Annotated in this window: 45 protein-coding genes (1 of these 45 only partly in view); 15 read left to right on the forward strand and 30 right to left on the reverse strand. The window is 47.8% G+C overall.

The features are described from left to right. On the forward strand, window positions 1-520 hold the 3' portion of the coding sequence (locus NG792_RS12525; RefSeq protein ID WP_261235626.1) for a hypothetical protein. Its footprint begins 1583 nt before the window's first position; 520 of the gene's 2103 nt are visible here — the last part of the coding sequence; the start codon falls outside the window, past its left edge; the stop codon is at window positions 518-520. 156 nt (window positions 521-676) lie between these two features. Here NG792_RS12525 and NG792_RS12530 read toward each other — a convergent pair whose 3' ends face one another. From NG792_RS12530 to NG792_RS12555, 6 genes are all read right to left on the reverse strand, one after another. After that, window positions 677-796: a photosystem II reaction center protein J gene (locus NG792_RS12530; RefSeq protein WP_261201271.1), complete on the reverse strand. Its 120-nt coding sequence runs from the start codon at window positions 794-796 to the stop codon at window positions 677-679. 69 nt (window positions 797-865) lie between these two features. Next, on the reverse strand, window positions 866-988 hold the full coding sequence (psbL, locus tag NG792_RS12535; protein WP_207086231.1) for a photosystem II reaction center protein PsbL: 123 nt from the start codon (window positions 986-988) through the stop codon (window positions 866-868). Between the two features lie 15 nt (window positions 989-1003). After that, window positions 1004-1138 carry a cytochrome b559 subunit beta gene (psbF, locus tag NG792_RS12540; protein WP_015150282.1) on the reverse strand — a complete coding sequence of 45 codons (135 nt, stop codon included), beginning with the start codon at window positions 1136-1138 and terminating at the stop codon, window positions 1004-1006. Window positions 1139-1162: 24 nt separating this feature from the next. Further along, window positions 1163-1414 carry a cytochrome b559 subunit alpha gene (psbE, locus tag NG792_RS12545; protein ID WP_261201272.1) on the reverse strand — a complete coding sequence of 84 codons (252 nt, stop codon included), beginning with the start codon at window positions 1412-1414 and terminating at the stop codon, window positions 1163-1165. Between the two features lie 141 nt (window positions 1415-1555). Beyond that, window positions 1556-2560 (reverse strand): photosynthesis system II assembly factor Ycf48, encoded by a 1005-nt coding sequence (locus NG792_RS12550; protein ID WP_261235653.1) that lies wholly within the window; start codon window positions 2558-2560, stop codon window positions 1556-1558. Window positions 2561-2684: 124 nt separating this feature from the next. Next, complete coding sequence (locus NG792_RS12555) at window positions 2685-3020, reverse strand: rubredoxin (protein WP_261201274.1); 336 nt, start codon at window positions 3018-3020, stop codon at window positions 2685-2687. A gap of 311 nt (window positions 3021-3331) precedes the next feature. Here NG792_RS12555 and ndhC point away from each other — a divergent pair, with 311 nt between their 5' ends. From ndhC to NG792_RS12570, 3 genes are read left to right on the forward strand one after another with little or no spacing between them, the layout of a single operon-like run. Next, entirely contained in the window at window positions 3332-3694 is a 363-nt protein-coding gene (ndhC, locus tag NG792_RS12560; protein ID WP_261201275.1) for a photosynthetic/respiratory NAD(P)H-quinone oxidoreductase subunit C, read from the forward strand. Further along, complete coding sequence (locus NG792_RS12565; protein WP_261235627.1) at window positions 3691-4422, forward strand: NADH dehydrogenase subunit K; 732 nt, start codon at window positions 3691-3693, stop codon at window positions 4420-4422. Before ndhC ends, NG792_RS12565 begins: the two co-directional genes overlap by 4 nt. Then, complete coding sequence (locus NG792_RS12570) at window positions 4415-4939, forward strand: NAD(P)H-quinone oxidoreductase subunit J (RefSeq protein WP_261235628.1); 525 nt, start codon at window positions 4415-4417, stop codon at window positions 4937-4939. Before NG792_RS12565 ends, NG792_RS12570 begins: the two co-directional genes overlap by 8 nt. A gap of 69 nt (window positions 4940-5008) precedes the next feature. On the opposite strand, the gene NG792_RS12575 is transcribed toward NG792_RS12570, so the two are convergent. The 11 genes from NG792_RS12575 to NG792_RS12625 form a co-directional block, all read right to left on the reverse strand. Then, window positions 5009-5623 (reverse strand): SitI3 family protein, encoded by a 615-nt coding sequence (locus NG792_RS12575; RefSeq protein WP_261235629.1) that lies wholly within the window; start codon window positions 5621-5623, stop codon window positions 5009-5011. 25 nt (window positions 5624-5648) lie between these two features. Then, window positions 5649-6089 carry a CdiA C-terminal domain-containing protein gene (locus NG792_RS12580; RefSeq protein WP_261235630.1) on the reverse strand — a complete coding sequence of 147 codons (441 nt, stop codon included), beginning with the start codon at window positions 6087-6089 and terminating at the stop codon, window positions 5649-5651. A gap of 108 nt (window positions 6090-6197) precedes the next feature. Next, window positions 6198-7115, reverse strand: coding sequence for an alpha/beta fold hydrolase (locus NG792_RS12585; RefSeq protein WP_261235631.1), 918 nt, complete (start codon window positions 7113-7115; stop codon window positions 6198-6200). A 71-nt stretch (window positions 7116-7186) separates the two neighbouring features. After that, complete coding sequence (locus tag NG792_RS12590) at window positions 7187-7504, reverse strand: YkvA family protein (protein WP_261235632.1); 318 nt, start codon at window positions 7502-7504, stop codon at window positions 7187-7189. A 144-nt stretch (window positions 7505-7648) separates the two neighbouring features. Beyond that, entirely contained in the window at window positions 7649-8998 is a 1350-nt protein-coding gene (locus tag NG792_RS12595) for a TldD/PmbA family protein (protein WP_261235633.1), read from the reverse strand. Between the two features lie 307 nt (window positions 8999-9305). Continuing rightward, window positions 9306-9737 carry a type II toxin-antitoxin system VapC family toxin gene (locus tag NG792_RS12600; RefSeq protein WP_261235634.1) on the reverse strand — a complete coding sequence of 144 codons (432 nt, stop codon included), beginning with the start codon at window positions 9735-9737 and terminating at the stop codon, window positions 9306-9308. Next, complete coding sequence (locus tag NG792_RS12605) at window positions 9734-9964, reverse strand: YlcI/YnfO family protein (protein WP_261235635.1); 231 nt, start codon at window positions 9962-9964, stop codon at window positions 9734-9736. The genes NG792_RS12600 and NG792_RS12605 overlap by 4 nt, the downstream gene beginning before the upstream one ends. A 254-nt stretch (window positions 9965-10218) precedes the next feature. Beyond that, complete coding sequence (locus NG792_RS12610) at window positions 10219-13089, reverse strand: EAL domain-containing protein (RefSeq protein ID WP_261201285.1); 2871 nt, start codon at window positions 13087-13089, stop codon at window positions 10219-10221. Between the two features lie 646 nt (window positions 13090-13735). Further along, a complete protein-coding gene (locus tag NG792_RS12615; protein ID WP_261201286.1) occupies window positions 13736-15223 on the reverse strand; it encodes a TldD/PmbA family protein in 1488 nt (495 codons plus the stop codon). A 219-nt stretch (window positions 15224-15442) separates the two neighbouring features. Next, the gene (locus NG792_RS12620) at window positions 15443-16516 is read right to left on the reverse strand and encodes a M28 family peptidase (protein ID WP_261201287.1); all 1074 of its coding nucleotides are present in this window, start codon (window positions 16514-16516) and stop codon (window positions 15443-15445) included. Between the two features lie 210 nt (window positions 16517-16726). Further along, complete coding sequence (locus tag NG792_RS12625; protein ID WP_261201288.1) at window positions 16727-17695, reverse strand: GNAT family N-acetyltransferase; 969 nt, start codon at window positions 17693-17695, stop codon at window positions 16727-16729. A 1041-nt stretch (window positions 17696-18736) separates the two neighbouring features. Here NG792_RS12625 and NG792_RS12630 point away from each other — a divergent pair. Beyond that, on the forward strand, window positions 18737-19783 hold the full coding sequence (locus tag NG792_RS12630) for a sirohydrochlorin chelatase (RefSeq protein ID WP_261235636.1): 1047 nt from the start codon (window positions 18737-18739) through the stop codon (window positions 19781-19783). A 151-nt stretch (window positions 19784-19934) separates the two neighbouring features. Here the strand turns inward: NG792_RS12630 and NG792_RS12635 are convergent, their stop codons facing one another. From NG792_RS12635 to NG792_RS12645, 3 genes are all read right to left on the reverse strand, one after another. Further along, window positions 19935-20858, reverse strand: a complete 924-nt coding sequence (locus NG792_RS12635) for an Hpt domain-containing protein (RefSeq protein ID WP_261235637.1) — start codon at window positions 20856-20858, stop codon at window positions 19935-19937. 212 nt (window positions 20859-21070) lie between these two features. Beyond that, on the reverse strand, window positions 21071-22339 hold the full coding sequence (locus tag NG792_RS12640; RefSeq protein WP_261235638.1) for a nuclease-related domain-containing protein: 1269 nt from the start codon (window positions 22337-22339) through the stop codon (window positions 21071-21073). 377 nt (window positions 22340-22716) lie between these two features. Then, a complete protein-coding gene (locus NG792_RS12645; protein ID WP_261201292.1) occupies window positions 22717-23034 on the reverse strand; it encodes a DUF1830 domain-containing protein in 318 nt (105 codons plus the stop codon). 448 nt (window positions 23035-23482) lie between these two features. Here NG792_RS12645 and NG792_RS12650 point away from each other — a divergent pair, with 448 nt between their 5' ends. After that, window positions 23483-23836 (forward strand): MgtC/SapB family protein, encoded by a 354-nt coding sequence (locus NG792_RS12650; RefSeq protein ID WP_261201300.1) that lies wholly within the window; start codon window positions 23483-23485, stop codon window positions 23834-23836. Window positions 23837-23887: 51 nt separating this feature from the next. Here NG792_RS12650 and NG792_RS12655 read toward each other — a convergent pair whose 3' ends face one another. Continuing rightward, complete coding sequence (locus NG792_RS12655; protein WP_261235639.1) at window positions 23888-26461, reverse strand: PAS domain-containing protein; 2574 nt, start codon at window positions 26459-26461, stop codon at window positions 23888-23890. A gap of 242 nt (window positions 26462-26703) precedes the next feature. Between NG792_RS12655 and NG792_RS12660 the strand changes: the two genes are divergently transcribed. Both NG792_RS12660 and NG792_RS12665 read left to right on the forward strand, forming a co-directional pair. Beyond that, window positions 26704-28797 (forward strand): FAD-dependent oxidoreductase, encoded by a 2094-nt coding sequence (locus tag NG792_RS12660; protein WP_261235640.1) that lies wholly within the window; start codon window positions 26704-26706, stop codon window positions 28795-28797. Window positions 28798-29223: 426 nt separating this feature from the next. Then, entirely contained in the window at window positions 29224-29682 is a 459-nt protein-coding gene (locus NG792_RS12665; protein ID WP_261201295.1) for a hypothetical protein, read from the forward strand. Window positions 29683-29775: 93 nt separating this feature from the next. Here the strand turns inward: NG792_RS12665 and NG792_RS12670 are convergent, their stop codons facing one another. Beyond that, window positions 29776-30006, reverse strand: coding sequence for a hypothetical protein (locus NG792_RS12670; protein WP_261235641.1), 231 nt, complete (start codon window positions 30004-30006; stop codon window positions 29776-29778). Here NG792_RS12670 and NG792_RS12675 point away from each other — a divergent pair. Next, the gene (locus NG792_RS12675) at window positions 29995-32286 is read left to right on the forward strand and encodes a carotenoid oxygenase family protein (RefSeq protein ID WP_261235642.1); all 2292 of its coding nucleotides are present in this window, start codon (window positions 29995-29997) and stop codon (window positions 32284-32286) included. The two genes, NG792_RS12670 and NG792_RS12675, sit on opposite strands and share 12 nt — an antisense overlap. A gap of 164 nt (window positions 32287-32450) precedes the next feature. Continuing rightward, window positions 32451-37757 carry an AAA family ATPase gene (locus NG792_RS12680; RefSeq protein WP_261235643.1) on the forward strand — a complete coding sequence of 1769 codons (5307 nt, stop codon included), beginning with the start codon at window positions 32451-32453 and terminating at the stop codon, window positions 37755-37757. 216 nt (window positions 37758-37973) lie between these two features. On the opposite strand, the gene NG792_RS12685 is transcribed toward NG792_RS12680, so the two are convergent. The 3 genes from NG792_RS12685 to NG792_RS12695 form a co-directional block, all read right to left on the reverse strand. After that, window positions 37974-38732, reverse strand: coding sequence for a peptidylprolyl isomerase (locus NG792_RS12685; protein WP_261198024.1), 759 nt, complete (start codon window positions 38730-38732; stop codon window positions 37974-37976). 169 nt (window positions 38733-38901) lie between these two features. Then, window positions 38902-40647, reverse strand: a complete 1746-nt coding sequence (locus NG792_RS12690; RefSeq protein WP_261235644.1) for an ABC transporter ATP-binding protein — start codon at window positions 40645-40647, stop codon at window positions 38902-38904. Between the two features lie 189 nt (window positions 40648-40836). Beyond that, window positions 40837-41886 carry a YdcF family protein gene (locus NG792_RS12695; RefSeq protein ID WP_261198027.1) on the reverse strand — a complete coding sequence of 350 codons (1050 nt, stop codon included), beginning with the start codon at window positions 41884-41886 and terminating at the stop codon, window positions 40837-40839. A 523-nt stretch (window positions 41887-42409) separates the two neighbouring features. On the opposite strand from NG792_RS12695, the gene NG792_RS12700 reads away from it, so the two are divergent. Then, entirely contained in the window at window positions 42410-43315 is a 906-nt protein-coding gene (locus tag NG792_RS12700) for a pentapeptide repeat-containing protein (protein WP_261198028.1), read from the forward strand. A 66-nt stretch (window positions 43316-43381) separates the two neighbouring features. On the opposite strand, the gene pap is transcribed toward NG792_RS12700, so the two are convergent. Beyond that, on the reverse strand, window positions 43382-44872 hold the full coding sequence (gene pap / locus NG792_RS12705) for a polyphosphate:AMP phosphotransferase (RefSeq protein WP_261235645.1): 1491 nt from the start codon (window positions 44870-44872) through the stop codon (window positions 43382-43384). A 582-nt stretch (window positions 44873-45454) separates the two neighbouring features. Here pap and NG792_RS12710 point away from each other — a divergent pair. Further along, the gene (locus NG792_RS12710) at window positions 45455-45970 is read left to right on the forward strand and encodes a DUF1648 domain-containing protein (RefSeq protein WP_261235646.1); all 516 of its coding nucleotides are present in this window, start codon (window positions 45455-45457) and stop codon (window positions 45968-45970) included. Window positions 45971-46060: 90 nt separating this feature from the next. On the opposite strand, the gene murJ is transcribed toward NG792_RS12710, so the two are convergent. Continuing rightward, window positions 46061-47716, reverse strand: a complete 1656-nt coding sequence (gene murJ / locus NG792_RS12715; RefSeq protein ID WP_261235647.1) for a murein biosynthesis integral membrane protein MurJ — start codon at window positions 47714-47716, stop codon at window positions 46061-46063. A gap of 296 nt (window positions 47717-48012) precedes the next feature. Between murJ and NG792_RS12720 the strand changes: the two genes are divergently transcribed. Beyond that, on the forward strand, window positions 48013-48279 hold the full coding sequence (locus NG792_RS12720; protein WP_261235648.1) for a hypothetical protein: 267 nt from the start codon (window positions 48013-48015) through the stop codon (window positions 48277-48279). Window positions 48280-48365: 86 nt separating this feature from the next. On the opposite strand, the gene NG792_RS12725 is transcribed toward NG792_RS12720, so the two are convergent. From NG792_RS12725 to gshA, 3 genes are all read right to left on the reverse strand, one after another. After that, window positions 48366-50963, reverse strand: coding sequence for a peptidoglycan DD-metalloendopeptidase family protein (locus NG792_RS12725; RefSeq protein ID WP_261235649.1), 2598 nt, complete (start codon window positions 50961-50963; stop codon window positions 48366-48368). A 994-nt stretch (window positions 50964-51957) separates the two neighbouring features. Beyond that, complete coding sequence (locus NG792_RS12730; RefSeq protein WP_261196965.1) at window positions 51958-52419, reverse strand: tRNA (cytidine(34)-2'-O)-methyltransferase; 462 nt, start codon at window positions 52417-52419, stop codon at window positions 51958-51960. A gap of 169 nt (window positions 52420-52588) precedes the next feature. Continuing rightward, window positions 52589-53740, reverse strand: coding sequence for a glutamate--cysteine ligase (gshA, locus tag NG792_RS12735; RefSeq protein WP_261196964.1), 1152 nt, complete (start codon window positions 53738-53740; stop codon window positions 52589-52591). Window positions 53741-54456: 716 nt separating this feature from the next. Here gshA and NG792_RS12740 point away from each other — a divergent pair. After that, on the forward strand, window positions 54457-55749 hold the full coding sequence (locus NG792_RS12740) for a glucose-1-phosphate adenylyltransferase (protein ID WP_261196963.1): 1293 nt from the start codon (window positions 54457-54459) through the stop codon (window positions 55747-55749). Between the two features lie 540 nt (window positions 55750-56289). Continuing rightward, window positions 56290-57321, forward strand: a complete 1032-nt coding sequence (locus tag NG792_RS12745; protein ID WP_261235650.1) for a DnaJ C-terminal domain-containing protein — start codon at window positions 56290-56292, stop codon at window positions 57319-57321. The last annotated feature ends 203 nt before the right edge of the window (window positions 57322-57524 follow it).

A 57524-nucleotide genomic window follows, 5' to 3' on the forward strand; every position in this document is an offset into this window, starting at 1 on the left:
GATCGCCGATGAGAATTATTCAGAAGGCTCCCTGAGAATGCCTCCGGAACCCGAGGAAATCGACTGGGAAGCCCGGGAAATTGTCGTGGATGATGAGTTACTCGCGGAAGCCTCGGTTACCGCTGCAAATGCTAAAGCTGAAGGGGCAGCCCTGTTGCTGTTACCGGAAGATCAGCCGGTTCCGAACCCGCGCCTGAGTTTACCCAAAGGAGAATTAAGCGCAGGGCGATCGGTTAAAGTCACGGTGCAACTGCCCCAGATGCTACCCCGAATTTATGTCAAATTATGGGTACTTGATCGCCAAAGTCGGACGGTTCTGGATGGACCCCACTGGTTAACCCAATTTTGGCCCACGGGATTCGGGGATGTGGAAGGTAGCCGGGAGTTAATGGTGCCTTATGGCAGTTTGCAGGTGCAATTTGAGGCGATCGCCGTGGAAATGCAAACCCAGCGAGAGAGTCATAAAGTGTCCCTTGAACGGCAAATTTTACCCCCAAGTCCACCGAGTTTACCTCTGTAGAGCAACCGGGCATGGGGGAGGGGTTTTTCTGCCATAAAAATACCGCCTGCTGTAAAGTGGGCGGCATTTTTATTTGGGATGGTTAGATTTTAGAGGTTAACCTAGGGTGTTTCTCCAAAATCTAGCATCGACTCTTAGTACAGATCGGACCGAAATCTACATCGAGGAACCTAAACCAACGTAGGATCCATAGAAGAACAGACCAACAACCGTGAGGACACCCATCCCGGCGATCGTACCGATAATCCACAAAGGAATTCTTGTTTCTCCAGACATTACACTTGCCTCCCCGTTAAAAAATTACTAATTGGGTTAAATCAACTCAAACTAGACAAACTTTACCAGTTAGTTGAAGAAATAACTGGAAAACAGAATACCGAGAACGAAGACCAGAAGTAAGCCCAAGTACAGGGAAGTACGATTGAGTTCAACAGGTTGTTTGTTGGGATTAGAACTACGTGCTGGCATTGACTTCTCCTAAACTTATCGTTGAATGAACTGCATCGCCGCGATCGCACCCAAGAAGAATACCGTGGGAACAGCTAGGGTATGAACAGCTATCCAGCGAACGGTAAAAATTGGATAAGAAATGGGCTCGTTTGAACGATTTGTCGTCACGATGGACTACCTCCTGAAATTGATTTACTTAACTATGAAGTCGTTAATCTGGTCTTTCGCATTAAAGCGATCTTGAACGATCGGCAGTTCCAAGCGTTCTTGGCTGAAATATTCGTTCGGACGAGGGGTGCCAAACGCATCGTAGGCTAACCCAGTGCTGATAAACAGCCAACCGGCGATAAATAAGGCCGGAATGGTGATGCTGTGAATCACCCAATAGCGAATGCTGGTAACAATATCAGAAAACGGACGTTCTCCAGTCGATCCTGTAGCCATTCAGAATTCCTCCTCTAACAACGCGCAAAATCTTAATCTATGATACAAAACTTCAGAAACCATCACAAGCCAATTCAGGGAATAAAATCCTAAAACGGCTGCGATCGCCCGATCGCCCTTTGGGTTTTTAAGGGCCTAACCTTAGGCCGCTTCCGAGGCCCCTTGATATTTCAGCAAAATCCCTTGCTGACCGATCGCAAAACCCATCTCTTGATTTAGGAATAGGACTTTGTAAAAGTTAGAAGGGACATTTTCTACATCCCGGTCCTTCTCCCAAGTCATCCCGCCATCGATACTCCGCAGTAAATTGCCACTACCGCCCCCAATCCACAGTTCATCCGGGGTCCGATAAGCTAAATCCAGCAGTCCCCAGCTTGTAGAAAACTCAGGATAGATCGCTTCGTCCCAGGTTTCCGGATCCTCTGGGGTGCTAAATTGCAACTGTCCCCCACGCGCCAACATCCACAGACGACCATCAGCGGAAAATCCCATATTTTGGATGCGTCGGGAACTGTTGCGATTATGAGGGACCCAGGCACTTTGACCCGGTTCCCACATTGAGAAAAAGTTTCCTTTCGCAGAGACAGCGATATATTTCCCATCGGGCGAGCGATCGAGATTTCTAATCACCCCAACCGCCTCTTCTACCATTGCCTTCCAGGTTTTCCCACCATCTTGGGTACGATAAATCGCCCCGACATTAGTGGTCATCTCCGCCGAATTGGACCCCAAAGCAACAATGGTTAAAGGACTACCCGGGAGCTTTTCACTCAGTGGAATTTGTTCCCAAGATTTTCCCGTATCTGTAGTATGCAGCAAAATTGAAGGTTCACCGACAATCCATCCTTCTGACCCAGAAAAACTAACCGAATTCAGGCGAGAACGTTCGTCATCCAAGCCTAATTGCTTGAGTTCCCAGGTTTCGCCACCATCAGCAGTTTCCAGCAGAGTCGCTTCACTGCCAACTAACCATCCATGCTGGAGGTCATCGGTAAAGCTAATATCATTGAGGTTAGCTTCTGTGGGTAAAGGGACGACATTCCAAGGGTTATAACTTAGAGAGGGGACCTTGCTGCAACTGACACAGAGTAGCACAACCGCAAGCAAGGCAACAATTCGTTTCAAACTTTTTAAGATGGAGTCCATCACCTTCAAAATTTATCTATTTCTCAATCATCAACGGGCGTAACACCCAAACCATTCGGGCAGTCACCCCGGCAGTTAGGGGCTATTTCGAGCTTAGGGTGAGGGATTCTAGCAACTCCGTTGCTTAGCGTAAACCATACAAACTTAGAAAAAAGATGAATCCGAGTGCCAAGGCACTAAAAATCAAGACATTTTTCTGCGCCCCTGTCAGGGTATTGGCCCCTAACCCAAAGCCGTAATTTTCCTTAAACCCCGAGGCGGTCCCTTTGGGTCCAATGTTGCTAAATTGTGTGGGCTTGGCCCCACAAACCGGGCAGCGCCAAGTTAGGGGAACCTCCGTAAACGCTGTTCCTGGAGCAATTTTACGGCCATCTCCCTTGGAGGGTTCATAAACGTAGCCGCATGAGCGGCATTCATACTGATCTAGTTCTTGAGGTTGAACGGCTTCTTCAGTGTTCATCGAACTCAAAGGATGGGAAGGTCCAAACATTAAAACGATGTTAAAGATTATGACATAGTAGTGAACCGCTTTCCATTCCGAACGGTTACAGGTTCAATCTTCGCGATCGCCCCCACTCAGACTCCCCAACCTGTTCTGTCTTGTTCAAGGTCACAACTAAAGTTGTGACCTTGAACACGGGATGTCATCTCTTAAAGATCTAGCCCTGGGTGGAGTCATCTAAGGCGAACAGTTCTCTTAGCGGCTGCCTCCACAATTATGTAAAAATGTAAACCAGTCGTACAAGTCCTATCTGGCTAGAGTTACTTATTGTGTTTGTCCTCTCCGGCTACGAATATCTCCTGGGTTTCCTGCTCGTTTGCAGTTTAGTCCCGATCCTGGCCCTCAGTACATCGAGATTAGTTAGACCCAAAGCAACCTCTCCCGAACGGCGAACCACTTATGAATCCGGCGTCGAACCCATTGGCGGTGCTTGGATCCAATTTAATATCCGTTACTATATGTTCGCCCTGGTCTTTGTAGTCTTTGATGTTGAGACCGTCTTTCTGTATCCCTGGGCTGTCGCCTTCCACCGACTTGGAGTGTTGGCCTTTATTGAAGCCCTGATTTTTATCGCAATCCTGGTAATTGCCCTCGTGTATGCATGGCGTAAAGGAGCCTTAGAATGGTCATGAAATCTAATTCAACTCCGGCGAATCTGAGTGAGGGACGGCTCATCAACCCGATCGCCAGACCGGAAGTCACTCAGGAACTCTCAGAAAATGTCATCCTCACCACTGTTGATGACCTCCACAACTGGGCGCGACTCTCTAGCCTTTGGCCCCTAATGTACGGGACTGCCTGCTGTTTCATTGAATTTGCGGCTTTAATCGGGTCCCGGTTTGACTTTGATCGCTTCGGTTTGGTGCCCCGTTCCAGCCCTCGCCAAGCGGACTTAATCATTACCGCAGGCACGATTACCATGAAATACGCACCGATTTTGGTGCGTCTGTATGAGCAAATGCCAGAACCGAAATATGTAATCGCAATGGGCGCTTGCACGATTACCGGCGGAATGTTTTCCGCCGATTCCCCCACCGCAGTGCGTGGGGTGGATAAACTGATTCCCGTGGATGTCTATATGCCTGGATGTCCTCCGCGTCCCGAAGCGGTGATCGATGCGATCATCAAACTTCGCAAAAAAATCTCCAATGATGCGATCCAGGAACGGGGTCAGATTAAGCAATCCCACCGCTTCTACACTCGCAAGCACAATATGAAGGCGGTTGACCCGATTCTGACGGGGACTTATTTGCAGTCTGCCACACGCCAAAATCCACCGAAAGAATTAACTGAGGCGATCGGAATGCCTGTGCCCCCCGCCCTCAAAGCGAGTCAGAAGAAGGAGGAAAAACGTGCCTGAAGAAAACAAAGAAACCCAAGGTTCTGAACAGAAAATTGTCCCGACGGGCAAAATTTCTAAATGGTTGACTGAAAATGGCTTCCAACATGAAGCCTTAGAAGCGGATCATTTGGGGGTAGAAATCCTCAAGGTTGATGCTCAATTTTTGATTCCGTTATCCACGGCACTCTATGCCTACGGATTTAATTATCTCCAATGTCAGTGCGGTTACGATCCAGGTGCGGGACAAGATTTAGTGAGTATGTATCACTTAATTAAGGTCACGGACTTTGCCGATCGCCCGGATGAAGTTCGCATCAAAGTGTTCGTCCCCCGAGAAAATCCCACGGTGCCATCGGTCTACTGGATCTGGAAATCGGCGGATTTCCAGGAACGGGAGTCTTATGATATGTATGGCATCGTTTATGAAGGACATCCGAATTTGAAACGGATTTTGATGCCAGAAGATTGGATCGGTTGGCCGTTACGGAAGGATTATATTTCCCCAGAATTTTACGAGTTACAAGACGCTTATTAAGTTTTGGGAAAATATTTCCAGGATAAAAATACCCTCCTTTTGAACAAGGAGGGTTTTATTTTTTACGGGTTACTCTGAGGCGATCGGCTTATTGATGTCATCCTGCTGTTTGATTTCCCTTAAGTAAAAGGCGATCGCTTCATTTGCTAATCTAGCCGGGGACTGCTCTCGTGCCGTCGCTACCGCTTGCAGTTGCGAATAAAGCGGGTGATCAACTGCAACCGTGGTAGGGCGATCGTAAAGCAGCAGCGAACGCAAAGGTTGGATATAAAAGGGTTGATTGAATTTCTCTAGTTCATCCTTAGAAGTCAGAGGAATTTCTTGATTGAAAATTAAGAAGCCTGATATTCGCTGCAATACCGTATATTCTGAATTAAACAACAAAACTGCATCTCCGGATAAATGATTCAAGACCAACATTGATGCCTCTAGCAAAATCTGCTTTCCCCGTTGGGAATTTTCTTGAGAATCCAGCCAAAACCATAAATCCAATGTAGGCTTAAATCCAAAGGTTTCCATCATCATCGATTGACGATGCTCAGTTTCGGGAGTAGCCCCCAATACAATCCCAGGACCAAACAACCGAGTCTCTTCCCACTCTAGTTCCAGTTCTCGTGACAACAGGTTTAAAATGTCCAAGGCTTGCCAATCGGTGACAATTCTTAATTCATATTCTAATGACATAAACTCCTCTTTTCGTCAATATAATTTAAGGAAAAAATGGAAAAACCTGATTATTTTTAATGATAAAGATTTCCTCTAAGCCCGGAATGGCTGTACGGGTCAGTTGCTTGCGGATTTCCTCGATAGAAACGGCGCTATCCTCAAGATTAAGAACGAGTCGGGTGGTTTGTCCCCTTCCCACTTTACCCGCTATGGTATCAACAATATTGTAGGCATTGGCCGTTTCAGGTGCATAACAGTCAAATATCTGTCCTTCAATTAAGTAATCGGGACGTTTTCGACTTCCCAGGGGTGGTGATGGCTTCTGCTGGATATTATAACCGGCACGAGCAATAATTTCTGCCGATTCATTTTCCCGTAGTAGCGATCGCTGGGTTGCCTCATCATCATTAGGATTAATAAGGGCCCGATCGCCATGAGGAACATCTCCGGGTTGTCCGGATGGCATGGTTCTATTTGTTGTCATTTTGATGAGTTGTTGTAATGCCAGTCAGGAAAGTGGTGGGGTATTCCCACCGGACTACTCTACTCCCCTGAACGGAATGAAATAGGGCAATCGCCCTATTTCTTAAGGTTATTCTTCCCGAATAAAGGGCGCGATCGCCTGGACAAATTCGGCGGTTTCTTCATAGGGTAAAACATTGCGTCCATTAATTTTTACCCCTTTCCCATTCGGCAAAGCATTCAAATAAGCCGCCAATCGCTCATCAGGCGTTTCCTTTAATCCTTCCCGGCTGATATTCGAGGTATTTTGCCCAATCACCACTAAAGTAGGTTGCTGAATACTGGCGATCGCCTGTTCATAATTTTCTCGCCAAAATCCCGCAAGAAAGGCAAACACCGCGTAGCGACTCTCCAGATTAGCCGCCCCTTTTTCTAACATATTCAGCCAATTTTCATCGACTGATTTGGAATTTTCAAACAGTTGTTTAATCGAAAACGACTTTAAAAACTTGCGACTGCGCGCATACCGATAAAATGCGGTTCCCAATGGCGTATCAAATAACAAATTCCACCGGAGTTTATTCTGTACTGGCGACCCGTCTCGGGTCATGATTTTCCACCCCGGAGGCCCTGATAATGCCAGCTTTTTAATCCACGAAGTTTCCCCTGGGGATAATTCTTTATCCAGTTGCACTAATTTAATCGCCACCGGAAACAAAGCCCCTTGGGTGACAAGAATCACTGGCTTTTTAACAACAGTTTTGATAAAATACAGCACTTGTTCCGCCCAATCTTCGGGGGTATAAGTCACGCGAGGCATGGCGCTATCCCCACAGCCGAGTAAATCCGGATTGTAAATGGGATTGGTGTTGCCCGATTCATACCACTCTTGGCAAAACCGATACCAAAAGTTCCCCGATAAACCCACCCCAATTGGATGGATTAATACCAGGGGAATGTTAGAGTCATCGGCATTATAAACTTGATAACCGCATTGATAATTTTTCCAGGTATAAAAATGAGTTTGGGGAGAAAATTTACTAGACATCGTAATGTTTAAAGGTTGAGTTGGAGATGACAAAGAAAAAGGAGAAAAAGCAAAACTTCGGGCCGCCTAGCCTAATCCACCGAAACCGCATCCACGTCAACGGTTTGAGTTTCAGAATTGGATGATGATGAGTCCGAATTAACTTCCCCCCTGGCGTTACTTGGATTTAAGCTTTGCATCCATTCGGTGAGCAGTTCTGAAATGCCCCCGACGAACAAAAACAGCAAAGCCACATCATCAATTTGTCCTAAAATAGGGATGAAATCTGGGGAAATATCAAAAGGACTAATCAGATAAAGTAAACTGGCAAAAATGACGGTCCAACGATATTTAGGATTGCGGAGGACGGTCCGATACAAGGTAGAAATAATGGATAGGGGAAATTTCATGGATACCTACTTTATAACAATTTAAAAAATCAACTGAATCCGATTATAAACCCCAAATGGTCAAATTTGTAGGGACTGAAGACTTTATGAAAAAGGTTTTCCCCGGTCCCTTGCCTGTTAACTCTTGACGTTTTCTGAGTGAGGTTATATACTATCCGTCGTACTGGTGAAGTTAAAGGCTTTGACGCGCACACCGGGAACAACACTGCCGCCAAAGCGTTGCACTGTTGTGAGAGCATCCACATCCCGCAATAGTTCCGGTAAACTTTGATTAAAGCGCAGGTTTTCGATGGGGTAGGCAATTTCCCCATTTTCAATCCAGAATGTACCATCCCGAGTCATGCCGGTTACTTCTAAGGTGCGCGGGTTGATATAGCGCACATACCAAGCACGACTGACTAGAATACCTTGTGGAGTCTGGGCAATTAGATCGGTGAGACTTGCCTCGTCGGAACCTGTCATGACAATGGGATACATCATCCCGGTGGGTTGTTTGCCCTGCTGTTGCGCCCAATAGCGACTGTAGGAAAGGGTTTGGGGAATGCCATTGGTGATGATATCCAAGGGTGTATTACTCAACCCATCCTCGAAAAATGTGCCAAATTGCAATAAGGGATGGGCGGGATTACGCTGGACTTGTACCAAGGGGCTAAATAGGGGTTCTCCGACGCGATTCCCGGCGGATTTGCCTGTTGCATCGGTGTGAGACATGAACGATCGCCCTTCATCTGCTGCCCTAGCATCCATATTCCAAATTACCCAAGGGAGTAAGTCGGCAAAAGCTGCTGCATCAAAGATGACGGGATATACACCGGGTTGAATTTTGCGGGGAGATTGGCAGGCAATGGAACGGGCGATCGCCTGTTCAGTCATCTCGGCGATCGGGAGGCGATCGATGGCAAAGGCAGTCCGAGAAGTCCAACTGGACCCCTTGCCAATTTTAGCCGTCACGCTGAAATCTGCCTCAGTTTTGCGATCGCTGGCTAATACCCCGAGCGAATTGCCGATCGCCCGACTTATCGCCGCCACACTTAGGGTCCCGGAACTTTCCACCCCCGATTGTGCCGCTTTCTCACAAACCTGTTTTACCATTTCTCCTCGCCGCAGGGGAGAAACCGTAGCAGTGGCATCATCAAAAGCTGGAATCCGGCGATCGTAGGATTGCGGTTCGAGGAGGGGAACCCATTCCGGGTCCTCCGGCGCAATTCGGGCAAGTTCTTCAGATTGGCGCAGGGTTGTGGCGATCGCCTCCGGATCCTGTTCTGAAGTCGATGCCGAAGCACTCCGCTTGCCAAAATAGCTGGTAATCGTGAGATTAAACCGACTGCGACTAATATTTTGGGTAATTTGGTTTTCAGAAAACCGACTCAGGGAAGATTCCCCATCACTTAGACTCACAAAAACACCGTCTGCTTGGGATTGCTTCAGGGTCGATTCCACCAAGGATAAGGCTTGGTCCTCACTCATTAAAATCGGGGCAGTTGCTGGGGTCATAGAAAATTTAAAGTTTAGATTGTAGATTGTATTTTATCACTTGAGAGGCAATGTTTGGCTAGATTTCTATTTTTTTTGAGTGTGGGATCATTAAAAATGACTTTAATAGATAGGGCGAAATCAGGAAAACCAAGGTCTAAATATTCGGGGATTGTCCCACAAATTGTTATGGTCCCAGAAATTGTTTTTGCTCGGGTTTAAAGTTGCACCAGACTAAACTTTCCTGACTCATCCAGGCAATTATCGTCTGCACTATGGCAATTAATAATCTTAAAATCGCCATAATTTCCCCAAGTGACCTACTATTTTACTCCCCCAGTTCCTTAACGTAATCTGGTTTTGGAGTCCCCAAAGAGTTCAGCAGGGTTTTGTCTGCTGTCCAAAATTCAGCCGATGCTTTTTCAGAACAGGCAAGGAAGGCAGCATCATAAAGGGTTGGTAAATGATAGTGGTGAGCGATCGCCCAGGCTCTAGCATGGAGTTCTTCTCCATTGATATACTCAATCGGCAAATCACAAAAGGCACAGAACAGATCTGTCGCTTGTTCTGTCGTCAAAAGTCCGACTCGGATTTTCTTCCGGAGTACCGAACCGACTTCCGCCCAGGTAAAAGAAGGGGCAACCAATCTGGCTCGCCCCTCAATGACTTCTTCCATTAAAGCGATCGCATCGGGATGAGATTCCCCCGCCAGCAGATATTTAATCAAAACATTCGTATCTAAACAAAGGGTTCTACTCATCTTTCCCCTTCTCTAAGCTGATGAATCAATTCGGTATCATCCGGTTGGGGCGGTAATTCTTTGTTGAGGGCTAGAATTTTTTGATGGGCAGCTAATCCTTTCCGGCGTTGAACTTCTCTATCCAATGCCAGGATGACCACATCATTTAAAGTTTCATCGGGACTGCTCAGGCGTTGAGCGCTTTCTAGGAGTTCTTGGGGAATGTGAAGACTTACAGATCCTTCCATTGCTAATCACCAATTGAGATAATTCAACCATACCACAATCTGAGGTAGGTTATTCCTTGATTGCCTCCCTTTATCAATCATCGATAGTCTATTAGGAACCCATTTAAAACACGCGATCGCCCAAGAACCCTTCACTACAAAGGTATCATCGAAGGACGTTTTAGAGGCATTTATTGGGCCTCTCAAGAATAGCGATCGCATCCTTAAACACCTCAGACCCTTGACCGAAAATCATCAGTTCGGACCGTTAAATTTTACCAATTGGTGGCTAACTTTCCCTCCTGAATGAGTAATTGAGAAGCCATTTCACTATCGACGGGGGGTGAGAACAGATACCCTTGAGCCATCGCACATCCGAGTTGCTGGAGTTTCTCTAACTGGGCTGCTGTTTCCACTCCCTCAGCAATCACTTCCATGCCCAAATCGTGAGCTAAACTCACAATGGTCATAACGATTTCGGAATTTTCTCCCTCGACTCCAATCCGGTTCACAAAGGAACGGTCAATTTTCAAAGTATCCAGGGGAAACCGATGTAAGTAACTTAAGGAAGAATACCCAGTACCAAAGTCATCCATGCAGAGGTTGATTTTTCTTTGTTTAAGCTGCAACAGCATTTCGGTGGCTAATTCGGGATTATCAACGATCGCGCTTTCGGTAATTTCCAGCTTTAACATACTCCCATCAATCCCCGTTTCGGCGAGAATCCGATCCACTTGTGCGATCAAATCCACCCGGGAAAATTGCCGTCCCGATAGGTTAACTGCCACGGTTAAAGGTAACGATTGGGGAAATCGTTCTTGCCAAATGCGTAACTGTTGGCACGCCTCACGGAGTACCCACTGCCCGAGGGGGACAATTAAGCCGGTTTCCTCAGCAATGGAGATAAATTCCCCCGGAGGCACAAACCCGAGTTCGGGATGTTCCCATCGCAATAGGGCCTCAAATCCTTCAATGCGTCCCGTTTTCAGACAAACAATCGGCTGATAATGCAAGGAAAAGGCGGAGGGTTTTTTGCCGGAACTAAAGGGCAGGGATGAGGTTTGAATCTCCATTTCTTCGGCGCTGTCATTGCCTTCTGAATCCGGGGTGGGAGAGAGGTAAAACCGGGGGTTTGGCGATCGCTTTTCTCCTTCGGAAAGGGCGCGGCGCAGGTCGTTTTCTAACTTGAGTAATCGGACGACGCGATCGTGCATGGCGGTATCGAAAACTTCATGGCGAGAGCGTCCCAGGGCTTTGGCGCGGTACATGACGATATCTGCATCCCGTAACAGGTCCTCGGGGCGTTCGTAACCCCGGGAACTCAGAGCAATCCCGATACTCACACTGGTAAACACTTCTTGTCCTTCGATCGCAAAAGGACGGGTTAAGCAAGCATGAATTCGTTCCGCCACCCGCCTTGCGGTGCGTAAGGCGCGGATATCTTTGAGGAGGATGGCAAATTCATCTCCTCCCAGGCGGGCGATCGCGTGTTCATTGCGCCGGAAACTATGGGGACGCACCGCGAGGGTCTTGCGAAGGCGTTCGGCAATTTCTATCAACAGGCGATCGCCTACTCCATGCCCCAAACTATCATTAATCACTTTAAAGCGATCGAGATCCAAAAATAAAACCGCAAATAAATAGTTGGGATTTTGTTTACCCCGTTCCCACTCCTTACGCAGTTCTTGCATAAATAACGTCCGGTTGGGTAGTTCAGTTAAGGCATCATGAAAAGCATTATGCCGCAATTTTTCTTCGATTTTAGCTTTTTCGGAAATTTCTGCCCTAAGTCGCTCATTGGCCGCTTTTAATTTGGCCGTGCGTTCCTCCACAATCTCTTCTAACTGAGCATTCAAGGTGGCCAGTTTGGACTCGGCTTGGTGACGGGCGATCGCCCCCCCAATACTTCCGGCAGCCGCTTTCAAAATGGATTCTTCCGTTTCCGACCATTGCCGTTGATGATGGCAATCATTAAAGCCGATAAACCCCCAAAACCGACCTTCAATGGCGATCGGCATGACTAAAATAGATTGAATTCCTTGTACTTCTAGGATGGCTCGTTCGGCGTCGCTTAAGTCTTTAACCGTTCCCCCGATCGCTTTTCCCGCACAGAGAGTCTCGTACCACCCAGGCAAATTTTCCTCATAAGAAAGGGTTTGGAATTCCGGGTTTTCCTTAGAGGGAGGAATTCCCTCCCCGACCCATTCCCAGCTGATACTCATCAGATGTTCTTCGGTCAGACTTTGGTAATTTTCCACCAGGTAAGCGCGATCGACTCCTGCGGCATTTCCTAATTCAGCCAATGCCTTGGAAATCGCCTCCGATAGATTCGATGCGGTTAACAGCGCGTAAGTTGCTAACGCCACCCCTTCTAAGAGGCGATCGCGCTGTTGGAGTTGGACTGCCGCTTCCTTGAGTTCCGTAATATCTTTCTCATTCACCAGAACCGCGCGATCGCCTGTAACCGGATCCTTCGCATTGCGAATCTCGACCGCGTGCCATCGTACCCCCTGCAAGGTTTGCATCTGGGTTTCGTGATAGAACACCTTCCCCGCTTCAAGGCAATCAAGGGCGCATTCCGCATCGCTGCTACTGACAAATCGCTCTCTCCAGGCATTTTTCCCCGAATTCTCCCCCCCTTTTTCCGCCCCATAACACCGCTTCGCCACCGGGTTCTGCATCACCATCGTGCCATCAGCTTTGTACAGGGAAATCATCACCGTCGCCTGCCTAAGCACTTCATTCGAGCGCCACAGTTCCCAGTCATGGCGTTTCATGACCTCCGTGATTCCCTCCACCAAGACCGCCATTCTTCCCGATTCAATCCGAATTCCCGAACAAGCACATCGAATGGATATGGGGTCACCATCCGTTTGAAAGGTCCATTGTTTCACCACAGTTGTACCCTGCTCTAATTGTTCTCGATCAAGTTCAATCCCGCTGGAATTTTCGTCAAAGGGGTTAATCCAATTTCCGTTTGGCAGTTCCGCTATGCTTTGTACCTGCCACAGACCTAGGGCCGCCGCGTTTGCCCACCATACCTGCTTTTGGTCAAAGTCCCAAATCCAGATGGGGGAAACCAATACATCCAGCGACGCTAGTTCTTGGCGATTGAGGATGGAATCGCTGAGTTTTAGTTGTGGCATCAATCGGCGTTTGTATTTAATAAATTTTTTAACGGAAATCTGAAAAAACCCGCTTTTTTTTATTCGGCTGGGTTGGCCGGAGGGTCGGGGTCAAAAGCGATTGTTTCTCTTGGTCCTATTTCAGTTTTTTTCGGCTATTCCTGCGCTTTCTCCTGCTGCTCATATCTTGATTGCTCACAACCGTATTATTAATCTGATTCTATCCCCAATCTCTGCCCTTGTCTCCCTGGATTTTTGAATTTTTGATAAATTGAGTCGATTCTATGGTATTTTCTTGTCCAAAGGGACCAACTCTTTCTCCCGAGTAGCCTAGGATGCTGGTCTAGCAAAGGGAAGATAAACTCAGTTTTTTCACCCCATCTCTGTCATGAAAGCACCCAATCTGGGCCAAAAATCTGGTAACAGTCAGTCCCTTGAAGCCCGTCCTACTTTACCCCTGCTCTAGTTTGGGGGTAAAGTCAGGGCTAAAAACTGGGTTTCTTGACAAAGATGCTGATAAAAAAGTAACCCATCTTGTCTTAGAAACTGGGTCGATTCGGGACTCGGATCTGGACTGGACTTCCCCACCACCTCCTAGGAAAATCCGAGGCGGGAGAGGGGAAAAAGGTACCGATCGCGATCGCCTTATATCCCGAGTCCCGAAGCGTTAAGAAGGTCCGCCAATGAAAATGTCCCGGACCCTGACTGGGACGCAGGCGTGAGTCATTTGGGCGATCTGCATGGGTTCTCCTTTTCCACAGAGATTGGTGCCACACTGCATTTGCTCAGATTTTGGCCCGATCGCATCTACACTTTTCCAAAAATCCGTTGTCATCGCTTGATAGGTGACATCTTTCAACATTCCGACGACTTTGCCTTTTTTGACTTGCCAAAAGGCATCCCCACCAAATTGAAAATTCCGGCGTTGTTGGTCAATGGAATAGCTGCCAATGCCATCAATTAAAATCCCGTCCTCGGTATCAGCGATCGCTTCGGCTAGAGTCGCCGTATGACTCCCCCCTTCCGGTCCCGGTTCTAACCCGAGATTGGGAATCCGCACCATTGGTACATTATACCAACTATCGGCATAAGCACATCCATTGCTACTTCCCCGTCCCAGTCGCGCTGCCGTCTCGCGATCGGTGAGATAATCTACTAAAATTCCATCCTTGACAATGTGCCATTCTTGTGATATAACTCCTTCATCGTCATATCCCATTGTTCCCCGTCCCCCCGGTTGGGTGCGATCGGCCTTAAAATTCACCCAAGGGGCGGCATACTGTAGACTCCCCAAGCCATCGGTGGTGGCAAAGCTGGTCCCGGCAAAGTTCGCTTCGTAACCGTACACGCGATCGAGCTCGGTGGGATGTCCGACGGATTCATGAATCGTGAGAAACAGATTAGTGGGTTTCAGGATTAAGGTTGTTTCAATTCCCGAGGGTCCCTTGGGTGCATGAACTTTTTCGATCGCCTCCGTTGCCACTCGGTCCACTTCTTGCAGCAAATCCGCAGGGTCAATATGTTCATAGCCACAATTCAACGGAGGTCTTTCATAGCTGCGACTTTGGGCATCTCCATTGGCAATCGCTGTACAATTATATCCTGGATAACTGCGATAAATTGTTTGTTCAATCAGTGAGCCTTCCGTTGAGGCAAAGGTTTTCTGTTCCTGAGTAAAGCGCAGGAAAGACGAAGCTTTTTTAATTCCGCGATCGCCATACCCTAACAACCGCTCATTAATCTCTAACAACAAATCCGCTTGGTTCTCAATGGGAATCGTAAAAGGGTCAATTTCAATCGGGGTCACATAACTATCCCGATATGCCTCTACCGGGACTAACTTTACCGGAGTCTGTTGCGTGAGGTGACTGCCTTTAGCAATCTCCACCGCGAGGGCCACAATTCGTCTAACTTCTGCTGAACTCCTGCGGTGACTCGCCGCAAATCCCCAAGACCCTTGATATAAAACCCGCACCCCAAATCCTGAACTTACCTGATCGCTCAAGTTGCTTAAGGAGCGATCGCGGGCGGTTAGACTGCGATCGCGATAACGACACAGACGGATCTCCCCATACTCACACCCCGCTTGGCGAATCAAGGCGATCGCTTCGGTGGCTAAATCCTGAGGGGTGATCTGGGTTGGCGCTTCTAACATAACGGGTTCCCAAGTTAGGTGTTTCCCTTAATTTTATACTACTTCTCCAGGATTCGGGTAGGAACTGTCCATCCCTCATCCCCTTTAACTTCAGAGTAAAAGTCCTGATTTTTTCGGCCTTCTCCTCCTAGAAAGATCCCCCTAAATCCCCCTTTCCAAGGGGGACTTAGAGTTAAATGAGGCAACAACATCATGATTTCCAACAGGCATTCCCTCAGCTTACCTCTGTAAATTTACCTCAGTCCGGACGGAGTTGGTTTGTAAGCTTCCCTCACTCTCTAATAAAGTCACCGTCGCATCGGCAATCCGTTGTGCGGAACCGATAAAAAAGGCTTGATCAATCTGAAGGGGAGTATCACTGGGTTGATGGTAGTGAGGCGATCGCAAATTCCCCGTATCCGTCACTAAAACTGCCCCAATCCCGTGATACCAAAACGGAGCATGGTCACTTCGCAGGGTATCGGGAATCAACAATCCTTTAAAGGGAACCGGCAAAGTATAAACCGGCGGTAACTCAGCCGCAGTTCCCATCTGAAACACTTCCAGCAGGGGTAAATGTTCCGTATCTCCAATGACAGCTACAAAGTCACCGCGAGCGCTAGGCGGTTGTATAGGAAGTTGACTGGGATAAGCCTGACATCCGGCTTGATAACAAGCATATCCCACCATATCCACTACAATTGCACCGCGCAAGTCCGCGATTAAGTTCGGATCGCTGGCAAAGGCAAAACTGCCATGTAATCCGATTTCCTCTAAATCAAAAAAGGCCAACTCTAGCGATCGCTCAGTTTCCCGGTCCTGCAACAGTCGCGCCACTTCCAACAACACCGCCACCCCACTGCCATTATCACTCGCACCCGCCGAACCGGGAACGGTATCATAATGTGCGCCGAGGAGGATACTTCCCGCGTCGGGATTCCTACCCGTTTTTTTGGCAATCAGGTTGATTCCTTCCCCTGCAAAGGGTTGGGATTCCAGGGTCCATCCGGCTGCTACGAGGCGACGGCGGATATACTCTCGGGACAGTTCTCGACTATCTGGGGTTGAGCGATCAAAGGCTAATGCTTCTAAATCTGCCATCAGGCGACTGGGAACAACGGCTGGGGCACGCCTGAACTCCATGCTGAGGGGACTGGGTTCGGGAAGGGTGGGGACTGGATCTGCGGGTTGCTGTGAGAGAGGTGCATCCGGTGGATTATCAAATGATACCGGGGATTGATGGCGAGCCAGACTCACTAAGATAATGGCGATCGCACTCAGCAGGCAGAGCAGAATCCAGATTTTTTGTCTCATGGTTGCGGGTTAATCCAATCCGATCTAGCAGATACCGGCATCGCCGGTTGCAGTACAAATCTTATTATGGATTATAGGAGTGCGAGCATCTCCCTGGCTAACGCTATTCAGTAGCGAGGAAGAGTAAACGCACTCCCTGAATGCTATACTGGGCTAACCGTAGGGCGATCGCAAACGACGTCCGTCGTTACTACAAACCGTCACCTTTCTCTACAGTATTTTAACGTAGGAAAGCCAACTTTGGACGGGACGGAAGCCCATTGCGTCATACAATCGCGGTGCACCTGTAGCACTATCGGCATCAACCCCGAGCTTGATACTGGTTGCACCAGCGCGGTAGAGTCGTTGCATGGCAGCCAGGAGGATGGAACGCCCTAAACCCATTCGGCGGAAGCCCCGACGAGTTCCTAACCAGCTAATCCATCCGGTTTTGCTGCAGTGGGGTAAGGAGGTTTGGAGGGAACTTTGGCAAAGGGCGGCAAAGGTGCCATCGGGAGCGACTGCCACTAAATCAAATTCCGGTTGATAGTTCGGATCCTGTTGCCAATCCTGATAACTACTGAGGGTTAAATCGTGGTGATCCCAATGGTCGATAAAGGATTCGTTATATAAGTCTACCCAGGCTTGATCATCTCTGGGGGCCTCTACCGATCGCAGGGTAAATCCAGGCGGAAACTCTGGGGTGGGTAGGGTTTCTAGGTCGGATTTAACGAGGGTCAAAAAAGTTCGTTCTAGGGTAAAGTTATGCCGTTCTAGGCTGGAAATTCTAATTAAGGCTTCGGCGCGAGTTTTTGTGTGTAAGTGGATACTCAGTCCACTCTTGTTTCCAATCTCGCGCAGGCGATTTTCTGCCCACTCTAAAATCTCGGTTTCTAACGGAATAATACCATCGGTAAAGCTGTTTTGTAGGAAATCTTTGGGGTCAACGTAAAACCACAAATATCCATCGAGTCCTTCGTCGGGTTCGGGTATCCAAAGTTGTCCAAACCCTCGGAGGTGACCGTTTGAGTCTTTCCATAAACGCCGGGACCTGACCGATGAGGTGGTGACGATCCATTTGAGATCGGCGATTGATTTATCTTCGTCTAGTAACCCATCGACTTCACAGGTTTTAACTAGATCAGCAATCTGTTGTAAGTCTGTTTCGCCCGCTACGGGGCATCTACTGATGATACTCATAAAAAAAATCAAGAAATTGAAAGAAAAACGACAGGACAAAGGCGATCGCATTTGTCTAAATAGGTTGTAATGCACACAGAAGATCGATTCGGTATAGTTCTGAGGTCGTCGGGACAGAGCGGGGAAACTGTGTTTCCCAGACCCAATATCTGCAACGTCCTCTCCCTTTGGAGGGAATACAAGTCACCCTGCATCAAAGAAACATCTGGACTGAAGTTCCGGCAATCGGACATCTTCAGCCTAGTCCCTCAATTTTTTGTATAAAAATTAAGTGGGAAGGGCGATCGCTCGTCCGCCATACGCGATGGCCACCGCCTGACTCCCCAGGACGATCGCCTCAGCGATTTGTTTCAGGGATGCTTTTTTGGAGACTCAAACGCTAAGTATGAGGCAGTCTCATACAAATTCTATCCTTTATTGATATGACTGGGTTTGATTACGTCAGCAAACTCGATCCAAGTCGAACGACTTCGTTCGCTTGCATCCGTAGAGTGACCGAGTTTTCTGTTGTTGACTTATCGTTTCGTTAACGTTTGGTTATATCCAATTAAAGTTATCCACCCCCAGAGATCGGTTTCGTAAATCTATTTTGATTATACACCACAACCTCGACAAGTGGGGAGACCTTTATAAATATGCGGGGAAGGAAGAGGCTGAAACCAGCTTTGGGGATAGATAAAACCTCCCTTTAAAAATTGCAAAAGTTCCCAGTTGAATCCCTGAAAAATCCTGGGTTATTAATTCTTAATTCTTTATCTTACATCGGTTATAGGGAAAACAATACGGAGGGATGCCCCCATCTATCCCCCTCCCGAGCATAGAGATTAAGCGCTAAATAAGATAAGATAACGAAGCTAAAGGAAGGGCGAGGGGAAACTCCGGTGAAAATCCGAGGCTGTGCGGCAACTGTCAGCGATTGGAGGTCTGGGGTCCCCTGATCTGAGGCCGGGGACTCAGACGCGATCGCAAGCCAGAACGCCCTCGCCCGTTATTTGCTCACTCGATTTCCTGCCTCGCACGGGACAAGGAGCCTGAAAATTAATGCCTAACGTCAAAACATCTGATCTGATCGCAATTACATCCGAAACTTCCGAGTTAGAGTCTGTGGAATTGACCCCTTTACCGATCCAGCGTCCTTTATTATTGGTGGGTCATGGCACCCGAGACGAACGGGGACGGCAAAGTTTTCTGGATTTTGCAGCAGCCTATACAGCCTTAGACTCGTCGCGTTTGGTTGTGCCTTGTTTCCTGGAACTGACTGGCCCTACGATTCAGGAGGGGGTAGATCGGTGTGTGGACCTGGGATATTCTGAATTTTCCGTCTTGCCAGTTCTGCTGTTTGCAGCCCGCCACAATAAGTTTGATATTACCAATGAATTAGACCGAGCCAGGGAACGGCATCCCCATCTGAAGTTTTATTATGGGCGGCATTTTGGGATTGCGCCGGGAATTGTGGATCTGTGGCGATCGCGACTGGCGCAACTGGACCAACCGGAGAACAACCCCAATCAGATTGAGCGATCGGACACGGTGTTACTCTTCGTCGGACGCGGTTCCAGTGACCCGGATGCTAACAGCGATGTCTACAAAATTGCCCGAATTCTGTGGGAAGGGAGCGGTTATAAAACTGTGGAAGTCTGTTTTATTGGCATTACCCATCCCCGCTTAGAAGAAGGATTTGACCGCGCCCGACTCTTCCAACCCAAACGGATTATTGTTGTTCCTTATTTCCTGTTTACCGGGGTTTTAGTCCAGAAAATTTTCGATATCACTGCCGCGCAACAAGAACAATGGACGGACCTTTCGATTACGGCACTCCCAGAAATGGGAATTACTCGGGAATTGCTGACCCTCCTGCGCGATCGCGAGATTGAAACCCATCTGGGGCAGGTGCAAATGAACTGTGAAATGTGCAAGTTCCGATTAATGGCCAAGTCAGAGGGTCATGCTCACGGTCACGATCACGGTCACAGTCACGGTCACGATCACGGTCATGATCACGGTCATGGTCACGACCATAGCCACGATAATCCCGACCCTTATGCCAACGTTGATGCTTATCATCAACGGATTTGGCAAACTCCCTAATCCTGGAGGAATGGGGGACAATTAAAAAGTGGGAGCATCTTGCTCCCGACTACAACCAGGGAGCAAGATGCTCCCACAGACAAAAGAATTGTCCAATTCCTACCCGAGGCGTTCTATCATGTTTCCCCCTCCTGTGAGGGTCTGGAAATCTTTAGGATTTCACCTCTTTAACTAACAACTTCGTCAGGACCGTAAGCTGTTTTTTATCAAAGGTTTCGATGAGTTTCTTTGCTGCTGCCTGCGGGTCGGCTTTAATGATAAACTCGTTGTCTTTGAGGGTGATACCGGCTTGGGGGGGTGACTGACCCGCCAATTCCAACAATAAGGAACTCGGCGGCATCGTATCCGGTTTACCCACCGCGATAAAATCGCTGGCATATTTGAGTTCTTTAATCGTCACAGGTGCGATCAGGTCATAGCTATTTTGAGGATCGGCGATCGCCTTAGAAGCAGTTTTTACCAAAGTTTGCCAATTCTGCATCTGAGGACTCATTTCAGCCAGTTGATTGCACAAGGTCCCGATCCGTTTGCGGTTTTCGGCATCGGGCTTTTGCTTGAATAGCATCAACATTTGTCGCAACAGATTGATCACTTCGTTGGCAATCTCCAAAGCCGCATCCTGGCTGGCTTGCTGTGCATCGGCTTCACCCCCGCGCTTGACAAGAGCATCCAGATATTTTTTAAGTTCCGCAAACACAGGCTGGGACTCTTGGACAATTTCTGCCCCGTCTTCTTCTCTCAAGCCAAAAGGCCCTTGGAGCCGTTCCAGTAATTTTTGCAGAGTGTCATACCCTTTTAAAAATAAGGTTTCCAGCTTTTGGTCAACAGGAACTGGCTCCTCTTTTAGAATTTTAAAACAATCCTCTAAGCTGTGGGCTGTCTTTTGGATACTCCCAAAGCCCAACATGGCTGCACCCCCTTTGACTGAGTGGGCGGCGCGAAACAGTTCATTCAATTGTTCTTGATCGTTCATGGTGGACTGTAAATCTAACAGTCCTTTTTCGATGGTTTCGAGGTGCTCCCGAGCTTCCTCGATGAAATACCCCATGATCTGTTGTTGCTTCTCCGGATCCACAGCAGACTCCCTCTAACTAACAATTCTCTCCCTCTCAGTTTTAACTGAGATCTGTCACCGGCTGCATTAATTGCCTGCAAGTTTATCACCTGTGCTTCGGCGAGACTGATTTTAAACCGCGCTGTCCCAAGGGATTGGCGATCGCCAGTTCCCGACTTGTTTTCACGGGCGATCGCATCCCGATTCCCAGATAGGTTTCCATGATCCGGTTCCTATCTCCCCTCCCTACCTGTCCTGAGTTCATGTCGTTTGACATCGGGTACTTCTTTGAGGACCACTTCAATCGGGACAAGCCGTCCAACGGTGGTATAACAACCGCCTCCTCTAATTGGAGTTGTGGTAGACTTCGACTCAAACCGTTCCATCTGGTTGATAAACCAATCCCGCGTTTGAGGCATCGGCAGCAAGTACAACAGGCCAATTTCTACAAAATAATAGCACAACCAATCCGCTTGGGTGTAGAGAAAACAACCTTGGGTATTTTTTTCCTGATTGCTGTGAGTTTCAAAAAAGAAATTCCCGGTTTTATGATAGCGATCGCCTTTGATTTCTAGTTTAGATTCTCCCCGGTCTGTCGTTACCAGTAAATCCACATCAATGGCTTGATAGTGCGGGTCATCTTCAACATTTTGAACAGAAATAGTCCGGGGTAAATTTTGCAACCAATGGGTAATATCTGCCGTTGCCCGACTTGCAACTTGGGTACTTTCTTGCATGGTGTAGGTCCGACGGGGGACCGGATTGGCAACCCGGGTTGGGGAGGGTTTTGGCGTCGGTTTCGGTAAGGCCGCTTTGGGGGCGATGGGGTCCGGTGGGGGAATTGTATAATTCGCAACAGCCTGGGCGATCGCGGAAACTTGTTGCGCTGTGAGGCAGGGTTCTGACCCCTTTAACAAGTCCAGCAAGGCACTCACTCGATGCAAAACCGGGACGCTACAGTGAGTCGTTCCCACCCAATCGGCGATGGGAAAAACCACGGGTGCTGTGACAAAATTGGCGGGTAAATCCGGGAGGATACTCCGAATCCAGCCCTCAAACATTTGCTGATGATAGGCACTTTGGGAACTGGGACTTTGGTCGATGGGAACCCATCGCTTTCCTTCCCGGCGTTTCCATTGATCTTGATAGGCGCTAAAGGAACCTTTCCAGGTTTTGAGTTCCACCAAGAACACCCCATTTTTAGCAATAATTAAATGGTCAATTTCCGTTAGAATTCCAGGTTTTTGAGTGGGAATCAAGGCATTGTTGAACAAAATATCAGACTCAGGTAACCATTGCAGGAGGAAGGAAACAACGCTTTCTCCGAGACTGCCTTTGACTTGCTTTTTAACGCGGTTAATTTCCCAACAAAAAGAGCTAATTTGACCTAAGAAACTCTCTCCCACTAGGTTTTGCTGGGTTTCTCTTTGCCCTTGAATTTTCGATTGAATTTGGGTTTCAAATGCGACTCTCAAGGTGGAAGACTGGGATAAAATCTTCATAGTCCTGCCTCGTTTGTGAGTAGTTGCGATCGCATCCTCAACCGTCTAAATTTTGCACCCCAGCTTCAACACTCGCCCCGGATGCCCTCTCGATCCTGACTGCGATCGCCTCTACTTTACACCAAAAGGGGCGCTTAAAGTTCATGTGGGTTCTCAAGAACCGGGTTTCTAGCCCATATAGTACCCTGGGACTCGGCTGTCCATCACCGCAGGGACCCCAAGTAACCCTAATTTTTGTCAAAACCCAAGCTAAAATAAAGAGAGGAGAAAAAGCGATCGCTTCCTCTCCTCTCTTTTTAACACCCATGCATCACCCAATCATTACATCAATAGGCAGTATGTAAACTGCTACAAATCACCCAGAATTTGGTCGGAACTTAACAAGCTGCTAATTGTTGCCCTAGGAATGTTGAGACCGTGGTGAAAGATGAACTGCGCTCTTGCATAACTTGCAAGCGATCGCATTTCACCCGAGCCGCTAACTGTAAACCCGAATTCTTCGCCTTGTAGATTTCTAAATGGGCTGTAGAAAAGGCTTCAAAAAAAAGCCGTTGTCCCGGAAACACAACACGCTCAAACTCCCAAGTTTCTGGACATTCACTTTTAATTACTTGAATCTCACTGGTGGAGTTCAAATAATAACAAAGAATTTCATCAGAGGATTGGAAGGAGAGAGAATTCGTCGATTTAGGCATAGCCGTCTCGTTTTTTCACTGTTCTCTTTCATGTTTATCTCCTAGCTCACCGTAGCTTGACCTCTATCTAAAGGCATAGTTTAATTATTTATAGCTTTTTTTTATCAAACAAATATAAACTTTCCCCGGGTCTATGGCGAACAAATCGATCTCCGTATTAGACAAAAAGCCCACCTTGACTAGACATTATAGGCTTTGGCCCGGTTATTCTTCTAGGGGAAAACCCCAAAAACTCTACTTGTTGAGTATAAATTAAACTTATATTTCACGGGTTCTAGTCCGGGTCACCATCCGGGCGAAGTGACATTTTGACCCTCGTCCCTGTAGAGTAAAGGATGCAGACTCCATTTAGGGAACTCTACCGTGTCAAATCTTAGCACCCTTGCTCCCGTGGATACCTTGCACTTGTTGGGGCGACTCGGGTTATCATTAATTCGTCGGGGCAGTAATCGGATTAAATCGCGAAAGGGAACATAAACCGGCGGGTTTAAGAACCTATATGCTTGTTACTTTTGGAACAACGCTTTTGGCATTGTTGCCAGTGCAATTGGGAATGGCATTAGACAGTACGGATGCCTTTAGTCGGATCATTCAAGGTATTGTTACTGGGATCAGTTTCTTGGGTGGGGGAACGATTTTGCGCGATCGCGATCGAGTTCGGGGATTGACCTCCGCAGCCGCAATTTGGGTAGCGGCTGCCCTCGGACTGTTGATTGGTTGTGGATTGTGGCAACTGGGATTAGGTAGTGTTTTAATTTGTTGGATCATTTTGAAAGTAGTCAAACAAATAGAACCGCTCTAATAAATCTCTTGATTTGTGATAGCATAAACTGAAATTTTGAATCCAAAATTTTTATTCAAACAACGCCGGTTCCTCATGATTTTGATGCAGGGGCAACTCAATGATTAACTCGGTCCCTTTTCCCAGTTCCGAGGAACAAGTTAACTTGCCCTTATGTTGCTCCACAATAATTTGATAGCTAATCGATAATCCCAAACCTGTACCCATTCCCACGGGTTTAGTTGTGAAGAACGGATCAAACATTCGTTGTTGAATCTCTGGTGTCATCCCCGGACCATTATCGATAATGCGGATGATAATCCAGTCAGGACTAGACTGTTCTGAAGAGGTCTGATCACGGATGACTGCTTCAGTCCGAATGGTAATTTGGCGCGGGGGGTCCTGGGGTTTGAGGACATCGATCGCATTAGTGATGATATTCAAAAATACTTGATTGAGTTCGCTGGGATAACAATCAACCCGGGGTAAATCTCCATACTCTTTAATCACCGTAATATTGTTATTCGAGTTGGAATTTAGGCTTTCATCTTTGAGATGATGCTGTAAAATTAACAGCGTACTATCAATCCCTTCATGAATGTTTACCTGTTTATTGTCCGCTTCGTCTAATCGGGAAAAATTCCGTAGCGATCGCACGATTTCCCGAATTCGTTCCGCCCCCACTTTCATCGATCGCAACAAGCGAGGCAAATCCTCAAATAAAAACTCTAAATCAATTTCTTCTATCTCTTCTAAAATTTCTGGATCCGGTTCAGGGTAATGTTTTTGGTAGAGATTAACTAAATTAACCAAATCATCAATATAAGACGTGGCATGAACAATATTTCCATAAATAAATCCCACGGGATTGTTCACTTCATGGGCAATTCCCGCCACCATCTGCCCCAAGCCAGACATCCGTTCAGTTTGAATGAGTTGAGTTTGAGTGCGTTGCAGTTCATAGAGGGTTTCTTCTAACTCCCGCGCCCGTAATTCTAACTGAGCCTCTGACTTCATTAAAGCTTGCTGGGCTAAATGGCGATCGGTAATATCTAACAGACTCCCCAATACCTTAACCACTTCCCCCACTTCATTAAAAATCGGTTCTCCATTGGCCGAAAGATATCGAATTGACCCATCAGATTGAACAATCCGCTGTTCTACCTGATAGGATTCTCCCGCATCAATCGCCCGTTCAATCAGTTGTGCAGCAGTTTCCCGGTCTTCCGGGTGAATTCTTTGCAAATATTCTGGATAAGTTGGGGATGCGGCATTCAAATCTAATCCCAACATTCGATAAACTTCATCAGAACAAATAATTCGGTTTGTAGCGATTTCAAATTCCCAGCATCCCACATGAGCCAATTTTTCTGCTTCAGACAGCAAAGAAGCCATTGCCCGAGTTTTGGCTTCACTTTTTTGTAAGGAAGCAATTAACCGAGCATTTTCAGCTTCAGCGAGTTTGCATTCGGTCATATCTTGAGTCATGACCATGCCCCCTAAGACCTCTCCCGCCTCATTTTTGATAGGCAGAATTTGGGCCAAATAAATGCGACTGCCAAAGGTGAGTTCAGTCACCCGCGTTTCCCCCGCTAGTACCTCCCGATATAAGGGTTCCAGGGTTTGGCAAATGTCTGATGGAAATGCCTCTTGGAGAGTCTTTCCTTCTACGGTTGTCTTAATCAAATGAATGGCCTCTAAATCCCTACCTTCAGCCAAGGTATGATGCAAGTCTCGGTCAAATAACAGGATCACGCCATTGGGAAAATTTTTAACAAAGGTTCGATAGAGATTTTCCCGCTGCCGTAAGGAATTTAAAACTTGTTTGCGGGCAGTGATATCACTTAAAAAGACTAATATTCCGGAGTCGTAAGGATGAGTGCGAACCTCTAGCCAGGTCTCTTTGTAGGGATAGCAAGCTTCGACAGGTCGAGGATTTGGACCCAATAAAGCCGTTTTCAAATCCGCAAAAAATTGGGCCAATTCGGGAGGGAGTTCGCGAGTTTCCCCGGGTTGACAAAGGGTCGGACGGCTGGTTTGTAATAATTTTTCTCCTTGGGGGTTGATATAAATGACCTGACCTTGGGAATTTAAGTTGAGAAATCCTTCCTTAATTTGTTCTAAAATTGTCAATTTTGGGGCAATTTTTGGGGAAAATTCGGGAATTGTTTGGTCAAAATGGCGGGAGGGAAGATCCCCCAAGGGAGAGAGAGTTCCATCCAATCCGCACAGATTTCCTTGGCGATCGCAGATGCCTTGACCGATTTCGCGCACCCAACCTATCCTACCGTCGGCTTTGATAATTCGGTAGTCTAAAGTATAAGGCTGTTGAGATAATAATGCCTCTTCCACAGTCTGTTGAGCCATCCCCTGATCCTCGGGATGAACCAGAGTTTTAAATCGATCGCAGGGGTGATGGAGAAAATGGGAGACGGGATATCCAGAAATTTCTTCAATTCCTTTGCTAATAAACGCTATTTTCCAGTTACCCTGATAGGTGCATCGGTAAATGACACCGGGAATATTATTAACAATACTCTGTAACAGAGCTTCGTTCTCCTCTGGGGGATGCTCCGAGGATGGGGACCCATCAAACCCGGGAGTTTCAAAGGGTTTCATCGGTAAATTGGATGAGGTAACGTGCATAGGTTAATAACGTCCTAAGTTTTCCACGGGTTCAATCGATTTAAAGACCTTCAATCCCTGAATCCCTACTGAATAGAGTAGGGCGATCGCCAAATTTTGCAACCTGAATTACCCAATTCAGCTCCGTATAGCTAACATGAACAAGGAGGAAAAGTAGCATCTGTTACAGACACTACTGTTGCAGACACTGCGGATCCCCTTTCTCAAAGTAACCGTTTACCAGCTTACCTAATTCGATACCTATGCAGCGTCAATCGCAGCTTTTACCACAGCATCTCGTTCGGGGTATCTCCCCAACTCGGTCCTGTTTCAGTCTCCTCGTGAGCTTAATCACCCTGGCATTAGCGACTTCCGTCGCCGATGCCACACCCCCTCGCGCCCCAGATCAAGAAGTCGCCTGCGAAATTTTAGTCGCAGGGGGTGGATTAGCGGGTGCTGCCAGCGCTTATGAGTCCTTATTGGCGGGTCGGACGGTTTGCATCACGGATATTACCGACTGGATAGGGGGTCAAATTTCCTCCCAAGGCACTTCGGCCCTGGATGAACGACCCACTCAACGACAACAGTTATTGTATCCTCAAGGATACTTGGAATTTCGCGAGAGTATCAAGCGCAAGTATGGACGCCTCAACCCGGGTCAATGTTGGGTGAGTGAATCCTGTTTTATGCCGTATGACGGTCATAAACTGCTCTTTGACCAATTGGAAAGAGCAGCCAAACGGGGGAAAGGGACTCTCAAATGGTATCCCAACACGGTAATTAAAGAGTTGGACATTTCCCCAGGGACGCAAGGTGGGGAACAAATTCAAAGTGCGATCGCCATCCAAATCAAACCGGCCCCAGGTCAGCCCCCGGTGAATGCGGAACCCCTCTCGCAAATCCTGGAAGATGCCTATCGCTACGAAAATTCCGCCCGGTTTCATAAAACCATTGTGCGGTTTGTGCCAATGACGCGCGATCGCAATTCCAGCAATGGGAACAATGTCGCACAACCGGCCCAATGGTATGTGATTGATGCAACGGAAACCGGGGAACTGATCGGGTTAGCTGATGTACCCTACCGCCTCGGGGTTGATCCGCGATCGCCTCTGGAACCCTCGTCTTCCAGCGCAGAGGGCAATCCCTACTGTACTCAAGGGTTTACTTATACGTTCGCCATGCAAGCGACCAAGGAACCCCAACAGCACGTTAAACCGCCCTTTTATGACCGTTACGCGCCTTATTACAGTTATGAACTGGAACGCTTGGCGAATTTTAATTTAGTTTATACCTACCGCCGGATATGGAGCGAAAAATATCAGAAAACTCTCCCCTCTAACCCCCGAGAATATCCCATTAATCCCGGGGATATTTCCATGCAAAACTGGACTTGGGGAAATGATTATCGACCGGGAACTGCTCAAGATAATTTAATTTATACCCGACAACAGTTGGAATCTACCGGGCAACTGGAACCGGGGGGATGGATGGGAGGTTTAAGAACCGAAACCCTCCAAGCAGGCGAAGAACACGCGATTGGATTTTTCTATTGGTTGGTCCAGGGAACTACCGATTCTCAGTTAGGAGATGGGGTTAAACAGCCTAATCCAAATCATCGCTATCTTTCCGGGCTAGATTCGCCGATGGGAACCGCGAATGGATTATCTAAATATCCCTATATGCGCGAGGGACGGCGAATTATTGGACGACCGGGCTGGGGTCATCCGGATGGGTTTACCGTGTGGGAAATTGATATTTCTCGGGCGGATTATTCTGACGAGTTTTATCGCACGAATTTGTTGCCGGAGGAGTATCGCCGGTTGTGGGAATCTCTCTCGGGATTACAAACTTTAGAGGCGATCGGGCAAAAGCCGAATTTGGAGGGACGACCCTCGCGATCGCGCTCTACAATTTTCCCTGATTCTGTGGGAATTGCTCACTATGCGATCGACTTTCATCCCTGCATGACCCTCTCCCCACCGGAAGCCCCCGGAAACACCGAACTAGAGGGAGAACGTCGGGGTGCGGGCACCGCTTATCCCTTCCAAATTCCTCTGAGGGCCTTAATTCCCCAACGGATTGATAACCTCTTAATTGCTGGAAAAAGCATCGCCACCAGCCATATTGCTGCCGCTGCCTATCGAGTACATTCCTTTGAATGGTCATCTGGAGTTGCAGCCGGGAAAACCGCCAATTTCTCCCTAGAAAAAGGCATCCTCCCCTATCAGTTAGTGGACAATCTCCCCCAACGAGAACCCGAGTTAGAAGAGTTACAAACTCGCCTGGTTGATAGCGGCAATCCCATTGCATTTCCCAATACCTCAATCTTTAACAATACTTGGGAAGATTGGAAATAATTAGGCGGTAATTCCAAGCTTAGTTCGAGAGGACAAGAAACCGGGTTTCTAGCACCAATTTGTTGCTTATAAGCCGACATTTTAAAAAGAAACCCGGTTTCTAAATTTTTCTATATTGTAGCTTGCAGGATTGGCTTTAATCGTTAACAGGAAAGGGTCTTGCTTGCTGGTGGTCTAAAGAGACAACGGGTATCTAGCCCAAGATTTGAGAGAATGCAAAAAACAAGAGTTTTGTCAAGAGGTTTGTTGGATAAGAATTGTCACAAATTTAATTCACTGAAATGAACAAACGATAACTTTGTTACGGGGTATCATGACAAGGGGTTAAAAGAGGGTTATAGTAAGCGTAAGCATGAGGGTAGCCTTCTGCACATTCTCTCCGATTTAACGGATTGAACTCTTTGTAAACCTCGACCAAAAAACATTATGAAGCGATTAATCATTGTAGCATCCTCCATCGTAGCGACAGTATTGCTGAATTCCAGCATCGGGATTTCTCAACCCAGTGAAACGGGAGGACGAGAACCGGGATTTTGGCAACCGGAAACCGATGTAAATGTCAACCTTCCGATCAACATCACCCTGCTGAATAATGCAGGAATCGCTTTGGAATATAGCCTTCAAGATGGCGGATTTCGAGAAATAGGGGCGGGAACCCGAGTCGGGTTAGGCAATTTTCTCCTCAACCCCACTTCCCAGACCGATCTGTATCGGAACTTGAATGTTTTTATCAATTCTCCGGTGGGTGCGAGTGAGGTTCCTTTACATTTTGATATTAATTCCGTGGGAAATGATGTCACCATCACAATTCGCCCTGCCATGACGGGAGAACGGATCGATCGGGGATTTTATACCGATGAAAAAGGCCGAATTTATGCCTTTTAATTGGCAAGGTTAATTTAGACGTGATTCGTTACGCCAAAACAGGAAAAGCTCCTTCAGCGGTGCTTTTCCTTTTTTAATCTGAAGCCTATTCTCTTAATTGTGCAGGGTTGACAAGAGTTGAGCAGTTCTGTCACAATTGAAGCAATTTGCTAACAAAGGCATTCCCCAGGAACTTTCATCCATTTCACTGCCATAGAGATCTATATTTAGGGTAGACCACTCACTCATTTGCCAGACCTGTTCTTCCAAAAACGGGGAAAACCAGGTCCCTCCATATCCCGTCTTGGAATCATGAACCCCATGAATAAAACCATGAATACCCATTCTAACTCGGACTCCAATAAAACCTTTCCCGCCTCTGTTTTATCCGTCAGTCGAGATGAGTTTGGTTATCCAGACGATAACCCCAATGCCCAATATCCACCTTTAACCCTCAAAGAAAAAGAGGGTAAACCTCTCCCGTCCGATTTGCAGGGTCATGCCTTTATTATTGGGGCAACGGGTTCGGTCAACTCTTACCGATCTGATGTGACCATCAATACGGTTTTGCCTTCCCATGACGGAACTACCCCGTTGTACAATGGCGATGGCATGGTTTACCGCATTGATTTTGAATCCTTGACTGAAGGGGCAAAATTATCTGCCAGAAAAATTAAAGCCCCCTGCTACTACGCGGATATTGCTACAAATCACTGCACAAAATATCAGGGTTCGGAGGGAGATCCCAAATCTACGGATTTAAGATTTAAAAATCTGGGAATTACCCGAGTTTCTGGCCCTCTAGGAACCCGCAATCAACTGAATACAGCCTTTTTACCCCTGAAATTTTCCGAGTCAGAACATGAACGGTTACTGGTAACTTGGGATGTGGGTCGTCCCTATGAAATCGACCCCAAAACCCTGGAAACTGTTACGCCAGTCGGGAAAAATTCTGAGTGGGAAGAAGTTAATGAAGTGGAAAAACTCTTTTTTAAACCGACCACTCCCTTTAAAACGATTCAAAGTTCAGCTCATCCCGTTTTCGACCCTAATACCCATGAAATGTTTACGGTGAATGTGGGCCGATCGCTCTCTAACGTCTTGTCTCAATTCATTCCGTTAGTCTATTTGGGGAAAGAGTTTATAGACTGGATCAAAGAACAATTCCAAAAATTAAGCCGTAAAAAAGTAGAAAAATCCGAAGAAGAATTATTGCAGGTTAGTTACTTCCCCCCCCCGAAAAAAACACCGCAACAATTTATTTTAAATCTCTTAGAGCCGTTTAAAATAACGGGGAAAAGTATTTTACAATTTTTAAGAGCTTGCATTGGGATATTTACGGATAATTTTCTATATTTAGTCCGGTGGGATGGTTCAGGAGACCTTCAAAAATGGCAAGTTCTCCACCAGGGTTTTCCACTCAAAATTAAGCAAAGCACTCACCAGATGGGACTCACTGAAAATTATCTGGTGTTAATTGATACCGCTTTTAAAATTTCCGTCGAGGAAATTCTGCCGACTAGGCCGAACAAAAAATCTGCCCAGCTTGAAAAGTGGTTGAGAAACATATTCGATCATCCACAATTAAAAGACAATACAGTTTACATCATTGATCGCCGGGAACTGCTAACGGGAAAGAAGTCAGTGCAGGCTAAAAAAGTTACAATTCCCCGAGAGGCAGCACATTTCCTGGTGGATTATCGCAATCCGGATGATCAGATTACCTTGCACTTGGCTCATGTTTGTGCCTGGGATGCCGCAGAATGGGTGACCAAGTTTGATGATGCAAGTCCGTTGGACAAGACAGGAACATCCCCTCTCTATGGGGCGATCGCCGGACCGATGGATATCAGCAAACTGGGATGTCATGTCATTAACGGTAAAACCGGACAATTCATCCGCGAAAATCAAGATATCTTGATGGATAAAGATTATACCTGGGGGGCGGCCATCTACGCCTACCGTGAGCGTCCTTTTCCAGACCGTTTAGAAGATATTTATTGGAGTTGTTTGGGATGTTGGGCGGATTTAAAAACTCCCCATATTGAACATCTATATAACCACTATCCCTATCGAGAAGTTGGATTAGAGGAATTAGATGAAATCACGACCCAAGGCAAACCTTCCACTTTATTCCGACTTCACATTGCACCCTTAGACCAGGTTGCTGAAGATGAAAATCGCTTGAGCATTGCTGATGGGTATCAATTTCCCGAAGGTCATTGGGTCGTTTCACCGCAATTTATTCCCCGACCTGGAACTGAAGGATCTACTGATGGCTATATCCTCTGTGTGGTTCATTCCGACGAAAGTGCAGAACCCCAAAAAACCAACGGGAATGAACTGTGGATTTTTGATGCGGCTGACTTAAAAAGCGGTCCCAAATACAAACTGTGGCATGAGCAATTTAACGTGGGGTTTACGATTCATACGGCTTGGTTGCCCCAGATTAAGCAACGAAATGCGAGTTATTGTATTGAAGTACGGGATGATTACGCGGATATTTTAAACCAGCAATCCCCGACAAACAAAGCCTTAATCCAGGATTTATTTGAAAATTGGGTTTATCCCCAAAAAGAACCTGAAACTGAACAAAAGAGTGAAATTAGTGGAGATAGTTTATAAGGATCAATGACACCTAATCAGATTATCATTAGCCCTGACTATCACAGTTTTTTGGGAGTTATGGCCTGTCTAACCCCTTAGAATAATTAGCTCAAAAGCTAATCGCCGTCAAAAGATTAACCCATTCCTATCTTACAACTTTATTCCTTATCCCATTAACCCTTATGTTGAAAATTCCCGGTTACCACAATCTTTCGGAAATTTATAACAGTGAAAATACCGTTGTTTACCGAGGACTACAAGAGTCAGATAACCAATCGGTCATTCTTAAATTTATCAAATCAGAGTATCCCAGTTTAGAGCAAATTGCCCGCTACAAGCTAGAATATGAAATTAATAAAAAATTGCTCCAGGTGGAAGGGGTAGTCAAATCTTACCACTTGGAAAATTATCAAAATCATTGGCTGATTATTTCTGAAGACTTTGGGGGAGAAAGTTTAAAATCAAGTAGGGAAGAAATTTCAGGTAATTTAAAGCTATTTTTGTCCATTGCTATTCAGGTCACAGATACTTTAGGACAAATTCATCAGGCTAATATTATTCATAAAGACCTGAATCCCTTGAATATTGTTTATAATCGGCAAACCGAGAAAGCTAAAATTATTGATTTTGGCATTTCTACCCTGTTTTCCCGAGAAAATCCCACCTTTAAAAATCCCAATGTTATCGAAGGGACCTTGGCCTATATGTCTCCAGAACAAACGGGGAGAATGAATCGAGCCCTCGATTATCGGACAGATTTTTATTCTCTGGGTGTCACTTTTTATGAATTACTCACCCAACAGCTTCCTTTTCCGACTCAGGATGCCTTGGAGTTAGTGTATTGTCATATTGCCAAGCAGCCGATTCCGCCTCGGCAGATTAATCCAGAAATTCCCGAAGCAGTCTCTGCTTTGGTGATGAAACTCTTAGCTAAAACTGCAGAGGAGCGATATCAAAGTGCTTGGGGACTTGCCTCAGATTTGCAAAACTGTTTGAATCAACTGGAAGAAACGGGAAGTATTCAACCCTTTACCCTCGGGGAGCATGATAGTTCTAGCCGATTTCAAATTCCTCAAAAACTTTATGGCAGAGAGGCGGAAATTGAGTTATTGCTAGAAGCCAGCGATCGCCTGAATGACCCGGCGTTGAATGGGGGAAAGGAAATGATGCTAATTTCCGGATATTCGGGAATTGGCAAATCGGCTTTAGTCCGGGAAATTTATAAACCTTTAACCCAAGAGCGCGGATACTTTATTTCAGGTAAATTTGACCAACTCCAGCGAAATATTCCTTATGGGGCGATCGCCCAGGCTTTTGCAACTCTAATTCGACAGTTATTAACGGAAACTCCTGAACAGATTGAACAGTGGCGATCGCAATTAGTCGAGGCGTTAGGCGTTAACGCCCAGATTATGGTTGATTTGATTGGGGAATTAGAACTGATTATCGGCACACAGCCCCCGGTTAGCCCCTTACCTCCGAGGGAATCTCAAAATCGATTTAACCTCGTTTTTCAAAATTTCATCAAGGTTTTTACCCAAAAAGAACATCCCCTCATCATTTTTTTAGATGATTTGCAATGGGCAGATGCTGCGTCTTTAAAAATCATTCACCAACTCATGACGCGAGCAGATAGCCAATATTTCCTCTTGATTGGCTGCTACCGGGATAATGAAGTCAGCGCCACGGATCCTCTGATGTTAACTTTATCAGAAATCCGCGAAAGTGGGGCATCGGTGACTCATATTTCTCTAACTCCTTTGGGTTTAGCTGATATTAGCGAATTAATTGCCGATGCACTCAAAAGGGAAACCTCAGAAGTTCTCCCTTTATCGGAGTTGGTTTTACAAAAAACCAATGGAAACCCATTTTTTATTACGGAGTTTCTTGAAAAACTCTATGCCGATCATCTCCTGAGCTTTGAAGTCAACACTCGCCGCTGGCAATGGGACCTTACCCAAATAAAATCTGCTAAAATCACGAATAACGTGGTTGAATTGATGGTGCTTAAAATTCAATCCCTGCCAGAAGCGGCTCAGAAATTGGTTAAATTGGCGGCTTGTATTGGTAATCAATTTGATTTATTAACCCTCTCCCTCCTGGATGAAAGTACCCCTTCAGCTATTGCCCATCATTTATTTGATGCCGTGGAATTAGGGCTGATTTTTACCCGAAGCGAGGATTTAAACTGGATTGATGCCGAGACAGAAGTTAGCCATTTATCCAATTGTTATCGCTTTGTTCACGATCGCATCCAGCAAGCCGCTTATACCCTATTAGACCCCGAAAGCCAACGGGCTATCCATCTCAAAATTGGGCGAGGTTTGCTGAAAAACACCCCGGAAGGTGAATGGGGAGCAAATCTGTTTGAAATCATCGATCATTTGAATCTGGGTCAAGGGTTGATCACAGAACCGGAGGAACGGATTAAGTTAGCTGAGTTAAATTTATCAGCCGGGAAAAAAGCCAAAGAATCAACAGCTTATGCAGCCGCTTGGGAATATTTGCAGTTTGGCGTCAGCTATTTACCGGAAGGGTGTTGGACGGCACACTATGATTTATCCTTAGCCCTGCATAAGCAATGGGCAGAGGTGGAGTATCTCAAGGGAAATTTTGAGGCGGCTGAGGAATTAATTACCTTGGTCCTGGCGCGATCGCATACGGATTTAGAAAAAGCAAAAATCTACAACCTGGCGATCGTCCAGTACACCCTCCAGTTTAAATATGCTGAAGGAATTGAAGCGGGGCGCAAAGCCTTACAACTGCTGGGAATTGATTTACCTCAAAGCGATTTTCAATCCGCCTTAATGTTGGAAGTGGGTACAATTGAAAAGGAACTAGGCGATCGGGAGATTGCCTCCCTGATTCAGCAACCCCAAATGGCCGATCCAGACCAGATCATTGCCATTCAATTACTTGTTAATCTTCTAGCAGTCAGTTATATTATTAATTTAGAGTTATATTCGATTATTGTTGCCAAAATTGTTCAAACCTCCTTGAAACATGGTCATTCCCGGGAGTCAGCCCAGGGATACTCCACCTATGGATTTTTGATGTGTTGCTTTGGCAACTATCGCTTAGGCGAGGAGTTTGGAACTCTAGCTGTGGACCTTTCTGAACAGTTCAATGATCCGGCGTTAAAGTGCAAGAATTACACCGTCGTGGGCGGATTGATTTATCCCTGGGTTAAACCTTTAAAAGCTTCAGATTCCTTGTTGAGTGAGGGATATAAGACCGGGTGGCTATCGGGAGAGTTTCAATACATTGGCTATATTCTTCAGTTCCAAGCGATTCGGTTATTTTGTCGAGGGACTCATCTCCCCGACGCCTGGACGGAGCTCAGTAATTTTTTGGCGGTGACCCAAGAAACCCAAAATCAATGGGCGACGGATAATATTTTAGGGTTCAAAATCGGCCTCGCTAACCTGCTGGGCCATACAACTGATGAATTCACCTTTGAGGTGGATGAAATTTCCGAATCAGCCTATTTATCAAGCTCTCAAGAGCATCAAAGCTGGCAGGGAATTTGCTATTATAAAATTGTCAAGTTTGCCATTCTTTATTTATATGGAGCATTTGCTGAAGCTATAAATTTAGCCCCGGATATTGCCCAGCTCCTTCCCACAATTACCGGGAATATTATTGTAGCCGACTATAATTTTTATCACTCCCTAACCTTAGCGGCACTCTATCCCCCCGCATCCAGTTCAGACTCAGCCCTCTACTTGCAGCAACTTGAAACCAACCAAACCCAAATGAAAATATGGGCTGAAAATTGCCCCGAAACTTTCCAGCATAAGTTCCTCTTAGTCTCGGCAGAAATCGCTCGGATTTTGGGAGAAGATTTAGAGGCAATGGAACTGTACGATCGCGCAATTACCCAGGCAAGTGAACAGGAATTTATTCACCATGAAGCCATTGCTCATGAACTTGCCGGTAAATTTTGGTGGAACAAAGGAAAAGAAGACTTTGCTGCTGTTTATCTAAAAAAATCTCACTATAAATATCAGCTTTGGGGGGCGACGCGGAAGGTGGAACAGTTGGTGCAACAGTATCCGGCTATTTTGGCGCAGCGATCGCGCAAGGCATCGGGGGAACTGCAAACCACAGTCACTCTAACCTCCACCGATAGCCAAAGGGGGGAAGTCCTAGATTTCGCTACCATCATGAAAGCATCTCAGGCGATCGCCAGCGAAATTCATCTTGATAAACTCCTGACTCAATTAATCAAAATTACCCTAGAAAATGCCGGAGCGCAACAAGGATTTTTGATTTTATCGGATCATCAGCAACTCATGATAGAAGGGTCAGGGACAATGGATAGCGAAATTGAAGTCTTGCAATCCATCCCGGTTCATCAAAGCCAACAACTCCCTCACTCTATCATTCAGTATGTGGCCCGCACTCAACAATCCGTAGTTTTAAATGATGCCACAACCTCTGAAATGTTTGCCTCCGATGCCTACATTATAGAACAGCAACCCAAATCCGTTTTATGTAGCCCGATTGTCAATCGGGGTACTTTAGTTGGCATCCTTTACCTAGAAAACAATCTCACCTCTGAAGCCTTTACCCCCGATCGTTTGGAACTCTTAAACGTTGTTTCCGCCCAAGCTGCCATCTCAATTGAAAATGCTCAACTCTATCAAAACTTAGAAACAAAGGTGGAAGAACGAACCGCCCAACTCGCCGAAGCTAATCAGGAAATTACCTTGCTGAACGAACGCCTGAAAGCCGAAAACCTTCGCATGAGTGCGGAACTGGATGTCACTCGCAAGCTGCAAAAAATGGTCTTGCCGAAAGAGCGTGAATTGCAGCAAATTCCCGATTTAGAAATCTCCGGGTTTATGGAACCAGCGGAGGAAGTCGGCGGCGATTATTATGATGTACTCTTTCACGAAGGGGGCGTAAAATTTGCCATTGGAGATGTTACCGGACATGGGTTAGAAAGTGGGATGTTGATGATTATGGCGCAGATGGCGGTCCGTACTTTGTTGGAAAGTGAAGAAAACGACCCCATCCGCTTTTTAGAAATTATCAACCGCGCCATTTATAAAAATGTCGAGCGGATGAATATTAATAAAAATATGACCTTGGCGATTCTGGATTACCACCAGGGAGAGTTAAAGATTAGTGGACAACATGAAGAAGCCATTATCGTTCGGGCTGGAGGTGAAATTGAGCGAATTGATACACTCGATTTAGGCTTGTATGTTGGTCTGGAGCCAGATATTGGAGACTTCTTAAATCATACTGAGTTTCAGTTAAATCCCGGAGATGGGGTGGTGCTTTATACCGATGGAATTACCGAAGCGGAAGATATCAATGGGGTTCAGTATGGATTAGAACGCCTGTGTGAAGTGGTGAGCGCTTCCTGGAACTTAAGCGCCCACGAGATGCGAGAAAGAATTATTGATGACTTAATGGGTTATATTGGCACTCAAAAAGTGTATGATGATATTACCCTATTAGTGATTAAACAAAAATAATCTGTGCAGTCTTTGATTCTACCCTGAACCCAAAGAAGAGCCAATTCAATAAAGGAATGAGAGGGCCTCGCTCACGCTGGAAACAGTTAAATCAGTGTAACAAGAACACAAACTGGGTTTCTTAACAAAAATTCTGCTGATTAGCCTACATTTTTGTGAGAAACCCAGCCTCTTTTCCTCGGGAAATAAAAGTCTGCTCCGTCTTAATTCCCTGACTTACTCAACCTGCAACTTGACGTTTTTATTTTGCAGTTTGCCTTGCCACCACTGTTCAAATAATTGCTCTTGAAGTTGGCGTTTGAGTTGTCCCTCTAAGGTAGCCGGAATCCGTTGTTCCAGGCGCAATAAGCTGTAGCGACCTTCCAATTCCAGTGGACCGACAATATCTCCCGGTTGAGCCCGGGAAATTGCATCCCGAATAGCGGGGGGAAGTTGACTAAACAAAATCGCTCCCATCATCCCATTATAGGCCCGTTCTCCGGCGATGGAATGCTCTTTTGCTAAGGCTTCAAAACTCGCTCCTGCTTGTTCGATTTGAGTTTTGAGTTCTACGGCTTTATCATACTGTTCTACTACAATTCGGGAGAGTACAACCTGCTCAAAGGCTTGCTGATTTTTCTCAAAATAGTCTTCCAGTTGTTCAGCGGTGACTTTGGTTTTGATTTCCTCAATTTTTAACCCAGCGGCGAACTGATTGCGAAAAGTTCCATAAGTTAGGCTTTGACTTTGTAGCCATTGGTCAAAGCGGTCCGATTGCACCAGTTGATTTTGGAGGCGAAAGTTAATGATTGCCTGTTCTAAGAGGGAGGCATCAATTTCCAAATCAGCTTGGCTTTGCAACTCTTCTTCGATGACGTGCTGGCGTAGAATCTTCATAATAAACTGTTGCAAATCGCCACTGGTCCGCAGATACCCTAAGGCTTGCCGGAGTGAAATTGTTTCGTCATCAATGGTGATAAATTTTTCCGTTTCCATGTTAATTCATTCCAAAAGGACTGCAAAGAATACCCAGACCCAGGTTTTAGGGAATCGGGACTGCACGGGAATCAGAACACCGATCCCCGAGAGAAATTAGAAGCACAAAGGGCTAGATTCCAGCTTGAAGATGCGGGTTTAAAGGCTTTCTTGTTACCGCTTTCCCAGCTTAGTGCAAGAGTGCCTCTAGCTTTTGCTGATTCCACAGTTGCTGATACAAACCCGGTTGTTCGACTAACTCAGTGTGGGTGCCGACTTGGACGATCGCCCCGCGATCCATGACAAAAATGCGATCGGCAGAGGCAGCAGCCGACATTTGATGGGAGATAAACAACACCGTTTTGCGCTGCGTCCCCGAGGACAGATTTTGGAGAATATCCGTTGCCGTTTGATTATCCACACTAGAGAGAGCATCATCTAAAATCAGTACCGGCGCATCCATCAACAGCGCTCTAGCGAGGGCCATGCGCTGGCGTTGTCCTCCAGAAAGAGTAATCCCCCGTTCCCCCACCAATGTCTCGTACTGTTGAGGAAAATTGAGAATTTCCGGGTGAATTTGGGCTTGTTTGGCTGTTTCGATGATTTCCGGGTCCTCGGCGAGGGGTTTCCCATAGCGGATGTTGTTCCGGATAGATGTGCTAAACAAAAAGCTTTCCTGGGGAACGTAAGCGATATTCCCCCGGAGGGTTTCTAATTTGAGGGTGGTGATATCTTTACCATCAAGATAGAGTTGTCCAGAACCAATATCCAGTAAGCGGGGGATGGCATTGGCGAGGGTGGATTTCCCCGAACCAATGGGACCGACGATCGCCACCGTCTCACCGGAGGTAATCTCAAAGCTCAAAGCATTCAGGGCGGGAATTTGAGCCTCGGGATAGCTGTAGGTGAGGTGATTGGCCCTCAAATGACCTTGAGCGGGTGCTGTTAGCGCGATCGCCTCCGGTGTATCTTGGATTTTCGGTTTCGCTTCAAAAATGGACTCGATGCGATCGATACTCACTTCTCCCCGTTGATACGCCGTAATGGTAAATCCGAGGAGGGCGGTGGGAAATACTAGACGTTCGACATACAATAACAGGGCGATGAAATCCCCCACGGAAATTACCCCATCAGCGATCGCCCCGGCACCAAAAGTCAATAAAACCAGTAAGCTTAAACTGGCTAATCCCCCTAACACGGGAAACAGAACACTGCGGGTTTGGGCTAATTTGAGATTGGCTCGTAGATATTGCTGATTAAGTTGGCGGAAAGCAAGGCGTTCGTTTTCTTCCTGAGCGTAGATTTTAATCAAGGAAATCCCGCTCATATCCTCTTGAATCAAGTCACTGAGTCCCGAAAGTTGCTCTTGGACTTCCAACTGCTGAGTGCGGAGGCGATCGCTAAATAACTGCACAATCATCAGCATAAACGGATAGACCGCCACAGCCAACAGGCTTAACCTGACATTAATCGCCAACATCACCGGCAGGGTCAATCCATAAGCAAAAATCGTATTCACCACACTCAACACTGCAAATCCCAGCAGACGTCGGATATTGTCCACATCCGAGGTGGCGCGGTTAATTAAATCTCCTGGTGGGTTTAGGGCAAAATAGGCCGGTTCCAGGGTTAGGACGTGCTGAAAAATGCCTTGTTTGAGGTCAAACTCCACCTGACGTCCCACCCCAAACAGATACATCCGGGAGACGACCCGAATCACCCACATCAGGGAGGCTAGGAGGAGAATGATGCCCACAAAGTACAGAATGCGATCGAAGCTAAAAGTGACTTCGAGTTCATCCACTGTATTGCGAATCAGCAGGGGAATGTACACCCCTAAAGCGTTGACGATAAATAGGGCCACAACCCCCACTAAGGCATTCTGCCAGTGGGGACGCATATAAGAGGCCAGTTTTTGAAGTTTTGAGCGAGCCATGTCAAATTGATTTGTTTTACCCCTCTTTTAGTGTAGAGGGCGATCGGGGAGATGGGGAGATGGGGGGATGGGGGAGATGGGGGAGATGGGGGAGATGGGGAAGATGGGGAGGATGGGGAAGATGGGGGGATGGGGTGTAGTTATTCTGGTAACTTGGCTGTGCCAAGTTACCAGGATAACTCTCCCCATTTATTTAGACAAGCAGCGAGCACAAGGTTCCACCCAACCGCGTAGGAAATAGTACATCAAGGTGTAGAATTCCTCAACGACTCGGCTGGTGAGGGCCAAGCTGGAGGCATTGGGGATGATGTCATAAATGCCTGTGCGAACTTGGTCTAAAGCACAGATTTCCGGATACAAACTAGGCGATCGTGGGATGACTTCCAAATCAAGACCTTGAAAAGCTAGGCTGGCCCTGGGTAAGTGTAAAACCGAGGCGACGACGATCACCCGAGGGTTTCGGTTAGCCCGTCTAGGGAGGAGTTCTCCAACGGCTACGGCACTTTGCCGGACATTTTCCACCTTATTTAAAACAAAAATATGAGTAGGAGAAACACCTTGGGCGATTAATAGGCTTCTAATGATGTTAGCTTCGAGGATATCTGTGGAGTTAGCCGAATACCAAGGAGCACTAACCCCTTGCCAGGGAAAAGGTTGAGGTCGAGCGGCGATAATCACCCGAGGGGAGTGGCCCACCTGTTGCTGAAGTTGGTACTGACGAACCGTGGTGACGATCAGGTCGCTCATATTTGCTTCTATCAATTCGGGCTGATAGGGCAAAGAAGGCTGGGAAATCCCCGAGGATAAGAGGACGATGGCTTCAGGACGGCCTACAACGGGGACGAGATTGAGGTTTCCCTGGGCTGGACAAACTGAGGCGATGGGGAAATTAGAGCGAATTAGCCAATACTGATACTGTTGAGCCAGCCAAGGAACGCTACAGAGAACCAAGAGAACGAGGGCGGCACAAACTAGAGGCTGTCGTTGTTTGGGTCTCTGGGTAGCCGTGCATAAGAGGACGATGCACAATCCCAAGGGTCGCAGGGGAAACGAGAGAATGTACCACAAGGTGGCAACCCCCTGCTCGGTGGGAAAGAAAAACGCCAAGATGATAATACTTAAGAGGATTGCGCCCCCGAGCCAGGTTAGATATTCCCGAGGAATAAGCTGGAGGAGCACATACCAGATCAGGAGAGCGACAACCACCCACAGGAGAAGCTGGGTTATGACTAGAAACATTGCTGGACGTCCTCAAGGTGCAAGTTAGCGGGCGATCGAATCATCTTCTGTATGCTCCTACGGCTGTAGTTCACTCAAAACAATGAACTCTGGGGAAACTCGGGTTTAAGTCTAGGGTAAACCTGGCGATCGCCTGGAAATTTAAGTATTTATTCGGAGTTATTCTCGTTTGTTACATTTTTGTTGACAAATCTATGAGTTTCTTAAATTTTTCTGAAGGTCAACCGCAGTAAGATTGAATTTAGACCCGAGAGAAAGCCGACTCCCGGATGCTCGGTCTTCCCTTGGAGGCAGAGTGGCAGACCCCTCAAAGGTCTGTCCTCGGCAGTTAACCGCCCGGGTTCCTTGTTTTCTCTAAACTCATTAAGAGTCATCCAATCGAAGGGAGGAAAGTGTTACAAAGATTAATAAAAAATCCTCGATTAATCCTTCGATACCGCGCCATACTTGATAGAAGTTGAGCAATTAAAATTGAAATCCTCAGTTCCTCCAAAGTGCTGGGTTGATACAAATAGCACCCATAATGAATATTAATCATTGGCTGACCCTTTACGACCAGGGAATTAGAGACTTTTCGGGTTTAGACTTGCGTGGGGCTCAATTGGTGGGGGTGACCCTAATTGGGGTTAACCTCACCGGTGCCTATCTCGAAGGCGTGAATTTCGCTCGCTCGTTTTTAACTAAATCCAATCTAACGCGCGCTGCCCTCAATCGATCTAATCTTAATTTTGCCAAACTCAGTGACGCCCGATTAACCGAGGCAAATCTGACGAAAGCGGATCTACAGGGTTCCTTTCTGGTCAAGGCCCAGTTGAATCAGGCCAAATTGAGTGGGGCAAATCTGATCAGCGCCAATCTGCGGGGGGCAAATTTGCGAGAGGCCAATTTATGTGGGGCCAATCTCCAAGGGGTTAACCTGCGCGGTGCGAACCTGACTGGGGCCAATTTGAAATGGGCTAATCTCAGTGGTGCGCGGTTGAGCGGTGCGCTCTTGGATGGAGTGCAATTGACGGGGGTGAATCTCAGTGGCGCTTTTTTGAATGGGGTGGATTTGACAGGGGTGGATCTCGATGGGGTGAATTTGAGTGAGGCAAAGCTCAGTGGGGCTAATCTCGCCGGGGCCAATCTGAGGTTTACAAATTTTAGTGATGCCAAGCTGCGCGGGGTGAATTTAACGGGAGCGAATTTAACGGGAGCGGATTTAAGTTCTGCGTTATTAAATCAAGCTCGGTTAAATTCTACAAATTTGACCCGGACGGATTTTACAGATGCGGATCTGAGGGATGCCAATTTTTCGGGCGCGACTTACGACGGTGCAGAATTTCGCAGTTTCCATGATGTAGAAGGGGCGATGCAGCAGTATGGTGCGGCGATCGCCTCCGACAGTGCAGCTTTTTCACCGCCGATGACCCTAAAGACCCTTTATTAAGCCCTGTCAGCTACAACTTTGGCCCCCCTCCCGTTCGCCAGGAGGAGGGACCGAAGGTGGCTCAAATTATTTGCGACGTTTGATTTCAGTCTCGATCGCCTGAATCACGGTTTGGATCACTTTGACTCGGGCATAATATTTATCATTCCCCGGGATCACCGTCCAAGGTGCCGAGGGGGTACTGGTCCGCTGAATCATCTGATTCACTGCCACATTATAAAGTGACCACTGCTCCCGATTGCGCCAGTCTTCCGGGGTGAGCTTATGTTCCTTAAACCGATTGTTGCTGCGTTCGTTGAATCGCTTGAGTTGTTCTTCCGGGCTAATATGCAGCCAGAATTTGACCACGGCATAACCGGAACTGGTGAGTTGTTCTTCAAATTCATTAATTTCTCGATAGGCTCTGCGCCATTCCGGTTCGCTGGCAAATCCTTCAATGCGTTCGACTAACACTCGACCATACCAACTGCGATCAAAAATGCCAATGCTTCCAGGGAGCGGTAATCGTCGCCAGAACCGCCAGAGGTAATGATGGCCTAATTCTTCCGTGCTGGGGGCGGCAAAGGCATTCACGGCATAACTGCGGGGGTCGAGGACGTCGGTCAAGCGTTTGATGGCTCCCCCTTTTCCAGCAGCGTCCCATCCTTCAAATAACACGAGGACGGGGATTTCTTGTTCGTGAATCTCCAGTTGTAGTTTCGTGAGTTCTACTTGTTCTTTGCGCAGTTGTTTTTTATAGTCCTGTTTATCTAAGCTCACACTTAGATCGATTTGGGCGAGAAAATCCGGTTCTGTGGGTTGGAGTTGTTCTTGGGCGGGCAAAACCGGCACGGGTAGCTGATAGTGAAGGCGATCGAGGGCTTCGGTGAGGGTGGTTGCCATTGTTGCCAGCACTTTTACCCTTGCCCACTGCTGATCGTCTCCTTCCACGAGGGTCCAGGGCGCGGGTCCGGTACTGGTTTGAATCACCATGTCTTCGGCTAAGGCGCTGTAGGTGTCGTATTTTTTGGCTTGCTGCCAGTCTTCGGGACGAACTCGCCAAGCGGTGAGGGGGTCTGCTGCGGATTTTTTCAGCCGTCGCTTCAGTTCTTTTTCGCTGATGTGAATCCAGAATTTGGCGATCGCCACTCCATCATCCACCATCTGCCGCTCAAAGGCATTGATTTGTCGAATCACAGTGGGGACTTCAGCATCGGTGATCCGGCCAAATAACCGATCTTCTAACATCCGAATATACCAACTGTGATAGAAAATGCCCATACTGCCCCGCGCTGGCAGTTTCTGCCAAAACCGCCACAAAAAATGGTGTTGCCGTGCTTCTTCATTGGGGGGCCATATTGGATGCACTTGAAATCCCCGGGGGTCCATATAACCCACCATTTTTTTGACCAGAGACCCTTTCCCCGCAGCCGTCCAACCTTCTAACACGAAGATGGAGGGTAGTTTTTTTTCCCAGCAGGCTTGTTGTAGCTCTCGAATCTGTTGCATCAGGGCTTCGATCTGTTCGTGATATGTGTTTTTATCCAGGGAAAGTTTGAGATCAAGGTTATCTAACATGGACTTGCTTTATAGGGGTTAGATTGTGAGCTGGATTATGATCCGATGCCCTAATAGTACCTGTCTCCTTCACGGTGGAGTACCATTGGCCTTTTTTTAGGGTTAAGAATTCTTGATAAGAGCAGTTCTAGCGTCTCTGGCAGCCGTTGTCTAAATGAATTAGACACTTTTTTCGAGTGGCAGCGGGAAAGCTCCCGACGACTGAAAGCGCGCCCGAGGCTCCCCCGGTGTCCATTCTATTGTTCTAATGATTTAGAAGGGGCTATCTACTGGCCACAATTTTCAGGAAACAAGTTTGTTGTTTTTACTACAAAATTATCGATTTTTTGTCAGCATTGTTACTTTAAAATCGTAAAACTAAAATGCCATGAGAGGGTCGGAGGGAAGGGTAAGGGGGATATGGAGATTTCCGTACAAATAAAAAATTGAGAGCGGTTATGATTGTGATGAATGGGCCGAATCTCAGTCTAGGGTAAGCCGATGCAAACAGGGTGACCTATTTACCCCAAAAGACGTTAGCCGGTTCCGAGGTAATTCGCTAAGATAGAAAACAATAGGTATCACCTTGGCTTAAAAACGCTTATGAATAAAAACAAAAACACGGAAAGTCTGTTAGGAGCAATCGTGCGATCGCCCTTGGAACTGGCTTTAGAAATTGCCGCTTTAGCCGGGATTCTCTGCACTTTTCTGGCGATTCTCCAATCCTGGGGAAACCTTCCCGAGACTATCCCCATTCATTTTGGCATCACTGGACAACCGGATAACTGGGGTTCCAAACCGATTCTCTGGCTATTACCCAGCATGGGAACTTGTATTTATCTGGTTTTAACCCTTTCCCCGTTATTGCCGCAACTGTTAGAGAGTCCGTTCCCGATACCCGAGGACCAAGGGGACCGACTGTTAGGACTGGTGCGCGAACTGTTTGGATGGATGAAGGTGCAAATTATCTGGCTATTTTTCTTGATTAACTGGCAGATGATTCAAGTGGGATTGGGACAAGCTAGTGCGATCGGGACGGTTTTAATTTTTACTGGTGTGATATTTCTAGGCGGAACGATCGCCTTTTATTTCCAACAAGCGGAACAAAACCTCTATTAAACCCGATGCCTCCTGTGGAATTGTTCCCCATGAAAATAGCCCGCTCAAGCGGGCTATTAATGCAATCAAAATCCAGAGTTCGGCTTCGGTTTATCGCCCAAAGCGTTGACGGATGCGCTGCATAAATATATCTACTTCGGGTAATTGAATTTGCGTGATGATCGCCACAAATACCAGCAATCCACCCAAGCTAGATAGACCCAATTCCGCGAGATAAATCAATAATCCAGTGCCTTCAAAGAAGCGATCGCAGCTTTGGAGAATGAACCAACTGACCACACCGGCTACGGCACTTGCCCCAGTTAACAAGGCGATCGGTTTACTCCATTCGGCTAAGGGCAATCCATTCAGCTTGCGATCGAGCAAAATCAACAGCGCCAGCATGGAAATAATATTCACCCCTACCGTTGCTAGAACCAAACCCGGTGCGCCAAATGCTCTCACCATAAAGAAATCCAGGACGGCATTCAAAAAAATACTCACAATACTGACCCGAAATGGGGTGTCCCCATCTCCCAAAGCATAAAACACCCGGACCAGCACATCCCGTCCCAAATAGACAAACATCCCAATCCCATAAGCCATCAGCATCGGGGAGACAAATGCCGAAGCCGCTTGGTCAAAGGCCCCGCGTTCATAAATGACTCGCACGATCGCCACCGACAAAGCGATGGTAAATGCTCCTAGAGGTAACATTGTTAGCCCCGTCAGCATCAACCCCTGGCGAATCCGCTGTTTCAGTTGCGGCCAGTCATTGGGGTCAGCTAATCGGGAAAATACCGGCAATAGCGGCACTAACAGCATATTAGAAACAATCCCCAAGGGCGTCTGCACCAGCAGTCCGGCATAACCCAAAGCCGCCGCAGCTTGCGGAATGTAAGACGCGAAAAACAAGTCTGTATAGACATTAATTTGGAGCATTCCCGAGGAGAAGGTAGCCGGTCCCATGACCTTCATCACCTCTTTGACCCCCGGACGATTAAACTCAAACCGCAGACGCAAGGTCCCTAAGCCGCTGCGCCACTGGGTCACCACTTGCACCACCCACTGGAGAATCGCCCCGGCAAGGGTTCCCCAAGCTAACACCATCCCACCTGTCATGGCATATTCGGGAAGGCCAATATCCTGGCCTGCTTGTAGGACGAAGATGCCTAATGCACCGATGAGCGCCACACTGGAAAAGAGGGGACTGATGGAGGGAATCCAATAGTGGTCAGCGGCATTGAGGGTTCCGAATCCAACGCCAATCAATCCAGCAAGGAGGGCGAGGGGGGCCATAATCCGAAATTGTTGGATGGCGATCGCATGGGTCAGTTGCACGGTTTCAAATTCTGGGGTAGAAAGGCCCTGGGCCCCTGCTTCTGCCGCTGAAATGTTCAAACCTGGTGCGACTAAACCCATTAACGGTTCTGCAAACAGGACTAAAACCCCGGAGACAATCAGCAGCAATCCACCCACGAGGGTAGTGATGGTTTCCACGAGGGGGGCTGCTTCTTCCGGTTTCCGCTTAGCCAGGACGCTGACGATCGCGCTATGGAAGGGTCCATTGATGCCCCCGAGTAAAATCAGCAAAAAACCGGGGATCACATAAGCATAGTTATAGGCATCAAAGGCGGGACCGACTCCAAATGCAGCGGCGATCGCTTGTTGACGCACTAAACCAAAGACTTTACTGATCAAGGTGGCGATCGCCACCAGACCGGCAATTCCAGCTAGAGAACGAGCGGGTTTTTTTAGGTCAGACACAAATCTTCACAAATCGCGAAAGAGCTTCAATTATTTAACCCCGAATTGGGCAATTCTCAACCATTCGGTTCCTCGCTGGTTTTACAACTCGCCGAGTTCCTGTTCCGGTAATCGAGGTATTGGGGAGATGGGGGAGGTGGGGAGGATGGGGAGGTGGGGGAGATGGGGGAGGTGGGGGAGGTGGGGGAGGTGGGGGAGGTGGGGGAGATGGGGGAGGTGGGGGAGGTGGGGGAGGTGGGGGAGATGGGGGAGGTGGGGGAGATGGGGAGGATGGGGAGGATATTAGGAGATTCCTCGTGACTTGGCTGTGCCGAGTCACGCAATTTGGAGGCTCTGCCTCCAGTCGGGAAGCACTCAGGCGGCAGAGCCGCAAGATGTGCGTATCACGGCAGAGCCATGATACGAGTTCCTCTCTACCCCATCTCCCCCATCTACCCCATCTCCCCTATCTCCCCCATCTCCCCCATCTCCCCTATCTCCCCTATCTCCCCTATCTCCCCTATCTCCCCTATCTCCCCTATCTCCCCTATCTCGATGGCGGTCCTCCCCATCCTCCCCAATAAAAAAGCCCGCAATCATACGGGCTAAATTAACAGAGGGGGAAGTCGGATTCAATTCCGAACCCCCCCGCGAAGAATAAATCGCTGATTTATTCTGGAGGTAGCAGTGCCATCGGATTGACTGCACCTTGTGCAGCCGTATGGATTTCAAAGTGCAGGTGGGGTCCAGTGCTGAAGCCGGTGCTTCCCATTTCAGCAACTTGTTGACCTTGTTCCACTTGCTGTCCTTCTTGCACCATAATCCGGTGATTGTGGGCGTAGAGGGTAATACTGCCATCAGGATGCTCGATTTCCACCAGATTTCCATAACCACCGGAGTTCCAACCAGCGGTGATAACTACGCCTGGGGCGGCGGCATAAATCGGGGTGCCGATGGGTCCGGCGATATCAATCCCCTTGTGCATCCGACCCCAGCGCCAGCCATAGCCAGAAGTGAACACGCCATGAGCGGGCCAAATATAGCCATTAAAGGTGGGCTGACTATTGGGTAGATAGGTATCAGGAGTTTTTAAGGGGGGCAACTCCGGAGAGACGATCTGTCCCACCGCAGGCTGCATCAGGGGTGCATAGACTTCAGATCCAACGGGCGCTACCGCGAGGATCTGTTCTTTCTGGGTTTCCTGTGCGCTGGGGGCGTCTTCTAAGGTTTCGTTCGGCTGTGGGTTGAACTGGGGATTGATCCGTTCTGAAGGCCCAGAGGGGGCAGTGGAAGTTGTCCGAACAGCCACGGTATTGGGGAGGGTCGCTGGGACGGATTCCCCTGTCGCTTCTAAACTGAGGTTTTCAGTTTTGTATTTTTCGCGAAGTTTTTCGATTTCGGCTCGTAAACTATCAACGTAACGATTTTCGATCGCCACGGGTTCGATCGCATGAGCCTGGAGGGACTCAGGGAACGAGCTGCTGTCATCCGCCTGGGCGGAAAGTTCCGGTTGAACTCGGGGAGAGTTTTCCGCCTGGGCGGAGGTCTCGTTTTCCCCTGGAGATGTTGTCTCTACTGCCTCAATTTGGGAGTGTTGGCCAAGGGCTTCTTGTTCCCGGTACTTTTGGCGCAGTTTGAGAATGTCGGCCCTTAACCCATCAATATGGTCACTTTCATCGGCTTCGGTTTCCACGGAGGGAGCCGCTTGAGCAACTAGGGATTGGGGGGTGGTCCCGGGGAGGCTCTCTTCGCTGATGGAACCCTCGCGAGTCATCAAGTCTGATGAGCTTTCTGGAGATTGAGCAATCACCGAGACGACGGTTTCCGGAATCGAGGCGATCGCTTCTGATGGTTTACTTGGGGCAGTCAGTGAAAAGGTGGTGTCCGTTGTGATTGGTTTAGGTAAAGCAACGACATCACTTTTTGCTGATGCGGAGCGATCGCTTCCTTCATCGCGGGTTAGGGAACTAGGGTCCCCGGCGATGGAGGTAGGTCCCGGTTCCGTTGGACTCAACGGAATTTTAATGGTCTGATTGACTTCTAGTAAGTCTGGATCGTTGAGGCTATTAGCTTCAACGATTTTTTGTGCCGAGACGCCATTGCGCAGGGCGATCGCATCCAGGGTATCTCCGAAACTGACTTGATAGATGCGCGATGCGGGTGCACTTTCTACCGCCGGAATGGCGATCGCCCCACTCATATCCGGTTCAGCCAGGTTTAACCCGGTGGCGTCGTCCTTTTCTGCCTCCTGGAGGCTAGATAACTCAGGCTGTACTGATTCCTGACGGGTCTCCAGTTCGGGGGTCACTAAGGGGACCAATCCAGAGGTCTCACCGGAGTTCACTTCCGTTCTGGCCGGTTGGGTAATTTCCCCGGCGTTCCCGGTAGAATTTTCTTCCAAATAGGATTGCCAACCTGGGGAAGTTCGTTCGGAATTCACCTGAGATGGTCTAGCTTCCCCCTCGGGCCTTATGCCACCGAGTAAGGGTTCGGTTGCTCTATCCTCCACGGAGAGGGCGTCAACCACAGTCCCTTCTGTGGACTCTTGACCTTCGACCTGGGGATATAATCCATAAGGAGCCATTTCCGGCCCGGGGCCGTCCGACTCCTGGGACATTCCCAGGGATGATTCAACAACTGAACTGACCGACTCCTCACCCCACAACTCCGCCGGACTTGGATCCAGACGGTTTTCACCGGACTGAACCAATCCTTCGTTGGAAACCCCGGACTCCGACAGGATTTCGTCTATTTGCCAGCTAAAACTTGCGCCAGCAGGGTTCCCTTCGCGAGCCAATTCCTGTGGGTATGGAAGGGTTGAGTTGGCTTCCCCGGTTCCTTCGGCTTCGCCGCGATCGCCTGGATTAGAGGCGACCTGTGTGGGTACCGGACCCTTTTCCGTGAGGGTCCAGGGAGTTGCTTCTTCCTGAACTTGGGGTTCAACAGCAGACGCCTCTAGCGTTTGTTCTGCCATCTGGGTTCCTGTGTCTTCTGTGGAAGCTGTTTCTGCCTCCAGGGTGGACCAAGAACCGGGATCCGTAGCAGATGTATCTGCTGCGATCGGTGGCTCTGATGCTCCAGCACCTTCGCCTTGTTGAGGCAGCAATATGCTAGACGCCCCCATCGAAATTGCAAGTCCAATCATGGCTGCCGAGGTACGAACCTTACGGGGGCCAGCGAGTACCTGTCTAATCTCTCCGACCGTCCGATTGCTATCGGCGGCACAGGATGGAACAGGTTTTACCTTCTGCGGAAATGCTCGTTTCAAAAAAACGACCTCCTAACGACCAGTGCTTAACTGTCTTTTGAGTCAATGAATTTACCAACAGTCTATGATGCAGATCACATCACTGCGAGACCGAAGTCACTGACAACAGAATGTTACTTAGGCAAGATTACCCTGATTTTCTGTTTTCGACAAGTTGGTAGTGTTCACAAAATGTTAACGGGCAATTTATATTCCTTTATCCAGCGCTTCTTTCAGGCTAAATTAACTTCTTCGCTTTCGCGTTCCGTTCTGCCCTGAATGGTTGGAGGCAAGCCCCAGGATTCAGAAATAAGCGGCTGTTTGGTGATTATAAGGCATTCAGACGGCAATCCCTGTTTCAATCGCTACGAATCTGCTTGAATGACCCTGTAGCTCCGTTTAGAACCCTTTTAGGCCCCTCAATTCGCACCGGGGATCAGGGAAAAAACTCGCTCTCTAGTCGCTTTACAGATACCGTAACTCTTGCCACCGTCCGGGTTTTTTCCTGATTTAAGAGAACTTGACCCAGACTAGAATTTACCCGACTCCCGATTTAAGTAGATGTACCAAGTTTGGCTTGAGGTGTTTTCCCTCAATCCTTCAGATGAGACTTTAAGCAGATTTAACTCTAAAGCACAACCGTATTCCCGGGATGATCCCGGTGTTGATTCTCTCCCTTCTGCCTGCTCTATTTTTCCAGGAATTTGGCGCTTTAAGCCCACCGAGCAAGGATTGTGGGGAAATCGGGCCTTTAAAATTGAATGATGAAATTCTATGGAGGAAAGGCGATCGCCTGGGGATAGTTATATATGAATTTCTTATCCTTTGCGTAAATTAAATGCCGGATGGGGTGAGGCATTTTGCCCCCACAGAAAATCAGTCCGAGGATAGAGGACAGGGGAGACAAACCGGGTTTCGGGTGAAAATTTGTTGCAATTAGCAGCAAATCCAGGCGGTGAAACCCGGTTGCTTGTCCCTTTGTGGGATTGAATCCTCCACGGAAATCCTAGTCTAGTTAGTGGAGTTGACCCAATTGGCGCAGAGCTTCAAATAGACCCAATGCGGCACTGACGGACAGATTCAGACTACGCACCTTGGGATGAGTCATGGGAATATAAAGGGTGCGATCGCACTCCTGCAGGAGTTCGGGCGATAACCCCGTGGTTTCCGACCCAAACAATAACCAATCATTGGGTTGAAATTCAAACTCAATGTAATTATCAGACCCTCGGGCGCTAAACCCCAGTTGACGACCTCCACCCTGGCGGTGAAACTCGCGAAACGCCGCTAAATCCTCATGGTAATGAACATCGACATAGGGCCAATAATCCAGTCCTGCCCGTTTGAGATAGCGATCGCTAGTGTCAAATCCCAAGGGACCAACTAAATGTAGCGGCGTCCCCGTCGCCGCACAGGTGCGGGCAATATTGCCCGTATTCGGAGGAATTTGGGGATTAACTAAGACAACTTGAGGCATGGAGCGCTTACCGTTTCTCTATCCAACTCGGTATCCAAGGCGATCGGGTTTCCGATCCGAGGCTATCCGGGTACCATTTAACCAGAAACCGGGTTCAATGATAGAAATTTTTAATCATCCAGCCTGCAACCCCATTGATTAGATATTCTGATGGACTCACCGGAGTTCATCAGGCAACCCAAGGCTGGCAGAGTTTATCTTCCAATTCCGCCTCTTGGTCCTTCATCGAGGCGATCGCCCCTTGAATCACTTGGCGAGGGTCCAGCCCCTGGTCCACAGACTGTAACCACCGTTGCGCCTCATTACCTTCGCGCAGAATTTTTTTCAGGGGAGACAGAAAACAGCTAAATCCATGTTTCTTCGCCGTCGGCAAAACCTCCTCATAGAGTTGCTCAATCCAATCTCGGGCCAAAATCGTTCTCCCGTCTTGCCAGTGCCGCAATTGGGCTTCTAAACTGCGGTGAGCGACCGCAGACTCATTAGCATCGGTGAGGGAAATGAGGTCATCAGCGCGGGTTTGTGCCGGTAACAAGCTCAGTTCCAAGGGGTCGAGGTGGGGATTTTCAATCAACTGCCACAGACGTGCCTCTAGGAACGCAGAAATAGCCAGTAAGGCGATCGGGTCCGAGACTAATTCACAGATGCGCAATTCTAGGCGATTAAGGGTGTAAGGACGGCGATCGCCATTGGGACGCACCGAACTCCAGAAATGCCGAACATTTTGAAACACCCCAGTCTCTAACTGTTGCTCCGTCCACCGGATAAAATGAGCGTGATTTTCAAACAACGGGGCCCTTGCCGGTACTTTCGGGAACAGATGCCAGCGTGTAGAGTGATACCCCGTTACTTCCCCATCGAGGAACGGAGAGGCCGCACTCAGGGCCAAATACAACGGCGCCTCCAGGTTAATTAACCGACAAGCACGCATCAGCAAATCCGGATCCTCGATTCCCACATTAATGTGAACACTCGCCGTTACCACTTTCGTCCCGTAGGTATTCTCGATAAACCCGTGATAGGGGTTATGAGGGTCCGATCGATAAAACTGGTCGGTCCTACCCAAAGAGAGGCTACTACCCGGAATTAACGTGTAATTCCCCACCGTCTGGAGATACTCCCGCAGGATCCGCCGAGGCTGTACCAGTTCACATAACAACTGCTCGTACCGAAACAGGGGCGGAGTCGTATATTCCACATTTCGGTTATCTGGCTCCCGCATAAAGCGCGGGAGAGCCGTCACAATTTTATCCGAGAGTCCTACAATATCTCCCTGGGGCGTCCCGGTATAAATTTCCACTTCAAAGCCTTTCGATAGCAGCATGATTTGTCCTTTGCTCAATAGTTATGCGTGAAATGGGGTGAATCTCTAGGATGTCATCCTCATCCAGAATCCCTCTGTGCTCACAGGAAAAGAATTTGGATTGAGCTTCCCCATCTTCCATTATGAGAGAACAGGTGCGGGGATGTTGACACCAGAAGCCCTCTGCGGACCCCTCTTGGGTCTTTGGGGGAGGGCCCTCCAACTCCGCAGCCTGAAAAATTGGCCAGTTAAGGGTTATGCCATTTTTAGTAAAAGACCTATCCCGCTCAGGTCAGGGGGTGCTGTGCCTGATCTGTAGTTATGATGGCCTAAAGGGGGATTGCAAATCTCTAGATCGGCTGATGTTTTCTCTACTTCCGATGGGTTGGCAAAGCTAGAAAACCCGATTTTTGAAGCAGAAACCCAGAGGGGGTAAGGGTTTGGTGACCGCTTGCCCTCTGTGCTTTTGCCTTGGCCATCCTGATTCCCTGGCAAACTCACCTCCTCCCCCCCTTGTCAATGGTTCCACACAATCAGACACTTAACTTGTAAAAGAGCAGCCGTCAGCCATCAGCTATCGGCTATGCTTGCACCTGGGTGCAAGTACCGAGTCCCCGGGTTTTGCTTTTGACAGCTCTGCTTTCTGTTTAGAGTGGCCGCTGATTCAAGACGAACGACTCGGAGGCGACCGGCTGAGTGCTCACGGCTGACCGCGTGACGCTGTTGAGAGGTTTTTCGTGAAAAAAGTCTTAGCCATTATTCTTGGAGGAGGCGCTGGCACCCGTCTCTACCCATTAACCAAGATGCGGGCCAAACCAGCCGTGCCACTGGCCGGGAAATATCGCCTGATTGATATTCCCGTGAGTAACTGTATTAACTCTGACATTCTCAAAATCTACGTTCTAACTCAGTTCAACTCGGCATCTTTAAACCGCCACCTCGCTCGTGCCTACAATTTCTCGGGCTTTAGCGAGGGATTTGTAGAGGTCCTCGCGGCCCAGCAAACGGCGGAAAATCCGACCAGTTGGTTCCAGGGGACTGCCGATGCGGTTCGCAAATATCTGTGGCTGTTTGAAGAATGGGATATTGATCAATATTTGATTTTGTCCGGGGACCATCTCTATCGCATGGACTATCGGGACTTTTTGCAACGCCATCGCGAAACCAATGCCGATATTACCCTCTCGGTATTGCCGATTGATGAGAAACGGGCTTCAGATTTTGGTCTGATGAAGATTGATGACAATGGCCGCGTGGTTTCCTTTAGCGAAAAGCCCAAGGGAGATGCTTTGCGCCAAATGGCGGTAGATACAACTGCTTTGGGCTTAACCCCTGAAGAAGCTCAAAAAACGCCTTACATTGCCTCAATGGGGATTTATGTCTTTAATAAAGATGTAATGGCGAAACTGCTCCGGGAATCTACCGATCGCACGGATTTTGGGAAGGAAATTATTCCCGCTTCCTCAAGCGAGTATAATGTTCAGGCATATTTGTTTAAAGGGTACTGGGAAGATATCGGAACGATGGAATCGTTCTACGATGCTAATTTGGCCTTAACGAAGCAACCTCACCCACCCTTTAGCTTCTATGATGAAAAAGCACCCATTTACACTCGTCCCCGGTATTTACCGCCGACTAAGTTGTTAGATGCTCATGTCACAGAGTCGATTATTGGGGAAGGTTGTATTCTCAAGGAATGTCGAATTGAACATTCAGTTTTAGGGGTGCGAGCGCGCATTGAAGCTGGCTGTTTGATTCAGGATAGTTTAATTATGGGTTCTGACTTCTACGAACCCTTTGCCGAACGCCAATCCGGTTCTCAAAAAGGCGGGGTTCCCTTGGGAATTGGCTCGAATACGACGATTCGTCGGGCGATCGTTGATAAAAATGCCCGCATCGGTCGCAAGGTACAAATTATCAATAAAGACAATGTGGAAGAGGCTAATCGCGAAAGTGATGGGTTCTATATCCGCAATGGCATTGTGGTAGTCCTGAAAAATGCGATCATTTCTGATGGAACGGTGATTTAAAGGGATTTAATTTCCCGCTTTTTCCAAAGCAGTAATGGCGCACCATTCCGCCATTACTGCTCAAATAAAAAAGGCGTTATAGCAACTCGGGGACTGATGAAATCCAGATATTGACCGCATTTTGCTCCCTAGGAAATGGGGCGAGCCAAATGTAAGGGCATTACGCACCGACTTCAATACCGCATTCCAAAAGAAGGGAGCTTATAACTATGTTCAAGGCTATATCTTCTGGAGTTCCCTGTCAGGACTGAGGTCGTTACTACAAACCCAGGGGAATGACTGTAGTCGGGACTTTAGACAGCGGATAACGACCTCCGTCGTGACGTTGCATATCAGAAAACTGAAGTTGAGACACCGAGTAGGGGAAACTACAGTCGTGATATTGAACAGAGTACGGAAATTGCGTTAGGACCCCAGAGTAAGAACCGAACTGAAGGGGTGCTTAAATTTAGATACCCTAGATTAGGAGCTCCGATCGCCTCGGCTGCTTCCAGAAAAAAAACTATAGACTAAATCTTTATCGGTATAGGAGGAATTTTAATGGCTGCGACCGACTTCAAGGACTACTACGCAATTCTAGGAGTCAGTAAAACCGCAAGTGTTGATGAAATTAAGAAGGCTTTTCGTAAACTTGCTCGCAAATATCATCCGGATATGAATCCGGGAAACGCTCAGGCTGAAGCTAAGTTTAAGGAAGTTTCCGAAGCGTATGAAGTGCTGGGTGACTCAGACAAGCGCAAAAAATACGACCAGTTCGGACAATATTGGCGACAAGCGGATGGTGCCGCAGGCGCGGGATGGCCCCCCGGTGGTGCGAATGTGGATTTTGGCGGGTTCGATTTTAGCCAATTCTCCAGCTTTGATGATTTTATCAATGCGTTGCTCGGTCGCGTTGGGGGACCTGGGGCGGGTCGCGCTCGTCCGGGAGGAGCCAATTACAATTATCGCAATCCTCGTTCGACTTCAACGACTGGGTTTAGCGGGTTTGAGGATTTTACTACAGGGTTTGGAGCCGATCGCCCTGCGGGTGGAACCTCTGCGGACCGGGAAAGTAGTATTACCCTGACGCTTTCTGAGGCGTTCCAAGGGACCCAAAAACGCTTAAATTTGGGGACGGAGGCGATCGATGTCCGGATTCCCGCAGGGGCCAAACCAGGGACCCGGATTCGAGTTCGTGGCAAGGGTTTGGTGAATTCCTACAACCAACAACGGGGGGATTTGTATCTAAAGGTGGAAATCCAACCTCACTCGTTTTTCCAGTTTGAGGGAGATAATCTCGTCTGTGAGGTCCCCGTTGCCCCGGATGAGGCGGTATTGGGGGCAACTATTGAGATTCCCACTCCCGATGGAACGGTGAAAATGAATGTTCCGGCAGGAATTCGATCCGGACAAACTCTGCGACTGCGAGGCAAAGGATGGAAGACGGCGAAGGGCGATCGCACGGATCAGTTGGTTAGAATTGCGATCGCCCCCCCCAAGGACCTCAATTCTACGGAAAAGGAACTCTACGAAAAGATTCGCAACGCCCGTCACTACAACCCCCGCAGTCATCTACAGTCGGTCCGATTGTAAGCAACTGCCTGAAAAAAGCTGATATCCCGTCAGGATGTCGCTATCAAAACAAAGCCCGCCAATGCGGGCTAATTTTTTCCCAGGCTTTTCCCCATTGAGGAACCATGCCATGAAGTTGTTTTATCAGTGCGATTCGTTCAGTCGAAATGAGTAGCAACACTCAGGGATGACTGGCAGGGATGAAAAGAAGGGGGCAACCCCAA

Origin of the sequence: Laspinema olomoucense D3b (genome assembly GCF_025370785.1) — a bacterium.
GTDB lineage: Bacteria > Cyanobacteriota > Cyanobacteriia > Cyanobacteriales > Laspinemataceae > Laspinema > Laspinema olomoucense.

What these genes read in the sequence shown, in the direction of transcription:
- NG792_RS12530 (WP_261201271.1), bottom strand. Translation starts at nt 796, where the DNA reads ATGTCTGGAGAAACAAGAATTCCTTTGTGGATTATCGGTACGATCGCC.
- psbL (WP_207086231.1), bottom strand. Translation starts at nt 988, where the DNA reads ATGCCAGCACGTAGTTCTAATCCCAACAAACAACCTGTTGAACTCAAT.
- psbE (WP_261201272.1), bottom strand. Translation starts at nt 1,414, where the DNA reads ATGGCTACAGGATCGACTGGAGAACGTCCGTTTTCTGATATTGTTACC.
- NG792_RS12550 (WP_261235653.1), bottom strand. Translation starts at nt 2,560, where the DNA reads ATGGACTCCATCTTAAAAAGTTTGAAACGAATTGTTGCCTTGCTTGCG.
- NG792_RS12555 (WP_261201274.1), bottom strand. Translation starts at nt 3,020, where the DNA reads ATGAACACTGAAGAAGCCGTTCAACCTCAAGAACTAGATCAGTATGAA.
- NG792_RS12565 (WP_261235627.1), top strand. Translation starts at nt 3,691, where the DNA reads ATGAAATCTAATTCAACTCCGGCGAATCTGAGTGAGGGACGGCTCATC.
- NG792_RS12575 (WP_261235629.1), bottom strand. Translation starts at nt 5,623, where the DNA reads ATGTCATTAGAATATGAATTAAGAATTGTCACCGATTGGCAAGCCTTG.
- NG792_RS12580 (WP_261235630.1), bottom strand. Translation starts at nt 6,089, where the DNA reads ATGACAACAAATAGAACCATGCCATCCGGACAACCCGGAGATGTTCCT.
- NG792_RS12585 (WP_261235631.1), bottom strand. Translation starts at nt 7,115, where the DNA reads ATGTCTAGTAAATTTTCTCCCCAAACTCATTTTTATACCTGGAAAAAT.
- NG792_RS12590 (WP_261235632.1), bottom strand. Translation starts at nt 7,504, where the DNA reads ATGAAATTTCCCCTATCCATTATTTCTACCTTGTATCGGACCGTCCTC.
- NG792_RS12595 (WP_261235633.1), bottom strand. Translation starts at nt 8,998, where the DNA reads ATGACCCCAGCAACTGCCCCGATTTTAATGAGTGAGGACCAAGCCTTA.
- NG792_RS12600 (WP_261235634.1), bottom strand. Translation starts at nt 9,737, where the DNA reads ATGAGTAGAACCCTTTGTTTAGATACGAATGTTTTGATTAAATATCTG.
- NG792_RS12605 (WP_261235635.1), bottom strand. Translation starts at nt 9,964, where the DNA reads ATGGAAGGATCTGTAAGTCTTCACATTCCCCAAGAACTCCTAGAAAGC.
- NG792_RS12610 (WP_261201285.1), bottom strand. Translation starts at nt 13,089, where the DNA reads ATGCCACAACTAAAACTCAGCGATTCCATCCTCAATCGCCAAGAACTA.
- NG792_RS12615 (WP_261201286.1), bottom strand. Translation starts at nt 15,223, where the DNA reads ATGTTAGAAGCGCCAACCCAGATCACCCCTCAGGATTTAGCCACCGAA.
- NG792_RS12620 (WP_261201287.1), bottom strand. Translation starts at nt 16,516, where the DNA reads ATGAGACAAAAAATCTGGATTCTGCTCTGCCTGCTGAGTGCGATCGCC.
- NG792_RS12625 (WP_261201288.1), bottom strand. Translation starts at nt 17,695, where the DNA reads ATGAGTATCATCAGTAGATGCCCCGTAGCGGGCGAAACAGACTTACAA.
- NG792_RS12630 (WP_261235636.1), top strand. Translation starts at nt 18,737, where the DNA reads ATGCCTAACGTCAAAACATCTGATCTGATCGCAATTACATCCGAAACT.
- NG792_RS12640 (WP_261235638.1), bottom strand. Translation starts at nt 22,339, where the DNA reads ATGAAGATTTTATCCCAGTCTTCCACCTTGAGAGTCGCATTTGAAACC.
- NG792_RS12645 (WP_261201292.1), bottom strand. Translation starts at nt 23,034, where the DNA reads ATGCCTAAATCGACGAATTCTCTCTCCTTCCAATCCTCTGATGAAATT.
- NG792_RS12655 (WP_261235639.1), bottom strand. Translation starts at nt 26,461, where the DNA reads ATGCACGTTACCTCATCCAATTTACCGATGAAACCCTTTGAAACTCCC.
- NG792_RS12660 (WP_261235640.1), top strand. Translation starts at nt 26,704, where the DNA reads ATGCAGCGTCAATCGCAGCTTTTACCACAGCATCTCGTTCGGGGTATC.
- NG792_RS12665 (WP_261201295.1), top strand. Translation starts at nt 29,224, where the DNA reads ATGAAGCGATTAATCATTGTAGCATCCTCCATCGTAGCGACAGTATTG.
- NG792_RS12675 (WP_261235642.1), top strand. Translation starts at nt 29,995, where the DNA reads ATGAATACCCATTCTAACTCGGACTCCAATAAAACCTTTCCCGCCTCT.
- NG792_RS12670 (WP_261235641.1), bottom strand. Translation starts at nt 30,006, where the DNA reads ATGGGTATTCATGGTTTTATTCATGGGGTTCATGATTCCAAGACGGGA.
- NG792_RS12680 (WP_261235643.1), top strand. Translation starts at nt 32,451, where the DNA reads ATGTTGAAAATTCCCGGTTACCACAATCTTTCGGAAATTTATAACAGT.
- NG792_RS12685 (WP_261198024.1), bottom strand. Translation starts at nt 38,732, where the DNA reads ATGGAAACGGAAAAATTTATCACCATTGATGACGAAACAATTTCACTC.
- NG792_RS12690 (WP_261235644.1), bottom strand. Translation starts at nt 40,647, where the DNA reads ATGGCTCGCTCAAAACTTCAAAAACTGGCCTCTTATATGCGTCCCCAC.
- NG792_RS12695 (WP_261198027.1), bottom strand. Translation starts at nt 41,886, where the DNA reads ATGTTTCTAGTCATAACCCAGCTTCTCCTGTGGGTGGTTGTCGCTCTC.
- NG792_RS12700 (WP_261198028.1), top strand. Translation starts at nt 42,410, where the DNA reads ATGAATATTAATCATTGGCTGACCCTTTACGACCAGGGAATTAGAGAC.
- pap (WP_261235645.1), bottom strand. Translation starts at nt 44,872, where the DNA reads ATGTTAGATAACCTTGATCTCAAACTTTCCCTGGATAAAAACACATAT.
- NG792_RS12710 (WP_261235646.1), top strand. Translation starts at nt 45,455, where the DNA reads ATGAATAAAAACAAAAACACGGAAAGTCTGTTAGGAGCAATCGTGCGA.
- NG792_RS12730 (WP_261196965.1), bottom strand. Translation starts at nt 52,419, where the DNA reads ATGCCTCAAGTTGTCTTAGTTAATCCCCAAATTCCTCCGAATACGGGC.
- gshA (WP_261196964.1), bottom strand. Translation starts at nt 53,740, where the DNA reads ATGCTGCTATCGAAAGGCTTTGAAGTGGAAATTTATACCGGGACGCCC.
- NG792_RS12745 (WP_261235650.1), top strand. Translation starts at nt 56,290, where the DNA reads ATGGCTGCGACCGACTTCAAGGACTACTACGCAATTCTAGGAGTCAGT.